The sequence below is a fragment of the Bacillus sp. FJAT-47783 genome (assembly GCF_022808615.1).
In the GTDB taxonomy this organism is placed as follows: Bacteria; Bacillota; Bacilli; order Bacillales; family Aeribacillaceae; genus Bacillus_BZ.
Genome location: NZ_JAKZKS010000007.1, coordinates 1 through 57671, shown reverse-complemented (window position 1 = coordinate 57671; position 57671 = coordinate 1). Strand labels below are relative to the sequence as shown.

Genomic DNA, 57671 nt, shown 5'->3' with positions numbered 1-57671 from the left:
TTATAATATTGGAAGCTCTTTACCAATCCCATTAACAGACGTCGTCGCTCTCATGAAACAACATTTTCCAGATATCAGGATGATAGAATCTACACCAAAGCTAGGGGATGTGACATGGACTTGGGCTGATATTTCAAAAGTGAATACAACAGTCGGGTATAAACCGAAAGTGACTTTTGAAGAAGGGTTCTTAAGGACGGTTGAGTGGGCGAAAAAGTATGTTCAGTACAAATAATTTAAAGCGCATTATTGGATTCACACTTTTTTTTCTTTGTATTTGGCTTATCGTGAACTATTTTGACCTTCAATCATTCATAAATCTTAGTAGATTTATTGTTGATCATCCGACTTTATTAACAGGAATGTTTTTTCTTTACCTCACGGCCTTTTTATTACGTGCCTATGCATGGTTTTTATATATTGGAAAAAGAGTGTCATACAAAGTATGTGTGAGCGGTGTATTTTATAGTATGTTCGTCAATCACCTCCTTCCTTTTAAAGGGGGAGATCTCGTTCGAATTGGAATCGGGACATTACATTCGCCTCAGAATATGAAAGCAGATGAAATCATTCATTCTGTTGTTATGATGAGAATAGTAGACGTGTGTATACTCGCGATTTTTTCTGCTTTTGGATTATATGTATGGATACATGAGGTCATCATTTCGATTCGATGGTTGTATGTTTTGGGTATTTGTGGACTACTAACATTTTTCCTGTTTTTTACTTTTAAAACCAAATTGAAAGGCTTTGTCATGCGCCATTTAACGATCATGAAAAATGGCCTAAGAGGAATGAAAGGGGTTGTAATCCTCTTTTCTATTATATTTAGCTGGATTTTAGAGGGATTTGTTCTATATTTTATTCTTTTAGGTGAGCCAACCTCTATTACCATAACGGAAGCGGTTTGGGTAAATAGTTTGACTGTTGGTGGGCAATTTTTTCAAGTGACACCTGGCGGAATTGCGACGTATGAAGCGATGATGACGTTTAGTTTAAATATCGTTCATGTTCCATACACAACGGCTTTTTCAGCGGCTATTCTTACCCATTTATTCAAATTTATTTTTTCATTTTTCGTTGGATTTATCGCTTACTTATTGGTCCCGATAAAAAGAGAAAAGATAACTGAGTTTCTTCGCAGTAAAAAACATGGATATAACCTTAAATAAACAAAAGGAGGGGATCATTTTGAAGCAGGCATCATCATTTGAAAAAGTCGCCGCGCGATGTTGGAATTTATTGAATGAAGGAAAGCCCTTTACTCCGATCTTCACAGTCGGGACGATGCTTCTATTTCATTTGCAGCATGTAACAGATTGGAAATTATTTCTTTCATTCCTACTCACAATGCCTATTTTCGTTCTTTATTATATTTTCGACTTTCCACTATTTTTGCGAAATTATTTGTGGATTCCGTTTGTTGCCTATCTCGTCATTTTTAATGTCGTTTCACTTCCCCTATTATGTTTAGCAGTGGGGCTTTACTTCTTTTTCACAGTCTTTTTTTGGGGAACACTTTATTATCATTTGCGAATTGGAACATCTTGGTTAAATTTTACCCGCTTTTGGAAATTAGTTTTAAAAAATAGTGATTCGACGAGTGGGAATGCGCAAGAACAATTGCCGAAATTTTTACTACTTCTTTCTTTATGGCACTATTTTTACGTTACAGACTTACGTGTACTAATAGGTGAACAGTGGTCTGTCATAGTAGTTTTTTACGTAAGTATCGCCTTATTTTCTTTTATTTTACATCGGTATTTATTTGATTGGAAACCTTCTGTCATTCCATCCTATACAGAAAATACACCTTCACCCACAGTGCCGAAAACGAATAAAGTCGTCGTCATTGTTATCGATGGAATGAGAAAGGAACGTTTTGAAGAGGCGAATACACCATTTTTAGACAAGCTTCGAAAAAACGGAACAGAGTACGCACAGATGGAAACCGTTTATCCTGCACGTACCGTCGTTTGCTTTACATCGATGTTTACGGGTACTTATCCGTTTGAACATGGGATTAAGTCTAACATGGTATGGAAGTTAGGAATTCGAGTCGAAAGTATTTTTGACTCGCTACGGAAGGTTGGGAAAAAAGGACGACTGCTTGGCATTGCACATTTAGTCGATTCAATGGGTGATGATGTGGAAACGGTGACAGCGGTTATGCATAAGGACCAAGCGGATCGAAACATTATGAATCGAGCTAAGCAAATTATGGAGGAACAAGATCCAGATTTATTTGTCGTTCAATTAATTGGAACGGATCAAATTGGACATAGCCGTGGCGTTTTGTATGATGAGTATATTGAAAAGATAGAGGAAGCGGATAAGCTTATCGAAGAGTATGTTGAATGGCTGAATTCAAAAGGAAAAATGGATGACACGACAATTGTTATTTGCGCTGACCATGGACAGGCAGATGGAATTGGAGGGCATGGACATCTTGATGAAGGAGAGCGATTCGTTCCATTTTTTATGGTCGGACCTTCTGTTGAAAGAGGAAAGGTCGTTCGTGAAAAGCATTCACTCGTATCTTTAGCACCTACGATCAGTTATTTGTTAGGTGCACCATTTCCAAGCCATAGTCGAGGTCCAGTGCTGCTAGAAGCAATCAAACAGTATGAAGGTGAAATGTATGACGAAACAACAAAAAGTAATTGTGTTTCTTCCAGCTTATAATGAGGAACAATCGATTGCGGAAGTCATAAAAAAAATACCGCGTTCGTTCCACCCAAATGTGATAGTGAAAGTATTAGTGGTTGATGATGGTTCACATGACCGTACTGTTGAAGTGGCGACAAAGGCCGGGGCAGATTTTGTTGTTAAGCACGATGAAAATAAAGGTCTCGGTGCAGCCGTCCGAACAGCTCTTGAGCACTGTGTTCAGCTTGGAGCAGATATTGGTGTTATGATCGATGCGGATAATGAATACCCTGCAGAACAAATTCCCAATATACTCACACCGATATTCAACGGTGAAGCTGATTATACGATGGGCTCTCGGTTTTTAGGAACAATAAATGGGATGAAGCTCCATCGTCGTCTCGGAAATTATTGCTTTACATGTTTACAAAGTTTATTATTGCGCAAGTGGATTTTTGATGGGCAGTCCGGTATGCGTGCATTTTCGAAACAAGCAATGATTCATGCTGAAATTATTCATGATTATAATTATGCACAAGTCATAACATTAAACCTTGTAAGGAAAGGGTTTCGTGTGAAAGAAGTTCCGATTACATACAAGGTGAGAACAAAAGGTGAATCCTTCATAAAATTTAAAGCGTATATGAGTTCTGTTTTACCTGCTATTTTAAACGAAATGAAGCGACCGGTTCAGAAAGTAGATATTAAGAAAGATGCTCACGTATTATCCCCATCAATAAAAAATGAAAAGATTTCATAACTTCATTCAGTGGGGGATATACATCCTGATAAGAGAAAGATAAAGAAAGTTGATCGTGTCAACTTTCTTTTTTAATAAAGATAAGACGTATAAACTTTGCACATAGTCGTGTCTAGCTCCAGGCGCCACCGGCTCGAGAGGTCGCAAGAGGATCTTCCAGAAGGGGAAAAGCAACCTTCTAGCCAACTTGACTTGTGCTTAGGGCGCCTTTCGTTTTTGTTCTTCATGTTTGAAAATTTAGTGTACGTTCTTTGAAGTTATTGACACATATGATGATAATTATTATCATTATCATGTAGGAGGATGTCGATATGCACAAATTGAAAAAAACATTATTCTTTTTTATCGTCATGATGATCATGTTTAGTTACATAAAAATTCCATCAGCAAATGCGTATTCGTATGGAGATCCTGGAAAAGAAGATCTTGCGGAAGCTTATAAGGAAATCGATGTGTACACAAAGGATAATGAATGGGATTTAGCAAAAGCCGTATATGAGACGTATGAAAAGGAGTTTGAATTATATTTTAAAAAGCCGAAGGAATTAATTGACGAAGCGTTTCAAACGGAAAACCGTGAATTATTACTTGAAAGCTATCAAGCTGCTCTTACTTTAAACATTGAACGGCGATTACATTTTGCTGAAGACAGTTTCGAAGAGTACGGTCAAGCGAAGCTTTTATTAGCAAAAGCACGTGGTACGTATGATGTGCTATACCCAATAGCATTAGAGGAATTAGGGCAAGAACGTGCAGACAAAATTTACGAAGCGTTTGATAAAGCATTAATTGCATTAGGAAATCCCGGCTTATTCGGAATTGGGAATAAAGAACAAGATGTAGAAGGGTTTCATAAGGAAATCGAGTTTATCATTGCGGAGACAGCTGAAACGTTTCCGCTGCCTCAAAATCAAGAAAGTGATGAATCACATTTAACGGAAGAAAATTTAGGAATTGATACTTCCTTAAATGATGAAAGGAATCCGTTTTGGTTATGGTTTACGGTTGCTCTAGTCATCATTTTCATTCTAATTTTATTTGTTCAAAAAAGAAAGAAAAAAACATCGTGAGACGTTTAAATGAAGGGAGGCTATCTCCATGGATTTTCAAGCTTTTTTAATTACACTTCGTGAAGCGCTAGAGGCGATATTAATCGTCGGACTTATTCTATCCTATTTAACAAGGTTAAATGCCCGAAAATACAATAAATGGGTATTTACAGGGGTGTTTTTAGCCCTTGTTACAAGCTTTGTTGTCGCACTAATTTTCCAAGTTATTTTAACGAGTTTCTCAGCTCTTGGTTCTGAAGTCTATTTAAAAGTTGGGATCATGTTTGCTTCTGTTTTATTATTAACCCATATGGTTCACTGGATGAAAAAGCAATCAAAGGATATAAATAGTGATTTACAAAAAAAGATTCAAGCTGTTGTAACAGCTGGTAGTGCTTCCGCTATGATTATCCATTCCTATCTTGTTGTTGTCCGCGAGGGTGTAGAAACAGTCTTTTACTTTGCAGCCATTTCCGGTGGTGATGTGACGAAAGTGTTTACGAGCTACGGGGCATTAAGCGGCTTATTAATGGCCTTATTAATTGGTTATTTGTTCTTTACCGGAACGATGAAAGTTTCGTTAAAAGCCTTCTTTAATATTACAGGTATTTTAATTATGTTTATTGCTGCTGGCTTACTCGTTCAAGGGATTGGCATTTTGCAAGACTTAGGAAAAATGGGGTCCGTTGTAACGACTGCTGAAGGAAAACCAGCACCACTATATAATATTATTGAAATTATGCCTGAGCATTATGTTGATGAAGTTCATTATGAACGGGATACGGGCAATGAGGTTATGATTAGTGGTCAAATTGGTCTATTTATGGCTGCAATGTTCGGATATAGCCACAATCCATCTTTTGAACAAGTGGCCGCTTATTGGTTGTACTTTATTGGTGTCTTTTTATGGATTAAATTCATCAATAGGGGAAAGAAAAAGCTTCAAACCGATAAGCCAGTCGAAGCGAAATCGGTAAATGCATAACAATAGAATGACTGAATGTAAGAATGGCTCGCCTCTGTGCGAGCCTTTTGATTGCTCGGAGGTGATGAGTTTTTGGCGAATATTATTGAAAGAATGATGAAAACAATCCATTTTCTCTTCATTGTCATGAGTATCGGTATACTCATTTCTTTTCCACTCTCTAGGGTTAGTAGCTGGGATGAAGTGGATTTTAGCTTAGCCGTACATCATTTTGATCTTCTCAATATGCAGCCTCATTTCCCGGGGTACCCTTACTTTGTTTTAGGAGGGATGTTTTTTTCATCGTTTATCAATCATCCAACGTTATCTCTTGTATATTTTAATATTTTCTTATTTGTCTCTTCCTTTTTTCCGATTTATCAGTTAGCAAAACGTGCTGTCCAATCGTACGCGATATATGTGACATCGATGACGATGACGATTTCATATGTAGCGGTTGTAACCGTACAGCCAATGTCAGAAGGGGCTGCACTTTCTGTTTTATGGTGGTACATTTGGTCGCTCATTGTTGCAGAAGAAAGTGAGACGAAATGGGTGAAATGGATTCCTGCATTTCTATTTAGTATATTACTTGGCATCCGGTTATCGTACATTTTATTCGGAATTGGTCTCTTATGGTATTGGGTAGAGGAATGGAAGAAAGGTAAGAAGTGGTCTGTGCTATGGAAACATCTTGTCGTTGCCCTTATTTTTCAATGTATTTGGATTGGAGGTCTTGTTGTTTCAGAAGGTAGCGTAAGCCGTTTCATCTCGTTAGCTTTCGGATTCACGGGTGGACATTTTTCCGATTGGGGAGGAGCCGTAACGACTGAAGAACACTTTTCTTTTTTTGAAAGGATTTTAACGCTACTAGGTCATAACCTCCTATGGACAGGTGTTGCAAGTCAAACGATTGTACTTCTCCTTTTATATAGCTCAATCTTTATTGTCGCCCTTTTCAGGCGCAAAAAACAGTCTATACAAAAGCTCGATATTCTCATTCTTTATAGTTTTATCGCTTATTTTATTTGGGCTCTTCTCGCTCAAAATATTGAAAAACCAAGACATATATTACCACTAGTAACATTGCTTATATTTTGGATTTCATGGAAAGCGTTTTTGTATAGAAAAAAAAGCATAATTGTCTTTCTTTTTACAGCGACCGTATTCGTACAAATGGTTACGTCTTTTTCGTTATTAAAAGAGCAATATGATGATAAACCTGCCATCCATCAGCTTATCGATTATTTAGAAAAGAAAGATGAGCCATTTATCATCTATACGTGGGAAGAAACTCGTGTGATGGAATATTATAACGTACCATATCAACATAAAAGAATTTTAACCTATGCTTTGTTTTTACAAGATACCTCATATTATGAAAATCGAACAATCTATGTGACAAATCATGTTCTTGAAGGGTTTCGAAAGCAAGGTGTCGACGTTTCTGATCGTGTGAAGAAAGTGAAGGATTTTACTTCAAACGAGATTTTTGATCCAGTTTATAGTAAAATTACACTTTATAAATGGGAATAATGGAGTGGTCACTTTGTTTGAGCATTTAAAAGAAAAGTTAGCTGTTCTACCTGACCAGCCGGGATGTTATTTAATGAAAGATAAACATGGAACCGTAATATATGTCGGCAAAGCAAAAGTGTTAAAAAATAGAGTTCGTTCATATTTTACCGGAACACATGACAGAAAAACACTTCGATTATTAAATGAAATTACAGACTTTGAATATATTGTCACCTCTTCTAACATTGAAGCGCTCTTGTTAGAAATGAATTTAATTAAAAAATATGATCCGAAATATAACGTCATGTTAAAGGATGACAAAAGCTATCCATTTATTAAAATTACAGCTGAACGTCATCCACGCTTAATTGTGACGAGAAAGGTAAAAAAGGATAAAGGAAAATATTTTGGACCGTATCCAAATGTTCAAGCAGCTCGAGAAACGAAAAAGCTATTGGATCGAATGTATCCGCTTCGGAAGTGTCAAACATTACCTGACCGAGTTTGCTTATATTATCACATGGGACAGTGTTTAGCTCCGTGTGTTGAAGAGGTTTCAGAAGAAACGAATAAAAGTATGGTTGATGGAATAACGAAATTTTTAAAAGGTGGATACCAAGAAGTTAAAAAAGAATTAACTGAAAAAATGTATCAAGCAGCTGAAGCGTTACAGTTTGAGCGGGCAAAGGAATATCGTGATCAAATTTCATATATGGAAACATTAATGCAAAAACAAAAAATCATTTTTAGTGATTTTGTTGATCGGGATGTGTTTGGTTATTACTATGATAAAGGGTGGATGTGTGTCCAAGTGTTTTTCATTCGACAAGGGAATGTCATCGAGCGTGATGTGTCAATGTTTCCAATCTATCGTGAGCCAGAGGAGGAATTTTTAACGTTCTTAGGCCAGTTTTATTTGAGGGATAACCACTTTCTTCCAAGAGAATTGTTGCTACCTGATGATATAGATGCTGACCTTGCCCACCAACTTTTAGGTGTTTCTATTGTTCAGCCGAAAAAGGGTAAGAAAAAAGATCTCGTTCTTCTTGCTTATAAAAATGCAAAAATTTCTTTAAAAGAGAAATTCTCTTTAATTGAACGAGATGAAGAGCGTACCATTCGAGCGATTGAAAACTTAGGAAAAGTGTTGAAAATTCCAACTCCGATTCGAATAGAGGCTTTTGATAACTCCAATATTCAAGGAATAGATGCCGTTTCGGCTATGGTTGTTTTTATCGATGGGAAGCCAAGCAAAAAGGATTATCGCAAATACAAAATCAAAACGGTAACAGGCCCAGATGACTATGAGTCGATGAGAGAGGTTATTCGAAGAAGGTATACACGGGTGTTAAAAGAAGGTTTGCCAATTCCCGATCTTATTATTGTTGATGGTGGAAAAGGTCAAATGTCAGCAGCAAGCGAAGTGTTAGAAGATGAACTAGGACTAGATGTGCCGGTTGCTGGCTTAGTAAAGGACGATAAGCACCGGACGGCAAATTTGCTGATTGGAGAAGAGCCTACTCTCGTTAAATTAGAACGGAATAGTCAAGAATTTTATTTACTCCAACGAATCCAAGATGAAGTTCATCGATTTGCCATTACCTTTCATCGACAAGTTCGGGGGAAGAATGCTTTTCATTCCGTATTAGATGACATTCCGGGAGTTGGAGAAAAGCGAAAAAAACAATTGTTAAAAGTTTTTGGTTCAGTCGACAAAATTAAACAAGCTTCTGTTGAACAGTTACATGAAGCAGGCATACCTATTCGTGTTGCTGAACAAATTTTAGACAAGTTAAAAAACTGATGTTGCTTTTTAAAAAGTCGTTTGTTAAGATGTATTTAAATTTAATATCGTGATCGTTACGTTCGTTTATGTTATGAAGATAGAGGTGCGAGCTTCAATAGTAAAGTGCAGGAGGAGAATGGACTCTGCTGAATGCACTTGAAAGGGGAGATCGCCGAAGTGAGGAAAGGTCCATTTCTTTACTCGCTGGTTCTGTATTGAATAAATGCAGGATTGTCAAGAAGGAATCTTCTTGGAGAGCTATCTCATTGAAGCAATGCGATAAAGTGAGTTTATTTTCGTTAACAGCTAGCAATGAGATACCTTTTCTCATTGCTTTTTTTATTGCATTCATAAGCTTGAGATTCGTTTTCTCTAAACAGGGCAAATTAAACAATATACCTTCCTTCTTTATTTAACATTTTGAACATCGATCACATTAATTGAAAAAGGATAGAAATAGAGGGAGACATGGATATGGGTATAATAGTTCAAAAGTTTGGCGGAACATCTGTTGGTAGTGTTGAACGAATTCAACATGTAGCCAAAAGGGTCATCTTGGAAAAAGATGCTGGGAACGATGTTGTAGTCGTTGTATCGGCAATGGGGAAAACGACAGATCAATTAGTGTCACTTGCTGAGCAAATGACATCCAAACCTAGTAAGCGGGAGATGGATATGCTGCTGACAACGGGTGAGCAAGTGACGGTTTCCTTGCTTGCAATGGCGCTTAACGAACAAGGATATGAGGCGATATCATATACCGGCTGGCAGGCTGGAATGATGACTGAATCGGTTCATGGAAATGCACGTATTACACATATTCGTACAGAGAAAATGGAGGAACAACTTCAGTTAGGAAAAATTGTCATTGTCGCAGGCTTTCAAGGGATAACAGAAGATGATGAAATTACGACGCTTGGTAGAGGTGGTTCCGATACAACTGCAGTTGCTTTAGCTGCTGCATTAAAAGCAGAAAAATGTGATATTTATACGGATGTTACAGGTGTGTTTACGACAGACCCTAGATATATTGCAGAAGCAAGAAAGCTAGAGGCGATCTCCTATGATGAAATGCTGGAGCTGGCGAATTTAGGTGCTGGCGTGTTGCATCCGAGAGCGGTCGAATTTGCTAAAAATTATCAAGTACCGCTTGAAGTTAGATCGAGTTTGGAATTAGAGAGAGGAACGATTGTAGGGGAGGAAATAAGTATGGAACAAAATCTAGTTGTACGAGGAATTGCATTTGAAGACCAAGTGACAAGGGTATCGGTTTTAGGGTTACCGAATGAAATAAATACACTTTCTACCATTTTTTCGACATTAGCTAATTATGGAATTAACGTAGATATTATTATTCAAAGTTCAACAAATGAAAAGAAAACATCCATTTCCTTTTCTGTTAAAACAGCTGATTTAGGGGATGTGTTAAAAGTCCTTGAAGATTATAAAGAGATTTTAACGTATGACAAAATTGAATCGGAATCAAAATTATCAAAAGTATCTATTGTAGGTTCAGGAATGATCTCCAACCCAGGAGTAGCCGCTCAAATGTTTAAGGAGCTATCCGACCACGGTATTTTAATTAAGATGGTGAGTACATCCGAAATTAAAGTATCAGCTGTTGTAGATGAAGAAAACATGGTGAAAGCAGTAGAAGTGTTACATGAAGCTTTCGAACTTTCAAAACAGAAAGCAACAGTTCAATCATCATGATCTCGTGAGAGTAAGTCTCTAACAGCATGAAAGACAGGGAGCACAATTGCTCCCTACTTCTTATGGTCTTTTGCATCCCACTTAACTGTAAATACGACTTTTTTGGCTCGGTGTTTAATTTCTTCATATGTTTCGGTTACATAGTTATTCATTTGTTCGATTTGTTCTGCAATAAATCCAGCCTCAAGCTGGAAGGATACGTCTTTATTAAGGTCTAAACGCTTGCTTATGAGGTCACTTTGCAATTCAAAAATGAGTTCATTTTTCTTTTCTTGTACTTTTGTTAGCATTCCCCAGTTCGCTGTTTGGAAAAATGAAGCAAGTTCATCAAGTGAAGAAAGTGGATAGTTTCGCGCAAGTCGTTTTCCTGCCCAATATAAAATGGCTGAATGTTCTTTGCCAAGTAAATTCGGAAGTAATACTTCGCGTAAAAGTTCATAACCAAATGCATGGATTTGGAGATTTTCCAGTTTTTCTACATGTTCAGTAAATGTTAATGGTTTCACATATTTCCCCTCTTTCTAAAAGCCAATTTCTATTATATCAAGTTTTGGGGAGTATGAAAGTTTTTCATGATTAGACATTTAAAGAAAAAAGCTGATGTATTTTGACAATGAACCGTTAACAAGTAGATATATATTGATAAAGTAAAATTAGTTAAATTGAATTTTTAAAACGTGAATTTTTCAAAAAATTTTCATACTTGCACGCGTTTTCTTGACGCTATATACAGATGGGAGTAAAATGAATTTGTCATATTTTTTTACCAGAATTTTCGTCATACCTTTGTCGAAAAGATGAACCGCCAATATTTTGACAAAAGTGTGCGCTAAAGCTGGGGAGCAGGAGAGATCCAAAAATTTTAAGTAAACGAGATTAGGGGGTAAAGTTCATGGCTGGTAACAACGAATTTGCCAATCGGAAATTACATTCACTTTTAGGTGTAGTACCTATCGGCATCTTTCTCATTCAACACCTTATTGTTAACCATTTTGCAACAAAAAGTCCTGAGGCGTTTAACAATGCAGCACATTTTATGGAAAATTTACCTTTTAGGTACGTTCTGGAAGCATTTATCATCTTTCTTCCTCTTTTATATCATGCCATTTATGGTATTTATATTGCCTTTACGGCCAAAAACAATGTGAAGAGATATGGATACTTCCGAAACTGGATGTTCCTTCTTCAACGTGTAACGGGCGTCATTACGCTTATATTTATTGCTTGGCATGTGTGGGAAACACGGATTGCCGCTGCGTTTGGTGCAGAAGTGAACTTTGATATGATGGCTGATATTTTAAGCAGTCCTGTCATGCTTGTATTTTATATCGTTGGCGTTCTTTCAGCAATTTTCCATTTCGCAAACGGCCTATGGTCATTTGCTGTAAGTTGGGGAATTACAGTTTCTCCACGTTCTCAGCTAATTTCTTCGTATGTAACGTTCGGAATTTTTGTGGCGCTTTCTATCGTAGGATTACGTGCCATTTTTGCTTTCGTATAATGAAACAATATAGCTAACAAAGGGAGTGGGCCTTATGAGTAGTGGTAAAGTAATCGTTGTTGGCGGCGGATTAGCCGGATTGATGGCAACAATTAAAGCGGCAGAAGCCGGAGTTTCAGTAGATTTGTTTTCGTTAGTTCCTGTTAAACGATCACATTCTGTATGTGCTCAAGGAGGAATAAACGGAGCGGTCAATACAAAAGGAGAAGGAGACTCTCCTTGGGAGCACTTCGATGATACGGTATATGGCGGAGACTTTTTAGCAAACCAACCGCCGGTTAAGGCAATGTGCGATGCTGCACCTGGGATTATCCATCTTTTAGATCGTATGGGCGTTATGTTTAACCGGACCCCTGAAGGATTACTTGACTTCCGTCGTTTTGGTGGTACACAGCATCACCGTACAGCTTTTGCTGGTGCAACAACTGGACAGCAGCTCTTATATGCTTTAGATGAACAAGTTCGTCGCCATGAAGTAGCAGGACTTGTCACAAAATATGAAGGTTGGGAATTTTTAGGTATCATTCAAGATGATGAAGGGGTTTGTCGTGGAATTGTAGGACAAAACTTAAAAACGATGGAAATCCAATCATTCCGTGCAGATGCCGTAATTATGGCAACAGGTGGACCTGGTATTATCTTTGGTAAATCGACAAACTCTGTTATTAATACTGGATCAGCTGCATCGATCGTTTATCAACAAGGTGCCTATTATGCAAATGGGGAGTTTATTCAAATCCATCCGACGGCAATCCCTGGTGATGATAAATTACGTCTAATGAGTGAATCAGCTCGTGGTGAAGGTGGACGAGTATGGACATATAAAGATGGGAAACCGTGGTATTTCTTGGAAGAAAAATATCCTGCATACGGAAACCTTGTTCCACGTGATATTGCAACACGTGAAATCTTCCACGTTTGTGTAGACTTAAAGCTCGGTATTAATGGGGAAAACATGGTTTATTTAGACTTATCTCATAAAGACCCGAAAGAATTAGACATTAAACTCGGTGGTATTATCGAAATTTATGAGAAATTTATGGGAGACGATCCACGTAAAGTACCAATGAAAATTTTCCCTGCTGTTCACTATTCAATGGGTGGATTATGGGTTGACTATGACCAAATGACAAATATTCCAGGATTGTTTGCCGCAGGAGAGTGTGATTATTCACAGCATGGGGCAAACCGTTTAGGTGCAAACTCATTATTATCTGCGATTTTCGGTGGAATGGTAGCAGGTCCTAAAGCTGTTGAATATATGAAAGGTTTAAATAAATCAGCAGAAGACTTATCTTCTAGCCTGTTCGACGGTCGTGTGAAAGAAGAGCAAGAAAAATGGGATAGCATCATGAAGCTTGATGGAAATGAAAATGCATATGTTCTTCATAAAGAGTTAGGAGAATGGATGACAGATAATGTAACAGTTGTTCGTTACAATGACAAACTGTTAAAAACAGACGAAAAAATTCAAGAGCTTATGGAACGTTTCGATCGAATTAATATTAACGATACAGCGAAATGGAGTAACCAAGGGGCAACATTTACTCGTCAGTTAAAGAACATGCTTGAATTAGCACGTGTTGTTACGCTAGGTGCTTACAATCGTAATGAAAGCCGCGGTGCTCATTATAAGCCTGATTTCCCTGACAGAAATGACGAAGAGTGGCTCAAAACAACGATGGCAAAATTTGTTGGAGATAAAGAAGCGCCAAAATTCCATTATGAAGAGGTCGATACTTCATTAATTAAGCCTCGTAAGCGTGACTATACAAAGAAAAAGGGGGAAAAGTAAAATGAGCGAAAGCAAAGTGGTTCGATTTATTATTACGAGACAGGATCAACCAGATTCTGCCCCTTATAAAGAGGAGTTTGAAGTTCCTTATCGTCCGAATATGAATGTGATCTCTGCTTTAATGGAGATCCGTCGTAACCCTGTAAATGCTAAAGGGGAAGAAACAAGTCCGATTACTTGGGATATGAACTGTTTAGAGGAAGTGTGTGGCGCATGTTCAATGGTCATTAACGGGAAGCCACGTCAATCGTGTACGGCACTCATTGATCAGTTAGAACAGCCAATTCATCTAGAGCCGATGAAAACATTCCCTGTTGTTCGTGATTTGCAAGTAGACCGTAGTAGAATGTTTGATTCATTGAAAAAAGTAAAAGCATGGATTCCAATTGATGGTACGTACGATTTAGGTGCGGGTCCTCGTATGCCTGAGAGAAAACGTCAATGGGCATATGAATTGTCAAAATGTATGACATGTGGAGTTTGCTTAGAAGCTTGCCCAAATGTTAATAGTAAATCTAACTTTATCGGCCCTGCTCCACTTTCGCAAGTTCGTTTATTTAATGCCCATCCAACGGGTGCGATGAATAAATCAGAACGTTTAGAAGCGATTATGGATGATGGTGGCCTGGCAAACTGTGGTAACTCTCAAAACTGTGTCCAGTCTTGCCCGAAAGGTATTCCACTTACAACTTCAATCGCAGCCTTAAACCGTGATACAACGATTCATTCCTTCCGTAGATTTTTCGGAAGTGATTATCAAGAAGGGTAATAAGAAAAGCACCTCTTTATTTAGAGGTGTTTTTTCGTAATACGAGAAGAGGAAGCCCTCACCTAAAGGTTTTGTAAAAAAGAAAGAAGATTGGTGGGGGATAACTGAAATCATGAAACAAGTGCAAAGCAAAGACGATAAAGGGGATAGGAATGATGAAACAAGTCGCGTATATTGAACCGAATTTTAACGAATGGGTGAACTCTTTTTCTTTTAAATGTGAAATCAAAGTGAGGTTTTCAGAAACGGATATGTTTGGACATATGAACAATACCGTTCCTTTTACATACTTTGAAGAAGCGAGGATTGAATTTTTTAAATCCATTGGACTTATGCAGGAATGGATGTCCAGCAATAATCAAGGTATTCCTGTTGTAGCTGACTTGCAATGTGACTTTCTTCGCCAAGTATTTTTTGGTGAAACGCTCCACATCCATGTCAAAATCCATCATTTAGGTCGTTCCTCTATCGACCTTCATTACTATGCGAGTAATGAAAAAAATGAGCCTTGTTTTGTCGGACGAGGCACGATGGTTCAAGTGAGCAAAGTTACAGGGAAAAGCGTACCTTGGACAAAAGAGATTTCGGAAATTTTGGAAAAAAATAAAATTTCCTAGTGGTAAAAATTATATCATTCATGTCACAGTATCCTGTCTTTTCACATACTATATGTTGACGAAATATATACCCCATCCTCGAAAGATCAGCTCTCACCTAGCAAGGAGGGTTACAATACTTGAAGGAGAAAGAGTTTCAATCCAAGCCACTATTAACAAAAAGAGAGAGAGAAGTGTTTGAATTACTTGTACAAGACAAAACAACAAAAGAGATTGCTAGTGAACTTTTTATTAGCGAAAAAACGGTCCGGAATCATATATCGAACGCGATGCAGAAACTGGGTGTAAAGGGGCGTTCACAAGCAGTTGTAGAACTTCTCCGAATGGGAGAACTTGAGCTCTAATCAAAATAAAAATGAGGTTTGGCTCATAAATGTCTGATCCTAAGTGTCATTCAATATATAGGTTCATTTACTAATTGTTATGTCTTATATGTTGTTTGGTGAGGTTCTGACGTGAATCTATTTGAGTCGGCCTCATTTAAACGATTGATTAACCAATTTCTCTTTAATGCTATGACATTTTAACTCTTCTATTACCCTCTCTGTAGACAAATGGATCATGTGTAACCGGTAACTATTGCCGGTTATTTTTATCCCTTCGAAATCATTTGATTCTGTTTTACTGGACAACCAATCACAGGTTAGAACGAACATGTTCTGTTTCTTAAGAACCGTGATGAAGAATACTTGAAATTTATGATAAAAACGTGGAAAATATGTATCGTAACGTGTTTAATAAAACAGAAATAATATCAATTGGACGTTTTTATCCCATTCTTGACGGCAGTAAGACCCCTCAAGATTTTGTGAAAAAAGCAAAGAAGATTGTTGGGGAGATGGAAAGAAAAAACCAAAACTGAATGAAGTTTCACTTTATTTGCATGAAATCTTAACCGAGTTTACAAATAGTGAAATGAACCAATCACAAAATTTGTTAATAAAATTACAGCAAGAAATGATGAATAAATGAGGCGATATTTTTGAATAGACCGATTGGAGTAATTGATTCTGGTGTTGGTGGATTAACTGTTGCGAGAGAAATTATGCGACAGTTGCCAAAAGAAGAAATCATTTATTTAGGAGATACAGCTAGATGTCCATATGGACCAAGACCGAAAGAAGAGGTTCGGCAATTCACGTGGGAAATGGCCAGTTATTTATTATCACATTATCAAATCAAAATGTTAGTGATTGCCTGTAACACAGCAACGGCCATTGTGTTAAAAGAAATACAGAACGAATTGAATATTCCTGTTATCGGTGTTATACAACCAGGTGCGAGAGCGGCATTAAATGTGACAAGGAATGGACATATTGGTGTTATAGGTACACAAGGAACCATCTCTAGCGGTGCATATGTTCATGCATTGAAGAAGATTAATAGTAAGACAATTGTTGAAAGTTTAGCATGTCCCCGTTTTGTTCCTTTAGTGGAAAGTGGGAACTATGGAGGGAAACAAGCTCATTATATTGTAAAAGAATCCTTATTGCCTTTTAAAGGAAAACGAATGGATACGCTCATTCTTGGTTGTACGCATTACCCGCTGTTAAAATCGATTATACAAAAGTATGTAGGAAAAGATGTGACGATTATTTCTTCCGGTGATGAAACAGCAAGGGAAGTTAGTACAATCTTATCTTTCAACCATATGTTAAATAGTGAAGAAATAAATGAAAGTCATCGATTTTTAACGACAGGTTCAATAGAGATTTTTCAAAAGATCGCATCCAATTGGTTCGGTTATAATGTGAGAGATGTTGAAAGCATCACATTACAAAAAGCAGCTTGTTCGAAATGAATAAGCTGCTTTCTTTTTGGAAGAAAGGGTTCCTTCGTCGAGTCTGAAAATAAAGAAAAACGGTCTAATTTTTATGCAGGCTCGTATACATAGTAGTACAAACTGCCTTAGGAGGGATTCGAATGCCTAAAAATAGAATAAGGCTAGTGGGTGTAGCCTTATTATCAACTGCTGTGATTATATCTGGGTGCGGATTGTTTGGAGGAAAAACAAACGATGAAATTGACCCGCCTCAGGAAATTTCGTATATGGAAAATAATGAGGATGTCAATCAAAATGCAGAGTCTGCCGAAGGAGAAGAGGGAAAACATAACGAAAAGGATCAAAAGGAACAGGCAACCGAAACGGTACAACGTACTCTATTTTTAATTGACAAAAATGGTATGGTTGTTCCGCAAACACTTGATTTACCAACAACAAAAAGTGTAGCCAAGCAAGTTGTTGAATATTTAGTGGAGGATGGTCCAGTAGCCAATATTTTGCCAAACGGATTTAGAGCCGTGATACCTCGAGGTACAACGGTTCAAAGTGTAAACATTAAAGAAGATGGTACTGCTGTTGTGGACTTTTCAAAAGAATTTACTGAATATCAGCCGAAAGATGAACAAAAAATATTACAAGCCGTCACATATACATTAACGCAATTTGATAATGTCAATAAAGTAAAACTATGGATTAATGGTCATGAACTAAAGGAAATGCCGGTAAATGGAACACCGATTGACGATGGGGTTAGCCGTGAAGATGGGATTAACATAATGACAACTTCTGTTGTTGATATAACCAATTCACACCCGTTAACCGTTTATTATTTAACGGAACGTGAAGGGCAAGTGTATTATGTTCCTGTAACGAAACGTGTTCCTAACACAAATAAAGATTCTGTTGAAGCTGCTGTTGCAGCCTTAATTGATGGTCCGGAATTATCAAGCGGCTTATTAAATGAGTTTCAGCCAGGGGTTAAATTGCTAGAAAGCCCAATGTATGAAGATGGTCAAGTGACATTAAATTTTAATGAGGCTATTTACAGTAGTTTTGACGAGAAGAAAAAGATGATCTCCAAAAACATTTTAGATGCATTAGTGTTAACAGTTACGGAACAACCAGGTGTTGATAGCGTTGTGATCCAAGTAAATGGGAAACAGGATTTAGTGGATGAAGAAGGAAATCAACTAACAAAACCCGTAACGAGACCAGAGAAAGTAAACACTGGTAGTTTTTAATGGTGAAATTTTTGATATACTAATTAAAGTGAGCAAAAGGAGGATAGCTTCTACAGCTTCCTCTTATTTCTTGTTTAGCTCCCATATTCGGCTTACCGGTAATGACTGCCTTAATTCTTATACATAGTGAAGTTAGTTTGGAGGGTATTTTATGCGACATGATGGAAGAAATCGAGATGAGCTAAGACGTGTTGAAATCGTCACAGATTTTATAAAACATCCAGAGGGCTCTGTTTTAATTTCAGTAGGAGATACAAAAGTGATTTGTAATGCAAGTGTTGAGGATCGTGTCCCTCCTTTTATGCGTGGAGAAGGAAAAGGATGGATTACAGCTGAATATTCCATGTTACCTCGTGCCACCGAACAAAGGACGATTCGTGAATCGTCAAAAGGAAAAATTTCCGGTCGTACGATGGAAATACAACGGCTCATTGGTCGTGCATTAAGAGCGGTTGTTGATTTAGAAAAGCTTGGAGAAAAAACAATTTGGATTGATTGCGATGTTATTCAAGCGGATGGAGGAACGCGGACAGCTGCTATCACCGGCTCATTCATTGCAATGACGTTAGCAATCGGTCGTTTAGTTGAAAAGGGTAGTTTAAAGAAAATGCCAATTTCAAACTTCCTTGCAGCAACGTCCGTTGGGATTGACCCAGAGCTAGGAGAAATTTTGGATTTAGATTATGTAGAAGACTCAAAAGCCGCAGTAGATATGAATGTTGTCATGACAGCTAGCGGTGAGTTTGTAGAATTGCAAGGAACTGGTGAAGAATCCACTTTTTCGAAAAATCAATTGTTTCAGTTGCTGGAACTAGCAGAATACGGGATTTTAGAACTTATCGAGAAGCAAAAAGAAGTGTTAGGACCACTAGCAGCAAAGATCGGAGAGAATAAGGAGTAAATGATGAAACAAATTGTGATTGCAACAAAAAATGCGGGGAAAGTTCGAGAATTTAAAGAGATGCTAGAGCCAAAAGGTTTTCAAGTTCTTTCACTTCTCGATTTCGATCAGAATATAGATGTGGAGGAAACAGGAACGACATTTGTCGAAAATGCCGTGCTCAAGGCAGAGACAATTTCCAAAATGATAGGAAAACCAGTTATTGCAGATGATTCCGGATTAGCGATCGATGCATTAAATGGGGAGCCAGGTGTCTACTCAGCACGTTATGCCGGTGCTGAAAAAAATGATCAACAAAACATTGAAAAGGTTCTTCAAAAATTAAAAGGTGTTCCAAATGATGAACGTACAGCTCGGTTCCATTGTGTTTTAGCTGTAGCACATCCGGAAAAAGAAACGATTACGGTAGAAGGTACATGTGAAGGATTCATTACGGAAGAGCCGATTGGAGAAAATGGATTTGGATATGATCCGATTTTTTATGTGCCTTCAAAAAGTAAATCAATGGCACAATTACATAAGACTGAAAAAAACACGATTAGCCATCGTGCAAATGCATTAAAGAAATTAGAAAACATAATCAATCAGTGGGGAGAATAAACGATGAAAGTGCTTATCATTAGTGATAGTCACGGTCAAACAGATGTGTTACATCGTGTAAAAGAACGCCATTTAACGGAAGTTGATGCGATCATTCATTGTGGAGATTCTGAACTAATGAAGGATGACTTAGCGTTAGATCGCATGATTGTCGTAAGAGGGAATTGTGATTTTGAAACATCTTTTATGAACGATCATATTGAACAGATGAATGATATCAAGTTTTTCGTTACACATGGTCATTTATATTCTGTCAAATCGACGTTAATGAAACTAAAATATAAAGCGGAAGAAGTAAATGCAAATGTTGTCTGTTTTGGCCATTCTCATATCGCTGGGGCTGAAATGATTGACGGTATACTATTTATCAATCCAGGCAGTATTTCATTACCGAGGATGCGAAAAGAAAAAACATATGTTATACTAAATATAGCCAAAGGCCAAGCAAACGTCGATTTTTATGACGAAAATGGAGATTTGTTAACAAATATGTCCACGGCTTTTCAATATGCTTAAACCATCTATGAGGGAGAATTGATTTTCTCCCTCAAAAAAACAAAAAAGTTGTTGACATATCTTTATGATACTAATATAATAATAATTGTCGTTAAGATGTTACAGCAAATTTGCACAAAAAATATGTCCCAGTAGCTCAGCTGGATAGAGCAACGGCCTTCTAAGCCGTCGGTCGGGAGTTCGAATCTCTCCTGGGACGCCATTCTATTTACATACAATTACCCTTATCTTAATGGATAAGGGTTTTTTTATGTTTAAATACTTTTTTTGAAGAAAATATCTTTGATATTATTTGTGCATTTGCTGTGTTCATTATGATCACTTCTTATGAATATTTCGCTTTCAAAGAATTATGATTTCGTTTTAAAGACCATTTCCTGATTCTGCAATAGAAAAATTTTTGGAAATTTTTTTTGATTATAAAAAGTTGATTGTAATAAGGATGTAAGCGGTAACAAGTTTATTTATTAATCTAAATTATCAAATAATTTAATAAAATGGTGTTGACTGTTTTTAAAAATGGGCGTAATATAAGCTCAAACAATCTTACATCAACACATAGAATATTTATCCAACTTTTCAAAAAATCAATGATTGTATATGAATGGAGTGGAATATTTTCGATCGGATGTAGCATACAATTCGATTATATGAAAAAGAGTAAAATCATTATACTGAATATTAGGAATTTTAAAAAATAATGTATAAAACGTTGAAGAGGATAAGTAGTCATTGGACTTAGGTATCTACAGAGAGCCGGAGGAGCTGGAAACCGGTGTTACCACCCAATGATGAACTCACCTCAGAGTGTCAATTTGAAAGAATAATCAAGTAGAATTGACCGGGTGTACTGGTAATGCACTCGTTATTAAAACGAATGGAGATTGATCTGTTCATGAGGTGGTCATAGACCATGAATAAGGGTGGTACCGCGGAGAGAAGTCCTTTTCGCCCCTTGCGCTTACAGAAAGTAGGTTGCATTAGGGGTGGGAAGGTTTTTTATTTTACTTTCATTAAAAATGGTATTAATTAGCATTTGTATAAAGGAGGCAAAAAAATGAACGCCAAAGTGCCAGTGAATAAATCGGCAACCGCACGCACAAAAATGTCGGGAGCAGAGATGTTAATTGAGGCATTAAAACGTGAAAAGGTAGAAGTGATTTTTGGATATCCAGGTGGAGCAGTATTACCAATTTACGACAAACTGTATAATTCAGGAGTGTTTCATGTTTTAACGAGGCATGAACAAGGTGGGATTCATGCAGCAGAAGGATATGCGAGAATATCTGGAAAGCCTGGGGTGGTCATTGCCACTTCAGGACCTGGTGCAACTAATCTTATCACAGGCCTTACGGATGCCATGATTGATTCACTACCACTTGTTGTTATTACCGGCCAAGTTGCTTCAACAGTGATTGGCTCAGACGCTTTCCAAGAAGCGGATGTGATCGGCATTACAATGCCAGTAACAAAACACAATTACCAAGTTCGCGATGTGAATGACTTACCTCGAATTATGAAAGAGGCTTTTCACATAGCATCAACAGGAAGACCTGGACCTGTACTAATTGACATTCCTAAAGATGTTTCCGTTACGGAAGGGATGTTTGAATATGACCAGTCCATTTCGCTTCCGGGGTATCAGCCAACGACAGAACCAAATTATTTACAAATACGTCGATTAGTAGAAGCGGTAAGCAGAGCTAAAAAACCGGTCATTTTAGCAGGTGCTGGAGTATTACATGCAAAAGCGTCTTCAGAACTAAAATCCTATATCGATCAACAACAAATACCAGTTGCCAATACATTACTTGGTTTAGGCAGTGTTCCAGCAGATCATCCTCTATTTCTCGGAATGGCCGGAATGCACGGAACATATACAGCAAACATGGCTTTATACGAATGTGATTTATTAATTAGTATCGGTGCACGGTTTGATGATCGTGTTACTGGAAATTTAGCTCATTTTGCCCCGAAGGCAACGGTTGCCCATGTTGATATTGATCCTGCAGAAATCGGAAAAAATGTTGAAACACAAATACCTGTAGTTGGGGATGCAAAATTGGTGTTAAAGCTTCTTATCGAGCAAGATGGGAAGAGAAGTGATAATAGCGAATGGCTCAAGCATTTAAACCGCTATCAATCAGAATTTCCGCTTTGGTATGAACAATGTGAAGGAGTTATTAAACCTCAAGCAGTAATAGAAAAAATTTACGAATATACAAATGGAACAGCGGTTGTTACGACAGATGTTGGCCAGCATCAAATGTGGGCAGCACAATATTATAAATTCCATTCGCCAAATCGATGGGTGACATCTGGTGGATTAGGAACGATGGGCTTTGGGTTACCATCTGCTATTGGCGCTCAATTAGCCGACCAGAAAGCAACGGTTGTCGCTTTATTAGGGGATGGAGGCTTCCAAATGACCTTCCAAGAGCTAGCTGTCATTAAAGAATTAAATTTACCGATTAAAGTAATTGTTTTAAATAATCGTTCACTTGGAATGGTTCGTCAATGGCAGGAGATTTTCTACGATAAACGTTACTCTCACTCTGTTTTTGACACACAGCCAGATTTTATTAAATTGGCAGAAGCTTTTGGCATTAAAGGCGTTCAAATTAATCATTCGGATGATTGGGAGAACGTGTTAAAGCAGTCGTTTGAGTCGAGAGAACCTGAGCTTATTGAAGTGATCGTAGCTTCAGAGGAAAACGTCTATCCAATGGTAGCACCTGGTAAAGGAATTCATGAAATGGTGGGGGTAAAAAAATGAGGCGGATTATTACGATAACTGTGATGAACCGTTCAGGTGTTTTAAACCGAATCACCGGTTTATTTACAAAAAGAAATTACAACATCGAAAGCATTTCTGTCGGTTATTCAGAAGTTGAAAATGTGTCAAGGATGACTTTTGTTGTCAATGTAAAAGAGGAAAAGGAAGTTGAACAAATTACGAAACAGCTTAACAAGCAAATTGAAGTGTTGAAGGTAATGGATATTACCAATCAATCCATTGTGGCAAGAGAGTTAGCTTTAATTAAAGTCGGAGCGAATCCATCAACAAGAATGGAGATGTCCGGCCTCATTGAGCCATTTAGAGCATCGATCATTGATGTTAGTCGCGAAAGTCTAGTTGTTCAAGTAACTGGTGAGTCGAATAAAATTGATGCTTTAATTGATTTATTAAAGCCATATGGCATAAAGGAAATCGCCAGAACAGGTGTAACAGCATTCCCAAGAGGGACGCAAAAACAGCAAACTGCGGAGAAAAATTTCTCCATAGTATAAATCACACAATAAAAATGGAAAAAGAAAGGGAGAGGAAAAATGACAAAAGTTTACTATAACGGAGATGTAAATGATCAAGTATTAAATGGGAAAAAGGTAGCAGTTTTAGGATATGGTTCTCAAGGTCATGCCCATGCCCTGAACTTAAAAGAAAGTGGTGTAGATGTCGTTGTTGGTGTTCGACCTGGAAAATCGTTTGATAAAGCAAAAAAGGATGGTCTACAAGTAACAACTGTAAAAGAGGCTGTTGAACTTGCCGATGTTGTCATGGTATTACTGCCAGATGAAAGACAAAAAGAAACGTATGAAAATGAAATTAAACAAGGTTTAAAACCTGGTAACGCTCTAGTGTTTGCACATGGATTTAATGTTCATTTTAATCAAATTGTACCACCAGCTGATGTAGATGTGTTTTTAGTAGCACCGAAAGGACCGGGGCATCTCGTGCGCAGAACGTACACTGAAGGTGCTGGAGTTCCAGCGTTAATCGCGGTTGAACAAAACGTAACAGGAGAAGCGAAAGAGTTAGCATTGGCGTACGCGAAAGCGATTGGAGCTGCACGTGCCGGAGTATTAGAAACAACGTTCAAAGAAGAAACAGAGACAGACTTATTCGGAGAGCAAGCGGTGTTATGCGGTGGTTTAACATCCCTTGTAAAAGCTGGATTTGAAACATTAGTGGAAGCTGGCTATCAACCGGAAGTTGCCTATTTTGAATGTTTACATGAATTAAAGCTTATTGTCGATCTCATGTATGAGGGTGGATTATCAAATATGCGTTACTCCATCTCTGACACCGCACAATGGGGAGATTTCGTATCAGGTCCAAGAGTCGTCGATGCACGTGTGAAAGAAAATATGAAAGCAGTTCTAGAAGACATTCAAACTGGTAAATTTGCAAAAGAGTGGATTGTAGAAAATAAAGTGAATCGCCCACAATTTACGAGCATCAATAAAAGAGAACAAGAGCATCAAATTGAGAAAGTAGGAGAAGTGCTGCGTGAAATGATGCCGTTTGTTAAACAGAATAAAAAGGAAGCGGTGGTAGCAGGTGAAAAAGGTTAATTTCTTTGACACTACTTTACGAGATGGAGAACAATCAGCGGGAGTCAATCTAAACCGTAAAGAAAAGCTTGAAATTGCTAGACAACTAGAACGACTTGGGATGGATATTGTTGAGGCAGGATTCCCTGCCTCCTCCCAAGGTGATTTCAAATCCGTTCAGGAAATTGCCAAAACTATTCGCGATTGTTCCGTCACAGGGTTAGCAAGATCTGTTCAATCTGATATTGATGCAGCATGGGAAGCATTAAAAGATGGAAGTGAGCCGCGTTTACACGTCTTTATCGCAACTTCACCGATTCACCGAAAATATAAATTGAAGATGACAGAAGATGAAGTGATTGACAATGCTGTTCGAGCGGTTAAATATGCAGCAAAGTTCTTCCCTGTTATCCAATGGTCTGCTGAAGACGCTTGCCGGACAGAATTGCCGTATTTAGCGAGAATTGTTGAACAAGTGATTGACGCTGGCGCAAATGTTATTAACATACCGGATACAGTCGGGTATATTAACCCACTCGAATACGGAAAAATATTTGAATATTTAAAAAACAATGTCAAGAACATAGATCATGTCATCCTATCCGCCCATTGTCACGATGACTTAGGAATGGCTGTAGCCAACTCATTAAGTGCCATCGAACATGGAGCAGGACAAATTGAAGGGACAATTAATGGAATTGGAGAGCGAGCTGGAAATGCAGCGTTAGAAGAAGTAGCAGTTGCCCTCCATATCCGTAAAGACCATTATGGTGTTGAAACAAACATGCGTTTAGAAGAAATTAAACGAACAAGTGATTTAGTTAGTAAATTAACCGGTATGGTCGTACCTCCAAATAAAGCGATTGTTGGGAATAATGCATTTGCGCATGAATCAGGGATTCACCAAGATGGTGTATTGAAAGAGAAAACAACGTATGAAATTATTTCACCTGAATTAGTTGGTGTAAGTACAAATAATTTAGTACTTGGTAAGCATTCAGGGCGCCATGCATTCCGTGTAAAATTAGTAGAATTAGGCTTTTTACTTGAAGATGAAGCCGTAAACAAATTGTTCCATACATTTAAACAACTTTCTGAAAAGAAAAAGGAATTGACGGAAGATGATTTAGTTGCCCTCGTTTTAGAAGAGCAGCTAAAAGGAGAAGAAGGAACATATGAATTAGTTTCTTTACAAGTAAACTATGGAACAGAAGGGGTACCGACTGCAGGTGTTACATTAAAAGATCAGAATCAAACGGTTATCCAAGAAGCTGCGACTGGAAATGGTAGTGTAGAAGCCATTTATAATACATTAGAACGATGCATGAAGCAGTCGATTACACTATTAGACTATCGAATTCAATCAAATTCAGGTGGTCGTGATGCACTAGCTCAAGTGTACGTCAAAGTAAAAGTGGATAACGTGGAAATGGGTGGGCGAGGAATTGCTCAAGATGTGTTAGAAGCATCCGCAAAAGCTTATATTAATGCTGTGAATCGTGCTGTATTAATGAAATATACGACAAACATGAATATTCAACCAACAGTATAAGACAATCTGGGGGGATGGAAAAATGACGAAAAAAATTGCTGTATTACCTGGTGATGGAATTGGTCCGGAAGTAGTTCAAGGTGCGATTGAAGTGTTACAAGCCATTGGGAAATATTATCATCATGATTTTGAATTCCACTATGGAAAAATCGGAGGTGTGGCGATTGACCAATTCGGCACGCCATTACCAGATGAAACAATTGAGCTTTGTCAAAAGTCCGACGCGGTTTTACTTGGTGCCGTAGGGGGGCCAAAATGGGATCAAAATCCAACTCACTTACGTCCAGAGAAAGGATTGCTAAAAATTCGTAAGGAGCTCGATTTATACGCAAACCTTCGTCCGATTCAGGCTCACTCATCCCTTCAAGCGAAGTCTCCATTTAAAGGAGAGCATTTAGCGGGAGTCGATTTTGTCATCGTTCGAGAGCTTACCGGCGGTTTATATTTTGGTAAGCCAAGTGAGCGTACACAACGAAATGGGGAAGAAACGGTTGTTGATACATTATTTTATAAACGAAAAGAAATGGAACGTATTATCGAATCTGCTTTTCAATTAGCTCAAAAACGAAGAAAGAAAGTAACTTCTGTCGATAAAGCAAACGTGTTAGAGTCGAGCAAGCTTTGGAGAGAAGTGGCAAATGATGTTGCCCGTAAATTCCCAGATGTTGAACTTGAACATATGCTTGTGGATAATGCTGCGATGCAAATTATTCACCGTCCACAACAATTTGACGTACTCGTTACGGAAAATATGTTTGGAGACATTTTAAGTGATGAAGCATCGATGTTAAGTGGGTCACTAGGAATGTTACCTTCTGCTAGCTTATCGACAAGTGGGTTGCATCTGTATGAACCGGCACACGGATCTGCTCCAGATATTGCAGGAAAACAAGTAGCTAATCCAATTGCCATGATCTTATCTGCTGCTATGATGCTAAGACATTCTTTCGGACTTGAAGAAGAAGCTGGTGCAATTGAAAAAGCTGTGAAGCATGTGCTCGAATCAGGGAAGCGAACAATGGATTTAACAACGCTAGGAGGAGCATTTGTTCATACAACTGAAATGGTAGAAGAAATTAAAGAAGCATTAGCAGATGACTTTGCGATTCTAAATATTATGGAAGCATACGCATAAAATGCGAATTGAGCTTTTCTTTCAAAAGAAGGAAAAGCTCAATTTCATCTAGTATGATTACCGGTTGAATCATTTCAAATAATCGCCGTAATGGTAGGGGGAGCTAAAATGAAACCACGTAATATTATTGAGAAAATTTGGGATGACCATGTTGTTGTTAGTGAAAAAGGAAAACCAGATTTAATCTATATAGATTTGCACTTAATTCACGAAGTAACTTCACCTCAAGCTTTTGAAGGCTTAAGGGTAAAGGGAAGAAAAGTTCGTAAGCCAGAACAAACATTTGCTACGATGGATCATAACATTCCGACAAAAAATCGCTACATCATAGAAGATGAGGTTGCGAAAAATCAAATTTCAGCACTTGAACGAAATTGTCATGAATTTGGAATTGAACTAGCTGGTTTAGATAGTGAGGATCAAGGGATTGTCCACGTTATCGGTCCTGAGTTAGGCTTAACATTGCCGGGAAAAACGATTGTTTGTGGTGATAGTCATACATCGACTCATGGAGCATTTGGGGCTTTAGCATTTGGAATTGGAACGAGTGAAGTAGAACATGTTCTTGCGACACAAACGCTTTGGCAACATCGCCCGAAAACATTAAAAATTGACGTAACAGGATCTTTACAAGAGGGAGTTACGGCTAAAGATGTCATCCTTTATATTATTGGACAATACGGGGTAGATTTTGGGACGGGTTATGTCATTGAATATACAGGCGATTGTATAAAAAAGATGACGATGGATGAACGAATGACCATTTGTAATATGTCAATTGAATTTGGTGCTCGAGCAGGCCTCATTGCTCCGGATGAAACAACATTTGCTTATATAAAGGATAGAAAATATGCACCAAAAGGGGAAGCTTTTCATGAAGCGGTTCAGTATTGGAAGTCGTTAACGACAGATGAAGGTGCTTCGTTTGATCAAACAATTGTCATTGAAGGGGAAAAAATTGCTCCGATGGTCACATGGGGAACGAACCCAGGTATGGTCGTTCCAGTCAATAAGTCTATTCCGTCATTAGCCGATGCGAAAAATGAAAAAGAATTGCAATCTTTTAAACGGGCCTATGAATATATGGGCGTTTGCGAGAATGAAAAAATTGAACAGATTTCGGTTGACTACGTGTTTATCGGTTCTTGTACAAATTCAAGATTATCTGATTTACGTCAAGCAGCTCAAATTGTGAAAGATAAAAAAGTACATCCTGATGTAACGGCTATTGTTGTGCCAGGGTCACAAAGTGTAAAAAAACGAGCAGAAGAGGAAGGGATTCATCAAATCTTTTTAGAAGCAGGCTTTGAGTGGAGAGAATCAGGTTGTAGTATGTGTTTAAGTATGAATAATGATGTTGTACCAGCGGGAAAACGATGCGCATCAACTTCAAATCGTAATTTTGAAGGCCGTCAAGGAAAAGGGGCGAGAACGCATTTAGTGAGTCCTGTGATGGCCGCAGCTGCAGCCGTTTATGGTCGTTTTGTCGACATTCGAAAAATTCAAGTTGAAACAGTCTTATAAGGGGAGGGGAAAGGATATGCAACCATTTAAAACGTTAACGAGCAAAGTCGCCGTATTAAATCGCACAAATGTTGATACCGATCAAATTATCCCGAAACAGTTTTTAAAAAGGATTGAACGGACAGGTTATGGAAAATATGCCTTTTTTGACTGGCGTTATTTAGAAAATGGCGAAGAAAATAAAGAATTCGAATTGAATAACCCTCGCTATAAGGGGGCAAACATTTTACTCGCTGGAGCGAATTTTGGTTGCGGTTCTTCACGTGAACATGCACCGTGGGCTCTAGCTGATTACGGATTCAAAGTCATTATGGCACCATCATTTGCCGACATTTTTTATCAAAACTGTTTAAAAAACGGTCTTTTACCGATTCGTGTTGATGAAGAAACGATGGCGATATTATTGAAAAAAGCATCTCAATCTCCTTATCAATGTACGGTAAATCTTGAAAAACAGCAAGTAAGCGATGAAGATGGATTGCGGTTTTCTTTTAATATTGACCAACATTGGAAAGACATGCTCTTAAATGGAAGAGATGAAATTTCTTTTACCTTATTATATGAAGAAAAAATTTCAAACTATGAAAAGATGAGAAAAGCGCAGCGTTCATAACCTGCGCTTTTTAATAGTAATATATATCATTTCTCGTGAAACTAGATCTTCTTGTTTTATTCGAAACAGACTGGTAAACTTGTAGGAAACATACGATAAAGAGGGTATTCCACCATGAAAAAAGATGAAAGGAAAGTTGTACCCTTTCCGGGTGTTAAGAAGCGGCTAATTGATAAAGGAATGGAAGCCATTAAAGAAAAGAACTTTAGCCAAGCGCTAGCACATTTCCAAGAAGCGGAGAAGTGGGATGCAGAAAATAGCGAAGTACAACTTGGGAAGGCGATCAGTTTATTAGAACTGGGCGAGCTTAAAGAGGCAAAAGACATTTGTAAGCAAATGCTGCATGAAGATCGTGGCAACTATTTTACTGTTTTACAAATTTATTTAACGATATTGATTCAAATGGGAAAGTATGATGAGGTTCAAGCGACAATAGAAGTCGTATTAGAGGAAAATAAAGTTCCGGCTAATTATGCGGAGCAATTTTACAAGTTATTAGATTTCGCTCGAAAAATGAATCAAAATGAGGGTGAGAAAATCTCAGAAGATGAGTTGAACCTTCATGATCTTCTTACAACCGTAGAAGAACAAGTAAAGTATGTTCATACTTTACAACAAACAAACTGCATGAATCATATGCATTCGATACATATTTTATTGGAACATCCGAATGTTCATCCGGTTGTAAAAACAATGATCCTGCAAGTATTGAAAGATCAGGAAGTATTTCGTAAAATCGATATACATAAGTTTGGAAAGAATATGACGATTATACCAATTGAGCTAAAGGATATTTCTGAAGAAGATTTTGTCCAACGAGTGTTAAATAAGCTAGAGGACTATTTGTCAAATGAAAATCCAACATTGTATGAAGCATTAAAGGAGCTATGGATTCGCCATCTATATGTTATATATCCGTTTCATCCTATTCCCGAGCGTGAAAACGTATGGGCTGCTGCCTTACATCAAATTGGATATGAAATGTATGGAATTGAAATAGATCGAAAAGAAATAGTTGAAACATATCGAGTAACAGAACACGAATTAAGTGATGTTTGCCAACAAATTAAGTACATAGAAGAAATTTCAAACTTGCAAATATAGTGTATCTATTGAAAGCAAGAGATTGTATGTTATAATAAAATGGTTGCAAAAGAATGTTTTTTGAATGAGCATTTTGCATCTAAAGCTTGTTACATACGGGTATATATTGGGATGACTTGTTAAAACTGAACAAGCATAATTTCTTAACGGTATATGAAACAATATTTATAGATTGTTGGAGGGAAACACATGGCAGTTAAATGGGAAAAGTTAGAAAACAATGAAGGTGTGTTAACAGTAGAAGTTGATGCACAACAATTTGACAACGCATTAGATCAGGCGTTCAAAAAAGTAGTTAAGCAAGTATCAATTCCTGGATTCCGTAAAGGAAAGGTACCTCGTAGCCTATTTGAAAAGCGTTTCGGCGTTGAAGCATTATATCAAGATGCTTTAGATATTATTTTACCAGTTGCTTATCCAAATGCTGTTGAAGAAGCGGGCATTGAGCCAGTCGATCGTCCGGAAATTGACGTTGAGCAAATTGAAAAAGGTCAAACATTAGTGTTTACTGCAAAGGTAACAGTTAAACCTGAAGTGAAATTAGGTGAGTACAAAGGTTTAGGTGTTGAGAAAGAAGATGCAACCGTTACAGACGAGGATGTTGAAAATGAATTAAAGCAATTACAAGAACGTCATGCTGAGCTTGTTGTAAAAGAAGATGGAAAAGTTGAAGAAGGCAATACCGTTGTCATCGACTTTGAAGGTTTCGTTGACGGTGAAGCGTTCGAAGGCGGAAAAGCAGAGAACTATTCTTTAGAAATTGGTTCAGGAACATTTATTCCTGGATTTGAAGAGCAATTAATGGGTCTTGAAGCAGGTGCTGAAAAAGATATCGAAGTTACTTTCCCAGAAGAGTATCATGCAGAAAACTTAGCTGGTAAACCGGCTACGTTCAAAGTGAAGCTTCATGAAATCAAAGCGAAAGAACTTCCAGCATTAGACGATGAATTCGCAAAAGATGTAAATGAAGAGGTAGAAACTCTTGATGAGCTTAAAGCGAAAACAAGAGAACGATTAGAAGAGCAAAAGAGCCAGCATGCAGAAAACAAGCTTCGCGATGATTTAGTAGAAAAAGCTGCTGAGAACGCTGAAGTAGAAATTCCAGAAGTGATGGTTGACCAAGAAGTTGACCGCATGATGAAAGAGTTCGAACAACGCCTTCAAATGCAAGGTATGAACTTAGAGTTATACTTCCAATTCTCTGGTCAGGATGAAGATGCTTTACGTGAACAAATGAAAGAAGATGCGAAGAAGCGTGTGAAATTCAATTTAACATTAGAAGCGATTGCAAAAGCGGAAGAAATTACTGTTTCTGATGAAGAAGCTGATGCAGAAATTGCGAAAATGGCTGAAATGTACAACATGTCAGCTGAAAATGTAAAAGCAGCTCTTGGTTCAACTGAAGGAATTAAAGAAGATTTAAAAGTTAGAAAAGCAATTGATTTTCTTGTAGAAAATAACTAATTTGCTGCATATATATTAGTAACAATGTAAATAACTAAAACCTTATAAAACAAGGCGCGACTCGATCGTGCCTTGTTTTGTAACAATCTTTACATATTGGTGCTTTCTATACATAATCGATACAACATTTATCATAGACTTAAACAATACATGAAACGATTGAAAGAACTTGTCAGTAACTTACCTAAAAAATACGTTAGAGGATTGAAGGAATATACACAGTTTATAACGAATTACATAACAAATAAGTAGTATTGTTTTTGGCTGAACGTAATGATGATTACGGGAGGAAGTTTTGGTTGACTTCAACTTTTTAAAGGTTGGATTATTTTGCGCTAGTCTAGTTGAATAAGAATGGATATTGTTTTTAAATGACATGAAATGGGTATTCTAAACAATAATAGTACATACTTAATCGTAAACGTGAAACATATCTTTTTATTATCGCTTTTCTTTCGTGTATAATAAATGCAATACATACTTGAGCTTTCGTTTTTTAATGTATTTGTACCCAATTTCCCTATTTTGTAATAATTAGGTCAATGATGTCAATTGCATATTAGGGTTTTTTGGAGATAGAGATAAAGAACCAAGGGGTGATAAACATGATTAAATTTAATGATGATAAAGGTCAGCTTAAATGTTCATTTTGTGGAAAAACACAAGATCAAGTTCGTAAGTTAGTAGCTGGTCCGGGTGTATATATATGTGATGAATGTATTGAACTTTGTACTGAAATAGTTGAAGAGGAGCTTGGTACGGAGGAAGAAGTTGAATTTAAAGATGTACCGAAGCCAAAAGAAATTCTAGAAATTTTAGATGAATATGTTATTGGGCAAGAGCAAGCGAAAAAATCGTTATCAGTAGCGGTATATAATCATTATAAACGGATTAATTCAAATAGTAAGATTGATGACGTGGAACTATCGAAAAGTAATATTGTATTAATCGGACCAACAGGTAGTGGTAAAACACTTCTAGCTCAAACGCTCGCGAGAATCTTGAATGTGCCGTTTGCCATCGCAGATGCAACTTCTTTAACAGAAGCTGGATATGTGGGGGAAGATGTTGAAAATATCTTACTTAAGCTGATTCAAGCTGCGGACTATGATGTTGAGAAAGCCGAAAAAGGGATTATTTACATCGACGAAATTGATAAAGTAGCACGTAAATCTGAAAACCCATCTATTACGCGTGATGTTTCCGGAGAAGGTGTACAACAAGCATTGCTGAAAATTTTAGAAGGTACTGTTGCAAGTGTACCGCCACAAGGTGGACGTAAGCATCCACATCAAGAGTTTATTCAAATCGATACGACAAATATTTTATTTGTGTGTGGTGGGGCGTTTGATGGTATTGAACAAATTATTAAACGTCGCTTAGGGCAAAAAGTAATCGGCTTTGGTGCAGATAATAAACAAAAAGAATTAGATCAAAAAGAGCTACTGTCTAAAGTTCTTCCGGAAGATTTGCTGAAATTTGGATTAATTCCAGAGTTTATTGGTCGTCTTCCCGTTACAGCAAGCTTATTACCGCTTGATGAAGATGCGCTCATTCAAATTTTAACAGAACCGAAAAATGCCCTCGTTAAGCAATATCAAAAGATGCTTGATTTAGATGGAGTAGAACTTGAATTTGAAGAAGAGGCGTTACGTGAAATTGCCAAAAAAGCAATTGAACGAAAAACTGGAGCGCGTGGTCTTCGCTCGATCATAGAAGGAATTATGTTAGATGTGATGTTTGACTTACCTTCTCGTGACGATGTTTCAAAATGTATCATTACGGCTGAAACTGTAACAGCTAAAACATCACCTAAATTAGTGATGAATGACGGTACCGTTTTAGTTAATAATAAAGACACTAAAACGTCTGCTTAAAGAACAAATCGCGAATTGTTCAGAGAAGTTAGATGTTAGAGGTCAGAATAGTCGAAATCGGTGAAATGGCCGATTTCAATGGATAAATTCGGTTTCCGATAACCGATAAACGAAAATATAATTATTATTTGAAAAACATCTCCAACCATTGGAGATGTTTTTTGCTGTTAAGGAAATTATACATTTCCAATATGTAGACTCTGTTCATAGTTGCTTGCGGCAAGCAAACTTCCCATTTCATCCATACGATCAGTTAATGTTGACTGAAACGTCGCTCGAGTTTTCTTTATCTCCTACTGAAATGGTACAGTTTGCACGCCGCTTTTAGCGAAGCTATCGCATTTTTTGTTCCTATTAAAAAGAAAGGTCTGTTTTACATGTTGGGCATGTAATCATTTTTAATTCATACGTTTCACAATCAAAGTAGTATGATTCTTCGCCACCACAATCACATGTGATTTGTACTACGATATCGCCTTTTGAAGCATCCATATTCATAAATATCCCCCTCATTTTTTAAAAGGTGAGTATGATACGCTAAAATAGCCAGTTTGTACGCGGTTCGGTGAACGTTCTACACTTTTGTTTACTAGCGTATGCGTATTTAATCTTATATATGCTAATACGTTTAATGTGCTTAAGTTGAGGAGATAATAGAAAAAACATATTTCGGTGTGGGAGGGATTACGTATGAATTGGACAAGTGTGGCGCTTTTTATACAACTATTTTTCGGTGTGATTATCGGACTTTATTTTTGGAATTTATTAAAAAATCAACGTACACAAAAGGTGTCCATTGACCGAGAATCAAGAAAAGAAATGGAACAATTAAGAAAAATGCGCTCTATTCAATTGTCTGTTCCGCTTGCGGAAAGAGTGCGCCCAAAAAGTTTTCAAGATATAGTCGGACAAGAAGATGGTATAAAATCGTTAAAAGCTGCGCTTTGTGGACCTAATCCACAACATGTTATCATTTACGGTCCGCCAGGGGTCGGGAAAACGGCTGCTGCCAGACTTGTTTTGGAAGAGGCAAAAAAAAATGAGCATTCTCCGTTTAAAGAAAATGCTGAATTTGTGGAGTTAGATGCAACAACAGCTCGATTCGATGAACGAGGGATTGCAGATCCGCTCATTGGCTCCGTTCACGACCCGATATACCAAGGTGCAGGAGCTATGGGGCAAGCTGGAATTCCACAACCGAAGCAAGGAGCTGTGACACACGCTCATGGTGGAGTGCTGTTTATTGATGAAATTGGAGAGTTACACCCAATACAAATGAATAAATTGCTAAAGGTTTTAGAAGATCGAAAAGTATTTTTAGAAAGTGCTTATTATAGTGAGGAAAATACTCAAATCCCTAAGCATATTCACGATATTTTTCAAAATGGTCTGCCTGCTGACTTTCGTTTAATTGGGGCAACGACAAGAACACCTAATGAAATACCACCTGCTATTCGCTCGCGATGTTTAGAAGTGTTCTTTCGCGAGTTAGATCGAGAAGAGCTTGCAACAGTCGCGCGTAATGCAGCTGAAAAGGTAAATATGAAGGTTAGCGAAAAAGGAATTTCGGTATTAACCTCATATACACGTAACGGTCGTGAATGTGTGAATATGGTTCAAATTGCCGCAGGTATTGCTTTAACAGAAAAACGAAATGAAATAACAGTAGCGGATATCGAATGGGTCGTCCAATCAAGTCAACTTTCTCCAAGAATGGAGAGAAATGTGAATGAACAACCTCAAGTTGGTTTAGTAAACGGTTTAGCTGTATATGGACCAAATACAGGAGCTCTTCTTGAAATCGAAGTGACAGTTATTCCAGCGAAAGAAAAAGGAACCATGAACATCACTGGAATAGTGGAAGAAGAAAGTATCGGTGACCGGGGGAAGTCGATTCGACGTAAAAGCATGGCGAAAGGTTCGATCGAAAATGTGATTACTGTATTACGTTCAATGGGCGTGAATGCAGAGGATTATGATATACACGTAAATTTCCCAGGAGGAATACCAATTGATGGACCAAGTGCAGGAATCGCCATGGCAACAGGCATTTTTTCTGCTATACATAAGATCCCGATCGATAACACCGTTACCATGACAGGAGAAATAAGTATTCACGGTCAAGTAAAACCGATTGGCGGAATCATTCCGAAAATAAAAGCTGCTAAAAATGCTGGAGCGAAAACGGTCATCATTCCACAAGAAAATGTACAAGCCATTATGAAAGATATTGAGGGGATTCAAATTATTCCTGTTACACACTTTCAGGAAGTGCTCGATATTGCATTAGTAAATCCCCCAACTGAAAGTAGTCGTTCCTTCCCGAAAAAAGAGTCAGTATAAACGATTTCAATTTGTAGCAAGACAGCAGCTCTTGCTACTTTTTATTTTATCCCACTATTAATGAGTAGTAAGGCCCCACCTCAAGATTCAGTAGTAAAGCAAAGAAGATAATCGGGGGAAAACTTTAGGTTATCCCATAGAGACTAATATTCACTGGAGGATAAAAAAACCCACTGAATGAAGTTTCACTGATATCTACTATTTCTAGCTTGAAAGGGTATACTACATAACACATTTCCCTTAAATACTTAAAAATAGACACTTGTGTTAGAATAGGATAGAATTGAACAAGAACAATTTTCTAGTACTATTTGACTTACATCTATGGAGGTGTTACATAATGGCGAAAACGGAAACAAAAATCGTCCCCCTCCTACCGCTTCGAGGATTACTTGTTTACCCTACGATGGTATTACATTTAGATGTTGGAAGGGAAAAATCGGTCCAAGCATTAGAAAAAGCAATGATGGACGATCATACCATTTTTTTAACAACACAAAAAGAAATTTCGATTGATGATCCGACAGAAGATGATATATACGCAATCGGTACATTAACGAAAATTAAACAGATGCTAAAGCTTCCAAATGGAACGATTCGCGTGTTAGTGGAAGGATTGAAGCGCGGTTCCATTGAAAAGTTTATTGATGAAGAATCATACATGTCTGTAGAAGTTACGACCTTTGAAGAGCGGCAGGAAAAGGATGTTGAAGAAGAAGCGCTAATGCGTACAGCGCTTGACTATTTTGAGCAATACATAAAAATGTCGAAGAAATTGACAAGTGAAACATTCGCTACCGTAGCCGACATTGATGAACCAGGAAGATTAGCCGATTTAATTGCCTCTCATTTGCCGATTAAATTGAAGGATAAACAACATATTTTAGAAACGTTTCATATTAAAGACCGTTTAAATACGATTATCGAAATCATTCATAATGAAAAAGAAGTCCTTCAATTAGAAAAGAAAATTGGCCAACGTGTTAAACGTTCGATGGAACGGACACAAAAGGAATACTACTTACGCGAACAAATGAAAGCCATTCAAAAAGAACTTGGAGAAAAAGAAGGAAAAGTTGGGGAGATTGAAGGGCTGAAAGAAAAAATTAGTCAATCAGGTATGCCCGAGCACGTTCAGAAAACGGCTCTAAAAGAGCTTGATAGATATGAAAAAGTGCCTTCTTCATCAGCTGAAAGTGCGGTGATTCGAAACTATATTGATTGGCTCCTTTCCTTACCATGGTCTGAGGCGACAGAAGATCGTATAGACGTACGCGTTGCTGAAGAAGTCTTACACGAAGAACATTATGGTTTAGATAAAGTAAAAGAACGCGTTCTTGAATATTTAGCTGTTCAACAATTAACGAATTCCTTAAAAGGACCGATACTTTGTTTAGCAGGACCTCCAGGTGTCGGAAAAACATCATTAGCTCGTTCTATTGCAAAATCGTTAAATCGAAATTTCGTCCGCGTTTCACTTGGCGGCGTAAGGGATGAATCGGAAATCAGAGGTCACAGAAGAACTTACGTAGGAGCAATGCCAGGAAGAATTATTCAAGGAATGAAAAAGGCTGGCACGATAAATCCGGTTTTCTTATTAGATGAAATTGATAAAATGTCTGCTGACTTTCGTGGTGATCCATCGGCAGCCTTACTTGAAGTACTAGACCCTGAGCAAAACTATAATTTTAGTGACCATTATATTGAAGAACCGTACGATTTATCGAAAGTAATGTTTATCGCAACCGCGAATAATTTAGCAACGATTCCAGGACCATTACGTGATCGTATGGAAATCATTACAATTGCCGGTTATACGGAAGTTGAAAAAATTAACATCGGGAAAGATCATTTATTACCGAAACAAATGAAAGAGCACGGATTAAAAAAATCCCATCTTCAATTAAGGGACGATGCGTTTCAAAGTATTATTCGTTATTACACAAGAGAGGCTGGAGTGCGTGGGTTTGAGAGAAAGCTTGCAGCTATCTGTCGAAAAGCAGCTAAATTGGTTGTAACAGGTGAAAGAAAGCGAATTATAATTACGGAAAAAAATATCGAGGATTATTTAGGGAAACGACTGTTCCGTTATGGACAAGCTGAGCATAAAGATCAAGTTGGCGTGGCAACAGGCCTTGCTTATACAACTGTTGGCGGTGACACACTTTCAATTGAAGTATCGCTCTCACCGGGAAAAGGAAAACTTATTTTAACCGGGAAGCTCGGTGATGTGATGAAGGAATCTGCTCAGGCCGCATTTAGTTATATACGTACACGTGCAGAGGACTTGAAAATTGATCCTGACTTTCATGAAAAGAATGATATTCACATTCACGTCCCAGAAGGTGCAGTACCGAAAGATGGTCCGTCAGCAGGAATTACAATGGCAACTGCTCTCATTTCTGCTTTAACGGGAATTCCAGTAAGCCGACATGTTGGCATGACAGGGGAAATTACGTTACGGGGTCGTGTATTACCAATCGGCGGCTTAAAAGAAAAAGCATTAAGTGCCCATAGAGCTGGATTGAAAAAAGTGATTTTACCAAAAGATAATGAAAAGGATCTAGAGGAAATTCCAGAAAGCGTACGCAACGAATTAACTTTTGTCCTCGTGTCACACCTCGATGAAGTGTTACAACATGCATTAGTGGGAGAGGTAGTATGAAAATAAAAAGTGCAGAGATTGTCATTAGTGCTGTAAAAAAAGAACAATATCCGAACGAAGGAATTCCCGAAATCGCTTTAGCCGGACGCTCCAACGTTGGAAAGTCTTCATTTATCAATAAGCTACTCAATCGCAAAAATTTAGCTCGCACATCTTCAAAACCAGGAAAGACACAAACATTAAACTTTTACATGATCAATGAACAATTTCATTTTGTCGATGTACCTGGTTATGGCTTTGCGAAAGTATCGAAAAAAGAACGAGAAGCATGGGGGAAAATGATTGAAACGTATTTAACAACGCGTGATGTGTTAAAAGCAGTCGTTTTAATCGTCGATGTCCGTCATGCACCAACAAATGACGATGTGATGATGTATGATTTCTTAAAATATTATGAAATCCCTGTTATCGTTGTAGCGACAAAGGCTGATAAAATCCCGAAAGGAAAATGGGAAAAGCATTTAAAAGTCGTAAGAGAAACGTTAGAAATGGAAGCAGGAGACGAATTAATCTTGTTTTCGAGTGAAACAGGAAAAGGAAAAAATGAAGCGTGGGCTGTCTTATTAAAAGCGATGGGAATAAAAGCAACGGATTAAAACCCGTTGCTTTTTTATATTTCCAGAATCTAAATTGTTTTCAAGGGTTCATGAAGTCTTCGTTGTTCATTATAGCGAATTATGACGAATATATAGGTCTTTTTCAGGAAATTAGAGGAAAAGACAGGATATGACAGCATGTTTGCGAATTGTTTAGTTATACAGGAGAGATTTAGTCTATCGTTTGATAAGGGAAAGTTACTTGAGTTTTTAGACTTTGAAAGAAAAACTTATCAAACAGTATAATGAAAAAAGACGAAAAATTTAGAAAAAAGAGGGGTGCAATGATGAAAAAAAGGTTTATGTTTGTTGTGTTATTGTTGATGTTCTTTACACTGTTAGTCGGGTGTGGGACGGAAAGTAGCTCAAGCTCGTCTAGTGATAAAGGAATGAAGCTTGTAGAAGAAGGTAAGTTTACGTTTGCTGCATCAGGGGAATATGCACCATTTAGTGTAACAGATGGTAATGGGAAAATGACAGGGTTTGATATTGATGTAGCGAATGCTGTAGCCGAACATTTAGGTCTTGAACCTTCACAAAAGAAATTTAAGTTTGCAGGAATTGTAGAAGGGGTTAAAACAGGGAGATTTGATGCAGCGGTAGCTAGTCATACTGTTACAGATGAGAGAAAAGAACAGGTCGCTTTTTCAACACCTTATTATTATTCTGGTCCGCATATTTTCGTAAGACCTGATAGTGATATTCAGTCGATGGATGATTTATCTGGAAAAGAAGTTGCTGTATCGAAAGGCTCTACATATGCAAAGATTTCAAGTGAAGCAACAGATAATGTTATTCAATATGATAGCGATGTAACGGCATTAGAAGCGTTAAGCAACGGAAAGCATGATGCGGTCATTACAGACTTTGTTACAGGACAAGAAGCAATTGGTAATGGGCTTAAAGTGGAAGGGCGTAAGGCGATCGGTACGAGTGAACAAGCGATTGCTGTTGCGAAAGATAATACAGAATTATTAGAAAAAATAAATGAAGCGCTAGAGAAAATGAGAGAAGATGGCACATTAAAGGAAATAAGTGAAAAGTATATCGGTAAAGATATTACAACAAAACCAGAGTAATGAGGTTCACAGGAATGTGTTCAATCGGCACATTCCTTCTTTTATCCAAACTTCATGCATATAGAACAGGGGATGAGTGAGATGCCAACTTTATCACATGTGTTTGAAAAGTTTATTGAATCATTTGATATGTTTTTACACGGAATGCTTGTTACGTTACAAGTTACACTAGTATCTGTTTTCATTGCCATTTTTATCGGTCTCTTTTTTGCCTTTTTAAAAATATCCAATCGAAAAGTGTTGGAATGGATGGCTGATTTATACATTTATATCGTTCGGGGTACACCGTTAATTGTCCAAATTTTCATTTTCTACTTTGGTTTAACCTCTCTTCATATCTCCCAATTTTGGTCCGTCGCTTTAGGACTTGCTTTCCATAACGGAGCGTATATTGCTGAAATTTTCCGTGGAACGATTCAGTCCATCGATCGCGGCCAGATGGAAGCAGGACGATCCCTTGGCATGAGCCAATCATTAACGATGCGACGCATAATATTACCACAAGCGTTTCGACGTGCGATGCCACCTTTAGGGAATCAATTTATTATTGCACTAAAAGATTCTTCTCTTGCTGCATTTATTGGTCTTTATGAATTATTTAATGTTGCAACGACAGAAGGAGCCAATTCTTTTGATAATATGACGTACTTACTTATTGTTGCTATTTATTACTTATTTTTAGTCTTAATTTTAACATTACTAGTTAATTTGGTAGAGAAAAAGCTAGCAGTTAGTGAACGATAGGAGGAATGAAAGTTGGCTAAACGCGTGATGATAGAAGTTCAACAATTAAATAAGTCATTCGGCGAATTACACGTTTTGAAAAATATTGATTTAACCGTTTATGAAAGTGACGTTGTCTGTTTAATAGGCGCCAGCGGTTCTGGAAAAAGTACGTTATTACGTTGTTTAAATTTTTTAGAGATAAAAGATAATGGGAAAGTGATCATTGACGAAGAAGAGATCGATGTTCAAACACATGACTTAAACAAAGTGAGACAAAAAGTTGGAATGGTCTTTCAACACTTTCATTTATTTCCCCATAAGACGGTATTAGAAAACATAATAGAAGCTCCTTTACATGTGAAGCGTCTTCCGAAAGAGAGTGTGTTACAAGAAGCTAGGCGACTTTTAGAAAAAGTCGGATTATTAGATAAAGAAAATGTTTACCCAGCCAAACTGTCAGGTGGACAAAAGCAACGTGTTGCGATTGCTCGAGCATTAGCGATGAAACCAGAAGTCATGCTATTTGACGAACCTACTTCTGCTTTAGATCCTGAGCTTGTCGGAGAAGTGTTGGCAACGATGAAGGAGTTGGCAAAAGAAGGGATGACAATGGTCGTTGTCACCCATGAAATGGGCTTTGCCCGCGAAGTAGCAGATCAAATTGTCTATATGCATGATGGAAAAATAGTAGAAGTCGGTACACCGGAACAAATTTTCGAACAGCCAAAAGAACAGCGTACACGAGATTTCCTCCATTCGGTTTTATAGTATTAGTTAGTTGTAAAAAAATAGGAGTGTAAACTAAAAAACGGGCAATATGTCCGTTTTTTATCGTATAACTATTTTTTTCTAACAAATAATAAGTTTTGGTAAACGAGAATCCTTGCTCCAGAAAAATATTTTTGTTAAGGTACAATAGAAGAAATATTTTAGTATGGACGATTCATTATACACTTTCAAATACTGTTCACATTTTTTTTAAGCTCTTGTTTTTTGTCATGTTATAATAATGAAAGAACACATCGAAGGGATAGGGGGGTTATTATGCATATTTTAGCGATTGGGCTAAACTATAAAACAGCCCCTGTTGAGATTCGCGAAAAGCTAAGCTTTCAGGAAAATGATTTAGCAGATGCGATGAAACAGCTAAAAAAGCAAAAAAGTGTTTTGGAAAACGTAATCGTTTCCACGTGCAATCGAACAGAAATATATGCTGTCGTTGACCAACTCCATACTGGCCGCTATTATTTAAAAGCATTTCTAGCGGAGTGGTTTCATATAGAGATTGACGACTTTGCTTCTTATATAAAATACTACGAGAGTGAACATGCTGTTGAACATTTATATAAAGTGGCTTGTGGGCTTGATTCAATGGTATTAGGTGAAACACAAATTTTAGGACAAGTACGATCAAGCTTTTTACTTGCACAAGAAAACGGAACAATCGGCACGGTCTTTCATCATCTTTTTAAAGAAGCGATTACCATCGCCAAGCGTGCACATGCTGAGACGGAAATTGGTTCAAATGCTGTTTCAGTCTCATATGCTGCTGTGGAATTAGGAAAGAAAATTTTTGGTGATTTAAGCAATAAAAACGTTCTTATTTTAGGCGCCGGAAAAATGGGAGAGTTAGCTGTACAAAATTTAAACGGTAGTGGTGTAAAGAACATTACGGTCATTAACCGAACATTTGAAAAAGCAGAGCAGCTGGCTGAGCGGTTCCAAGGAAAAGCGAAGCGTCTTGCTGAGCTTCAGTGCGCGTTACTTGAAGCAGATATTTTGATTAGTTCGACGGGTGCTAATCATTATGTCATTACGAAAGAAATGATGGAACATGTTGATAAAATGAGAAAAGGTCGTCCACTTTTCATGGTTGATATTGCAGTGCCTCGAGATTTAGACCCAGCCCTTGGCGATTTCGAAAGCGTCTTTTTATATGATATTGACGATTTAGAGGGGATTGTAGAAGCTAACTTAGCAGAACGTAAAAAGAGCGCTGCGGTAATTGAATTATTAATCGAAGAAGGTATCGTTGAATTTACAAATTGGCTAAATACGCTTGGCGTTGTCCCTGTCATTTCGGCATTAAGACAAAAAGCATTAGCCATTCAAGCTGAAACGATGAAAAGTATTGAGCGGAAAATACCTAATTTAACGGAACGTGAAAAGAAAGTATTAAACAAGCATACGAAAAGCATTATCAACCAGCTTTTACGCGACCCTATTTTAAAAGTTAAGGAGCTCGCTGCTGATCAAGACCGCAATCAAAATTTACAATTGTTCCAAGAAATTTTTAATATTGAAGAAGAAACGAAAAAAGAACGGCAAAAAACAGATATATCGTTTCAAGCAAATGTGAAGGAGAACGAAAATGTTTCACTTCAAATGTAAGTGAAAGGAAATGGATTTATGGTAGACTCAAGCTATTTGCGTATAAATGAATTCATGGTTATTTTGTACGCTTTAAGTGTACTGCTTTATTTTATAGATTTCTTGCACAGTAACCGGAAGGCAAACAGCGCAGCCTTCTGGTTACTTTCTATTGTTTGGCTTCTACAAACGCTTTTTTTATTTAATCAAATGATTGTTCATGATCGCTTTCCTGTTTTAAATGTATTTGAAGGGCTTTATTTTTATTCGTGGGTATTGATTACCTTATCTCTCGTTTTACACCGATTTCTTCGCGTGGAATTTATTTTGTTCTTTACAAATATTATCGGGTTTATCATGGTTTCTTTACATACATTTGCCCCATCTAATGCAATCTCAGCAGAAGTTTCAAGTCAACTAATATCGGAGCTTTTGCTCATTCATATTACAATGGCTATATTGAGCTATGGAGCTTTTTCTCTTTCATTCGTTTTTTCGATTTTATATATGATTCAATACAACTTATTGAAGAAGAAAAAATGGGGGGAAAGGCTCATTCGAATACAAGACTTATCGAAGCTTGACCATATGTCTTACGTATTAAATGTCATTGGCGTACCAATGCTGTTATTAGGATTAATACTTGGTGTCATTTGGGCCTCTGTCAAATTGCAAGATTTTAGGTGGTATGATGCGAAAGTGCTCGGCTCATTTATGGTCATTTCGATTTATAGCTACTATATATATAGCCGTATTGTAAAAGAGTGGCAAGGAAAAAACGTTGCCTTGTTAAACATTGCCTCATTTTTAATTTTATTGATTAATTTATTTCTATTTGGGAGCTTATCACGCTTCCATTTCTGGTATTCGTAATGAACGGATCTTGTAGGAGGGTGAACATGAGAAAAATTGTTGTCGGATCAAGAAGAAGTAAGTTGGCGATGACCCAAACGAAATGGGTTATTAATCAATTAAAATCTCTAGGTGTACGTAATGAATTTGAAATTAAAGAAATCGTGACAAAGGGAGATAAAATATTAGATGTGACGCTTTCAAAAGTTGGTGGGAAAGGGCTGTTCGTAAAAGAAATTGAGCAAGCGATGATAGACGGTGAAATTGATATGGCTGTGCATAGTATGAAAGATATGCCAGCAATTTTACCGGATGGTTTAACCATTGGCTGTATTCCAGAGCGAGAAGACCACCGAGATGCCCTTATTGCAAAAGATTTTCAAACATTCCGTGATTTAAAGAGCGGTGCAATTGTTGGAACGAGCAGCTTACGAAGAGGTGCGCAGATTTTAGCTACTCGTCCTGATTTACAGATTAAATGGATCCGCGGCAATATTGACACACGTCTTGAGAAGTTAAAAAACGAAGATTATGATGCCATCATTTTAGCTGCTGCTGGGTTAAAACGTATGGGTTGGAGTGATGATGTCGTTACAGAATTTCTAGATCCGTCCATTTGTCTCCCGGCGGTTGGACAAGGTGCATTAGCCATTGAATGTCGCAAAAACGATGAAGAGATGTTAAATTTGTTAAGTACGTTAAATCATATGGAAACGGAGCTTGCAGTAAAAGCAGAGCGTGCCTTTTTACATAAGATGGAGGGCGGGTGCCAAGTTCCTATAGCAGGTTTTGCCTCTGTTAGTCAAGAGAATCACATTACATTCACGGGTCTCGTTACCTCTCCGGATGGAAGAATCGTCTATAAAGAAACGAAATCGGGTACAAACCCAATTGAAATTGGTGAAACTGTAGCTAATCTATTAGCAGAAAAAGGAGCAAAAGATTTAATTGATCGAGTGAAAAAGGAGCTTGACCATGAATGAACAGTGGACAGCCTTTAAAAGGAGTACGAATATTAAATTCAAGAGCTGTTCATCAAGCGAGTGAATTTTCTAAATATATTCATAAACATGGTGGTATTTCAATTGAGATACCACTAATTGATATAAAAAGAAGCCAGTTATTACTAAATGTTAAAGAACTGTTTCAACAACTTTCTAATGAAGATTGGCTTGTTTTTACGAGTAAAAATGGTGTTGAATTCTTTCGGGAGCATATGAAGACTGTCGGGTTAGATATCACGGCTCTTTCTGCTTACCGTATTGCTGTAGTAGGAGAAAAAACGAAACAATTGTTATCAGAGTACCATATAGGTATAGATATAATGCCAACAAGTTTTACAGCTGAAGCTCTCGTAAAGGAAATGCTTCAATCCGTTCCTGCATCAAGTAAAATTGTTGTTGTTAGAGGGAATTTAGCACGCCCGTTACTTCGGAACACGTTAGTAGAGCATCATTATCAAGTGATTGATTTTGTCGCATACGAAACGACACATATCGTTTCAAATGAGGAGAAGCTTGTTCAATCTTTGAAACAACATAGCTTGGATTATTTAACGTTTACAAGTCCTTCTACTGTACATAGTTTTATGAATGTTATGAATAAGCATCATCTAAAAGAAGAGTGGAATCAATTGCCTTGTGTCTGTATCGGATCGGTGACAAAAAAGGCCATTCTTTCACATGGTGCCAAACGAGTATTAGTGCCGAGCAAGTTCACGATTGAAAATATGATTCAAACGATTATAGAAGATGTGAAACATCAAAAGGAGGAAATGAGATGAGTTTACCATTTTCAAGGCATCGTCGCCTAAGAAGCAGTGAAAATATAAGAGCCATTGTTCGCGAAACATATTTGCGAACAGAAGATTTTATGTATCCGATTTTTGTTGTTGAAGGTGAAAATAAGCGTAATCCTGTTGAATCAATGCCAGGTGTGTATCAACTTTCTCTCGATTTGTTACGAAAAGAGATTGAGGAAGTCGTATCTCTTGGTATTAAATCCGTCATCATTTTCGGTGTTCCAGCTCAGAAAGATGAGGTTGGTTCTGAAGCTTATCATGAATGTGGGATTGTACAGCGTGCCATTAAACAAATAAAAGAGCAGTATCCAGAACTAGTTGTTGCAGCTGACACGTGTCTTTGCCAATATACCGATCATGGACATTGTGGCGTTATCGAAGAGGGTATTGTATTAAATGATCCGACCCTTGAATTATTGGCGAAAACAGCTGTTAGTCAAGCAAAAGCAGGTGCTGATATTATTGCTCCTTCCAATATGATGGATGGATTTGTCGCCCGTATACGTCAAGCTCTTGACGAGACAGGATATGAACATATTCCGATTATGTCCTATGCGGTTAAGTATTCTAGTGCTTTTTACGGTCCATTTCGTGATGCTGCACATAGCTCACCAAAATTCGGTGACCGAAAGACGTATCAAATGGATCCTGCAAACCGATTAGAAGCATTAAGAGAAGCAGAATCAGACGTAGCAGAAGGATCCGATTTTTTAATTGTTAAACCAGCATTAGCCTATTTAGATATTATTCGAGATGTGAAAAATCATTATAATGTTCCGCTCGTTGCTTATAATGTTAGTGGTGAGTATTCGATGATTAAAGCCGCTAGTCAAAATGGCTGGATAAATGAGAAAGAAACGGTACTAGAAATGTTAACAGGCATGAAGCGAGCAGGAGTTGATTTAATTATTACATACTTTGCGAAAGATGCTGCTCGTTGGTTAAAGGAACAATAATTTTTAAAGGGGGTTTGTAACGGTGAATCGATATGAACAATCAAAACAAGCATTTGAAAAAGCGAAACAATTAATGCCAGGTGGAGTAAACAGTCCAGTACGCGCGTTTAAGTCAGTAAATTTAGATCCGATCTTTATAGAACGTGGGAAAGGGTCAAAAATTTACGATATTGACGGTAATGAATATATCGATTACGTCCTTTCGTGGGGACCGCTCATTTTAGGTCATGCGAATGAACAAGTCGTTGAAGCGTTAAAAAAAGTGACAGAAGATGGTACGAGCTTTGGTACACCTACATTGATTGAAAACAAATTAGCCGAGCTTGTGATTGAACGTGTTCCATCCATTGAAGTCGTTCGTATGGTCAACTCTGGAACAGAAGCGACGATGAGTGCATTAAGATTGGCTCGCGGCTATACAGGACGAAATAAAATTTTAAAATTTGAAGGGTGTTACCACGGTCACGGTGATTCTCTATTAATTAAAGCAGGATCTGGTGTAGCAACACTTGGTCTTCCTGATAGTCCTGGTGTTCCAGAAGGAGTTGCTATTAATACGATTACTGTACCGTATAATGATTTAGAAAGTGTTCGTTATGCGTTCGAACAATTTGGCAACGATATTGCGGGAGTCATAGTGGAACCAGTAGCTGGTAATATGGGAGTTGTTCCGCCAAAACAAGACTTTTTACAACAATTACGTAATCTTACAACGGAGTATGGTTCTCTTCTTATTTTTGATGAAGTAATGACAGGATTCCGTGTGGATTATCATTGTGCTCAAGGTTATTATGGGGTTACGCCGGATTTAACATGTCTTGGTAAAGTGATTGGAGGAGGCCTCCCGGTAGGAGCATACGGTGGTAAAGCGGACATTATGGAACAAATTGCACCAAGTGGACCTATTTATCAAGCTGGAACATTATCTGGGAATCCGCTTGCTATGACGGCTGGATATGAAACACTTCGCCAATTAACACCAGAAGTGTATGTGGAGTTTAGAAAGAAAGCGGACCGCCTAGAAGAAGGGTTTAAGAGCCTGTCAGAAACATATGGCGTTCCCGTTGCGGTTAACAGAGCAGGATCTATGATTGGGATCTTTTTTAACAGTCAAACGGTGGAAAATTATGAAACAGCTAAACAATCTGATTTACAGTTCTTTGCTAACTTCTACCGTGAAATGGCAAATGAAGGGGTTTACCTACCACCTTCTCAGTTTGAAGGATTGTTTTTATCTACTGCTCATACGAACGAAGATATTGAAAAAACAATTGCTGCAGCTGAAAAATCATTTTCAAAATTAGTAAAGTAATATAAATGAGATATTGTTAACGTGAAGCTTGTAGAGAAAAAGAGATTTCTCTACAAGCTTTTTTTCATTTGACATATTTTTTCTCTTCTTATCATAAACCTTTACTGTCATCGTCATTTTATATGGAAATTGAGAGGAGGAGAAAGTGTGCCACAAGATCACGCATCATCGTTACGTTTTTCAGTTGAAGAATCGGTTTGGTTTCAAAAAGGACAGGAAGTTCATGAGTTATTATCGATATCTCTTGAGCCTGATATTTCTATACGTGAGCATGATCAATACGTTTCGATAAAAGGGGCTTTACAGCTTGAAGGTGAATATAAGATGGATGATGAAGAAAAAGAGGAAATAGATCGTGACCCATACCAATTTTCAGGCGCAAGATTTTTGCAACACGTTGAGACAAGAGAAGATGGTGTATCAGAACTTGTTCACCATTTTCCCGTTGATATAACGATTCCACGTAATCGTGTGACGAATTTAGAGGATGTATACGTGACAGTCGAATCATTTGACTATGACTTTCTCGAAGAGCGTTGTTTAAAGTTAATGGCAGATATTACGATTCTAGGTATACGTGAAGAGGAAGAAGTATATAGCGAGGAGGTGGACGAGACTGAAGATGAAAGAGAACTTGAAACAGAAGAGGAAAGTGGAATTGACATTGAAGAGGAGGGAGAAAACGAGACTGGAACGGAACAAGAGGAACAGTTAGAGCCATTGTACCGTTCTGAACAAACAGAAGATATAGATAGTGAAATAGAACCTACCCATGTATTATCAAATATGCTTTTACAAAAAGAAGAGGAAGATGAGGACTATTCATCGTATATTATCGAAGCAAAACAGAAACAAGAAGATGACACTATTTCCGCTAATTATGAGAAGGAGGCGCGTTACGAAGAGCACCAAGAAGTGAAATTGGCTGCACATGAAAAGCCGTCAGAAGAGGCTTCTGTAGAACAAAAACATGAGCGAAAAAATGACAATTCCCTTTATTTAACCAAACTGTTCACACGAGAAGATGAAGAGGAATTTTCGAAATTAAAAATGTGCATTGTACAACGAGGGGATACGGTGGAAGAAATTTGTCATCGTTATGACATTACGGTGCAGCAGTTAATTCGTATAAATAATTTAGAAGCCGATCCAACTGTATATGATGGTCAAATTTTATATATTCCTGTTTATGTAAACCATTAATCATCCCATTGCTTGTAGAAAGGGTGGATAGAAAATGGTATTCACCTATATCGATCGTGTAGACGTAAGGAAACAGCTCGAATATATGGGCTGTTTTTCTTCCGTTCATAAGGGGGATTTAGCATTGATATTTACCTCATAAGAGAGCGAGTGGTCTCACGAATGAGTTATGAAGAATTAAGCGAAGTGTGTAAGGAGTATAATCTTCGTACGAATTATATAGAGCGTGTAACAGATAAAGTGTTAAAAATTCATACAGATAAAGGAACATATGCAATAAAAAAAATCCCGGCTGAAAAAGGAAAGACATTCATTCAAAATTACACGATTTTAATGCAGTCAAGCTACCAATCGTATATTCCCATCTATCCGACAAGACAGAACGAGTGGTTTGTGAATAAAGGCGAATCCATTTATTATGTCATGCCTTGGGTTCCACAAAACATGAGAGATGACCAAAAGCATACAGAGCTTGAACTTTATGAAGCGTTGGCACATTTACATCTTCGAACGAAAAAAGAGTGGAAGTTTGAAGAAAAAGATTATGAGCACCACTATGCGATGGTTTTATCAAAATGGGAGCAAGAGGAGAATTTGTTTGAGCAATTTGTGGAACGATGTGAAAAAAGGTGGTATATGTCCCCTTTTGAACTACAAGCGGTTTTATTTTTCACGGAAACAATGCAAGCTTCTCAAATGGCAAAACAAAAGTTAAATGAATGGTATGAGTCGCTGAAGAAAAAGCCAGTGGCAAGAATTGTTTTAAACCATGGGCATATTTCTTCTTCACATTTGTTGAAAGATGAACGGGATAACTGCTATTTAACAAACTTTGAACGAGCTTATTATGGTGCGCCAATACACGATTTAATTTTCTCTTTTCAAAGAAAATTAACTAGTTTTCCGATACAATGTGATGAATGTATTGGGTGGTTAGAAAAATATGAACAAACTTTTGCCCTAACAGATGGAGAGAAGAAATTATTTCTAAGTTATTTAGCATATCCATCCCCAATTTTTCGCATTGTAGAGCAATATAATCGAAAAGATGGAAAAAGAGTAGAAAGTAGCTTTTGCAGGAAAATGATGAAACGTTACTGGTTAATGAAAAATTGCGAGTATGTAGTTATGAAATGGCTTGAGCTTGAAAATCAAAAGGAACAAAGTGAAACCCCTTCATCTTAATCAGTAGGATGAGGGGGTTTTTAAAACCATTCAAAATGAAAGGCCAATGTTAACAAAACGAGAAGGGCTAATAGAAATACATCAAACGTTGTAGGGAAAAACAATGTACGAATTCCTTGGAAAATCGTCAGGGGTAAAACAAATTGTTCTAAAATAGCACGAAAATTTCGAAGCCATGGGGGGAGTGAATAAGGGTTAAATCTCTTTTTCATGTTTACCTCCCGTGTGCGGATTTACGTATTTGCTTTATTGTATGTTACTTTTTATGGAAAGTGTCTATAAAATGTATAAAAGAAAAGAAAAAAGGGAAAGATGATTGACGAAAAAAAACTTTTTTTAGTAGTATATATCATAGATATCTATACAACTTATAACATGCGTGGAAAGGGAAGAGTACAACGAAGAACACCTTTCAGAGAGGGAAATCAAGTGCTGGGAGATTTCCTAGGTCGTATCGTTGGAATGTCGCCCTGGAGCAGCCTTCTTGAATTTTGCTTGCCATTTAGTAAAGAAGGCCGGTCATTGCCGTTATCTAAATGAAGTGCATAGAGAGTATCTCTATGAAAAAAGGTGGTACCGCGAAACTCACTCCTTTCGTCCTTTTTTTGGATGAAGGGAGTTTTTTTATTTTCTTAGAAAAAAAGGGAGGCTTTCTTGATGAGTGAGAAATCAATGTCAACAAAGTACGATCCAACCTCTGTTGAACAGGATCGTTATCAATTTTGGTTAGACGGGAAATTTTTTGAAGCAAAAGATGATGAAGGAAAAGAACCATATACAATTGTTATTCCACCACCAAACGTAACAGGTAAATTACACCTTGGTCATGCGTGGGATACAACACTTCAAGATATTTTGACCCGTATGAAGCGCATGCAAGGTTTTGATGTTTTGTGGCTTCCGGGAATGGACCATGCCGGGATTGCCACACAAGCGAAAGTGGAGGCAAAGCTACGTGAAGAAGGGAAATCTCGCTACGATTTAGGTCGGGAAAAATTTGTTGAAGAAACATGGAAGTGGAAAGAGGAATATGCAGGGCATATTCGCCAGCAATGGGCGAAGCTAGGGCTAGGCCTAGACTATTCACGTGAGCGCTTCACAATGGACGAAGGACTATCAAAAGCTGTTCGTCAAGTATTTGTATCATTATATGAAAAAGGACTTATTTACCGCGGTGAATATATTATTAACTGGGACCCTGAAACGAAAACAGCTTTATCTGATATTGAAGTCATCTATAAAGATGTTCAAGGCGCTCTTTACCATATGCGTTATCCTTTAGCGGATGGAGACGGGCATATAGAAATTGCAACGACACGTCCGGAAACAATGCTTGGAGATACAGCTGTTGCCGTTCATCCAGAGGATGACCGCTATAAGAATTTAATTGGAAAATATGTAAAGCTCCCAATTACTGGCCGCGAAATCCCAATCGTTGCCGATGATTATGTCGATATGGAATTCGGTTCAGGTGCTGTAAAAATTACACCAGCTCACGACCCGAACGACTTCGAAATTGGAAATCGTCATGATTTAGAACGAATATTAGTCATGAATGAAGACGGTACAATGAATGACAAAGCAGGAAAATATAAAGGAATGGACCGCTTTGAATGTCGAAAACAAATTGTGAAAGATTTACAAGAAGAAGGCGTTTTATTTAAAATTGAAGAACATATGCACGCTGTTGGCCATAGTGAACGAAGTGGAGCGGTTGTGGAACCGTATTTATCAACACAATGGTTTGTGAAAATGCAACCATTAGCAGAAGCGGCTGTGAACTTGCAAAAATCAGAAGAAAAGGTACAATTCGTTCCTGATCGCTTTGAAAAAACGTATTTACACTGGATGGAAAATATTCGTGACTGGTGTATTTCTCGTCAGCTTTGGTGGGGGCATCGTATCCCAGCTTGGTATCATAAAGAAACAGGAGAGGTATATGTGGGTTGCGAACCACCTCAAGATATTGAAAACTGGGAGCAGGATTCCGATGTTTTAGATACGTGGTTTAGTTCTGCTTTATGGCCGTTTTCAACGATGGGATGGCCAGATGAAAATGCGAGTGATTATAATCGTTATTACCCAACAAATGTACTTGTGACAGGTTATGACATTATTTTCTTCTGGGTATCACGCATGATTTTCCAAGCGCTTGAATTTACTGATAAACGCCCGTTTAAAGATGTCTTAATTCACGGTCTTGTCCGTGATGCTGAAGGACGTAAAATGAGTAAATCATTAGGCAATGGTGTCGATCCAATGGATGTTATTGAAAAGTACGGTGCTGACTCGCTCCGCTATTTCTTAGCAACAGGCAGTTCGCCAGGTCAAGACTTGCGCTTCAGTTTTGAAAAAGTGGAATCCGTTTGGAACTTTGCAAACAAAATTTGGAATGCATCACGTTTTGCGCTCATGAACATGGATGGGTTAACGTATGAAGAAATTGACTTAACAGGTGAAAAGTCTGTTGCGGACAAGTGGATTTTAACACGACTAAATGAAACGATTGAAAGTGTGACGAAACTTGCGGAAAAATATGAATTTGGTGAAGTAGGACGTGTGCTGTACAACTTCATTTGGGATGACTTCTGTGATTGGTATATTGAAATGGCGAAGCTTCCGTTATACGGTGAAGATGAAGCCCAAAAACACACAACTCGTTCCATTCTCGCTTACGTTTTAGATCAAACAATGCGTCTCTTACATCCATTTATGCCATTTATTACAGAAGAAATTTGGCAAAACCTCCCGCATCAAGGTGAGTCTATTACCGTTTCCGAGTGGCCAAAAGTTCGTTCTGACTTCATGTTTAAAGATGCATCCAATGAAATGAAATTGCTCGTTGAAGTTATTCGTTCCGTTCGAAACATCCGTGCCGAAGTTAATACGCCGATGAGCAAAAAAATCCAACTTCAAATTAAAGCAAGCAATGAAGAGATTAAACAGCAATTGGTGCGCAATAAAGAATATTTAGTTCGTTTCTGTAATCCTAGTGATCTTGTCATTGATACTGACTTGAAAGCACCTGAGAAAGCGATGACGGCGATTGTTAGCGGTGCGGAACTATTCCTTCCGCTAGAGGGGTTAATTAATATAGACGAAGAAGTTAAACGTCTTGAAAAAGAACTAGATAAATGGAATAAAGAAGTGGAACGTGTTCAAAAGAAATTATCCAATGAAGGATTCTTAAAGAAAGCTCCACAAAATGTTGTAGAAGAAGAACGTGCAAAAGAAAAAGACTATGTTGAAAAGCGTGAAGCGGTATTAAAACGGATTGCTGAATTAAAGGGATAAGAAAGAGAGGGAACCCGGGAGCTTCCGGGTTCTTTTTCCATAGATAATTCATGAAAAAGGGAGGAAAATGGTTGTTTACTTCGTATGAGGAAGCAAGAGATTGGTTACATTCACGGTTAACATTCGGTGTTAAACCAGGTTTAGATCGAATGCGGCTCATGATGGAAAAATTAGGACATCCAGAGCGGAATGTTCGATATGTTCATGTAGCTGGAACAAATGGGAAGGGGTCAACCATTGCTTTCTTAAAGGAAATACTTAATGAAGCAGGGTATGAAATTGGTACGTTTACTTCGCCTTATATTGAAACATTTAATGAACGGATCAGCATGAATGGAAAACCGATAACCGATGAGGAATTTTTGAAACTTGCGAATAAAATAAAACCGGTTGTCGAGGAAGTAGAAGAAACGAATTTAGGGGCTCCGACAGAATTCGAAGTGATTACAGCGATGGCCTTTTTTTATTTTGGAAGAATGAATATGCCGGATCTTGTTTTACTTGAAACAGGCTTAGGAGGAACGTATGATTCAACGAATATTATTTCTCCGCTCGTTTCAATTATTACGAGCATCGGTCACGACCATATGGGAATTTTAGGAGCGAGTTTGCGGGAAATTGCTAAACAAAAAGCGGGGATTATCAAGAACGGTGTTCCCGTTATAACGGCGGTAAAGCAGCCTGAAGCATTACAAGTTATTGAATGTGTTGCGAATCAAAAGAAAGCGAAGCACTATTTAATTGGACGAGAATTTCAAATTCAAATCGAGCCAAACTTTTCTATAAAAACACCGTTTAACGATTATGAGAACGTAACCGTATCAATGAAAGGAAGTCATCAAAGAAGTAATGCTAGCTTAGCGGTCATGGCTGCGAATTTTTTGCAAGTATATTATTCATTTATCATTAGCGATGAACATATCCAAAATGGATTAGAAAAAACGTTTTGGAAAGGGAGATTTGAGGAAGTTTGTCATACACCTCGTATCATTATTGATGGAGCTCATAATGTGGAAGGTGTTAAGGCGTTAAAGGAAACGGTGTTATCTCATTTTGAAAATAAAAAAATAACGGTATTATTTTCTGCATTAAAAGACAAAGAGGTTTCAGATATGATGGTGATTTTGAGTTCATTTGCGAATGAAATCGTTTTAACCTCATTTTCTTTTCCTCGAGCCAAGCGTGCAAAAGAACTATACGATGAACTAGATGTGAAACAGAAACGCTTTGTTGAAAACTGGCGAGAAGCGCTAGAAGATATTACTGATGCAATGACCGATGAAGATGTGCTGATCATAACGGGGTCTCTCTATTTTATCTCAGATGTACGAAAATATTTTATACCGTAATTCAGTGAAAAGACACAACTTGCTTAATGCTTGATGTGTCTTTTCTTATGTCTTAAATTGTAGAAAATAACCTTCGTAAAAGTGACAAATTTTTTAGTTATCTTATGTTAGCATATGGATAATCGTGAGTGTGCCATAAAAGGTGGTGATAAATTGGACGAGCAAACTTCTCGAAAGATCGTGATTAAATTTAATGGTGCTAATCAAGATTATGAAGAAAACCTTCAACAAAAGAAGGAAACAGAAGAGCGGGAACCGAAATTGAACGTGTCAAGCTGGGATGAAAAGCGTAAAGTCGAAAAAGAAATGGCCGCTGCTAAAGAAGAAAAAGAGAAGGACGAAGATGACTTTCCTTGGGTGCTACCAGAGGATCCTAAGGTAGTAGTCAATGACGCTAAGAAGTCTAAACAAAAAAAACGTAATCATCCGTATGTAGCCAGTTCCTCACCGTTAACAAGCATTTCACCAAAGAAATATATTGTGCCCATTCTTTTAGCTATTATCGTCGGAATCGGATTCGGAACGTTTGCAAATCAACTTTTATCAAAAGAACAGGCGACACCCGCAAGTAGTGTTGTAGAGGAGTCACAACCTGCATCAGAAAATAAACAAAACCCACCTGTTAGTGGAGAAAAGGGCACTTTATCACTCCCATTGTTTGTCATCCAAGAAGGTTTATATTCGAAAGAAAGTGGAGCAGATACGGTAGTATCAAATCTGAGTGAAAGAGGATTGGCTGCTTCAAAATTTAAAGCGGATGAGGGGTTTTACGTTTTTATCGGAATCGCGATGACAGCGGAAGAAGGAAAAAAGCTGAAACAATTGATGAGTGATAAAGGAATCGAGCCAATTGATAAACAAATTTCAGTTGAAATGACAGCAAGTGATCCTGAAGAAACGAAACAAGTGATGGAAACAATGATACAAATGTCCTCAAAGCTATTAATATCTCCTAGTGAAGCCAATGAAGAACAAATTCAAACATTAAAAGAACAAATCGCCAAATTAGATTCTCCACCTTCTTCACTTCAAACAGCTTCAGACCTTTTATCGAAAAAATCTCCTACAGAAGAACAACTTTGGAACGTTCAAAATCAATTATTACAATACATTAGTAAAAATGGAGAAGTAAAGTAAATGCTCAGGATTATCTGAGTATTTTTTTGTCTATTAATCCCAATAGAATTGAAGGAAAAATCAAATTTCCAAATATTGAGAAATAATAGCCTATTTGGTAATATACAAGGTGTGTCTTCCTATTCTGATTGAAATTGAAAGGAGAAAGACAATGCAAAAACTACTGTTAGCATCAAAAGGGTACAATTCAATGGGCCAACGTGATTTGTACATTTCTGAGATTTCTTCGGCACTCAAATCAAAATGATTTGTGATTAAATGGAGTTCATTACCTTTTGTATCCATGTCCTTTATTAGGAGAAAATAATTTTCAGCACGGTTTTGTGTCGTACCAATCAAAAACCATTTGATCCGACATAACAGAAGAGTTTTCAGGTAGTTTAAAGTTGTAAACTTCCCGTATAACAGCGTTTTTTCGTAGCCTCGAAAGAAAAAAGTAGCCATCATCTGTACTGCGATCAAAACTTTCGTAATCTAGGTAACCACGGTCATGTTCTTTTGCCACTGTTATAACGGCTTTTTCTGGGTAGGAAGTGCCTTTTTCCATAAATACAAGACGGAGATGCAGTTTCACTCCTGCCTTTGTTTTGCGGAATTTTGCCCACCTATGATTCGTCAAATTCAGTGGCAAAGTACTTGAATCGATGATTTTTAATGGCATCACAAGTTTCGTATCATGCGTTTTGGCATGAATTTGTGATACTAAATCGAGAAAAAGGCTTTGGAGTAGATCTGGTTTCAACCCATTTAAACGGCGTGACAGTTGAGAAATACTAATAGAATCAAGATCGACAGCCTTCTGAAGATGGTCATCAAAAAGACAATCACTAAGTGCATGAAGACTTTCAACTTCCTGCAATTGCGCAAAAAGCAGTAGTTTTAGGAACGACTCCGTTGTTAATTTTTTCGTATTGTAATTAACTCAAACTTCGCACTTTAAAAAGTTAGTGCACCCATAGTGGTTCTAAGGTTCATTGGTGTAAAAAATGTTTATTGACAAATGATTCTAAAAATGCAAAAAACACCTCATTCTTTGG

At 37.6% G+C, this 57671-nt stretch carries 49 protein-coding genes, 1 tRNA gene, 1 pseudogene, 1 riboswitch and 2 other annotated features (1 of these 54 running past the window's edge); of the genes and pseudogenes, 47 read left to right on the top strand and 4 right to left on the bottom strand.

The features are described 5' to 3' along the window. From MLD65_RS07245 to MLD65_RS07205, 9 genes are all read left to right on the top strand, one after another. Window positions 1–235, top strand: the 3' end of a protein-coding gene (locus MLD65_RS07245) for an NAD-dependent epimerase/dehydratase family protein (RefSeq protein WP_243291200.1). Its footprint begins 716 nt before the window's first position; the window shows 235 of its 951 coding nt (coding positions 717–951); the start codon falls outside the window, past its left edge; it ends in the stop codon at window positions 233–235. Next, complete coding sequence (locus tag MLD65_RS07240; protein ID WP_243291199.1) at window positions 219–1172, top strand: lysylphosphatidylglycerol synthase transmembrane domain-containing protein; 954 nt, start codon at window positions 219–221, stop codon at window positions 1170–1172. Before MLD65_RS07245 ends, MLD65_RS07240 begins: the two co-directional genes overlap by 17 nt. Before the next feature lie 19 nt (window positions 1173–1191). Beyond that, window positions 1192–2685, top strand: a complete 1494-nt coding sequence (locus tag MLD65_RS07235) for an alkaline phosphatase family protein (protein ID WP_243291198.1) — start codon at window positions 1192–1194, stop codon at window positions 2683–2685. Continuing rightward, window positions 2642–3409 carry a glycosyltransferase family 2 protein gene (locus MLD65_RS07230; protein ID WP_243291197.1) on the top strand — a complete coding sequence of 256 codons (768 nt, stop codon included), beginning with the start codon at window positions 2642–2644 and terminating at the stop codon, window positions 3407–3409. The genes MLD65_RS07235 and MLD65_RS07230 overlap by 44 nt, the downstream gene beginning before the upstream one ends. 311 nt (window positions 3410–3720) lie before the next feature. Next, window positions 3721–4479, top strand: coding sequence for a hypothetical protein (locus tag MLD65_RS07225; protein WP_243291196.1), 759 nt, complete (start codon window positions 3721–3723; stop codon window positions 4477–4479). Between the two features lie 28 nt (window positions 4480–4507). Then, window positions 4508–5443 carry an FTR1 family iron permease gene (locus MLD65_RS07220; RefSeq protein WP_243291195.1) on the top strand — a complete coding sequence of 312 codons (936 nt, stop codon included), beginning with the start codon at window positions 4508–4510 and terminating at the stop codon, window positions 5441–5443. 72 nt (window positions 5444–5515) lie between these two features. Further along, a complete protein-coding gene (locus MLD65_RS07215; RefSeq protein WP_243291194.1) occupies window positions 5516–6958 on the top strand; it encodes a hypothetical protein in 1443 nt (480 codons plus the stop codon). A 13-nt stretch (window positions 6959–6971) separates the two neighbouring features. Next, window positions 6972–8744, top strand: a complete 1773-nt coding sequence (gene uvrC, locus MLD65_RS07210; protein WP_243291193.1) for an excinuclease ABC subunit UvrC — start codon at window positions 6972–6974, stop codon at window positions 8742–8744. Between the two features lie 72 nt (window positions 8745–8816). Then, window positions 8817–8995, top strand: a riboswitch (Lysine riboswitch). Between the two features lie 205 nt (window positions 8996–9200). Further along, entirely contained in the window at window positions 9201–10439 is a 1239-nt protein-coding gene (locus MLD65_RS07205) for an aspartate kinase (protein ID WP_243291192.1), read from the top strand. Between the two features lie 53 nt (window positions 10440–10492). Here the strand turns inward: MLD65_RS07205 and MLD65_RS07200 are convergent, their stop codons facing one another. Next, the gene (locus tag MLD65_RS07200) at window positions 10493–10945 is read right to left on the bottom strand and encodes a YslB family protein (protein WP_243291191.1); all 453 of its coding nucleotides are present in this window, start codon (window positions 10943–10945) and stop codon (window positions 10493–10495) included. A 386-nt stretch (window positions 10946–11331) separates the two neighbouring features. On the opposite strand from MLD65_RS07200, the gene MLD65_RS07195 reads away from it, so the two are divergent. The 21 genes from MLD65_RS07195 (at window position 11332) to clpX (ending at window position 33766) form a co-directional block, all read left to right on the top strand. After that, on the top strand, window positions 11332–11940 hold the full coding sequence (locus MLD65_RS07195; protein ID WP_243291190.1) for a succinate dehydrogenase cytochrome b558 subunit: 609 nt from the start codon (window positions 11332–11334) through the stop codon (window positions 11938–11940). A gap of 34 nt (window positions 11941–11974) precedes the next feature. Beyond that, window positions 11975–13735, top strand: coding sequence for a succinate dehydrogenase flavoprotein subunit (sdhA, locus tag MLD65_RS07190; RefSeq protein WP_243291189.1), 1761 nt, complete (start codon window positions 11975–11977; stop codon window positions 13733–13735). 1 nt (window position 13736) lies between these two features. Further along, window positions 13737–14504, top strand: a complete 768-nt coding sequence (gene sdhB, locus MLD65_RS07185; RefSeq protein ID WP_243291188.1) for a succinate dehydrogenase iron-sulfur subunit — start codon at window positions 13737–13739, stop codon at window positions 14502–14504. 155 nt (window positions 14505–14659) lie between these two features. Then, a complete protein-coding gene (locus MLD65_RS07180; RefSeq protein ID WP_243291273.1) occupies window positions 14660–15121 on the top strand; it encodes an acyl-CoA thioesterase in 462 nt (153 codons plus the stop codon). 119 nt (window positions 15122–15240) lie between these two features. Continuing rightward, a complete protein-coding gene (gene gerE, locus MLD65_RS07175; protein ID WP_003184172.1) occupies window positions 15241–15465 on the top strand; it encodes a spore germination transcription factor GerE in 225 nt (74 codons plus the stop codon). 638 nt (window positions 15466–16103) lie between these two features. Continuing rightward, a complete protein-coding gene (gene racE / locus MLD65_RS07170) occupies window positions 16104–16922 on the top strand; it encodes a glutamate racemase (RefSeq protein ID WP_279325994.1) in 819 nt (272 codons plus the stop codon). A gap of 122 nt (window positions 16923–17044) precedes the next feature. Beyond that, the gene (locus tag MLD65_RS07165) at window positions 17045–18145 is read left to right on the top strand and encodes a GerMN domain-containing protein (RefSeq protein WP_243291187.1); all 1101 of its coding nucleotides are present in this window, start codon (window positions 17045–17047) and stop codon (window positions 18143–18145) included. A gap of 151 nt (window positions 18146–18296) precedes the next feature. Further along, the gene (gene rph, locus MLD65_RS07160; RefSeq protein WP_243291186.1) at window positions 18297–19046 is read left to right on the top strand and encodes a ribonuclease PH; all 750 of its coding nucleotides are present in this window, start codon (window positions 18297–18299) and stop codon (window positions 19044–19046) included. Window positions 19047–19049: 3 nt separating this feature from the next. Beyond that, entirely contained in the window at window positions 19050–19646 is a 597-nt protein-coding gene (locus MLD65_RS07155) for an XTP/dITP diphosphatase (protein ID WP_243291271.1), read from the top strand. Between the two features lie 3 nt (window positions 19647–19649). Beyond that, window positions 19650–20162 carry a metallophosphoesterase gene (locus tag MLD65_RS07150; protein ID WP_243291185.1) on the top strand — a complete coding sequence of 171 codons (513 nt, stop codon included), beginning with the start codon at window positions 19650–19652 and terminating at the stop codon, window positions 20160–20162. A gap of 125 nt (window positions 20163–20287) precedes the next feature. Beyond that, a tRNA-Arg gene (locus tag MLD65_RS07145) sits at window positions 20288–20364 on the top strand. A 501-nt stretch (window positions 20365–20865) separates the two neighbouring features. Beyond that, window positions 20866–21121, top strand: a binding site (T-box leader). Between the two features lie 98 nt (window positions 21122–21219). Then, window positions 21220–22938 (top strand): acetolactate synthase large subunit, encoded by a 1719-nt coding sequence (ilvB, locus tag MLD65_RS07140; RefSeq protein ID WP_243291184.1) that lies wholly within the window; start codon window positions 21220–21222, stop codon window positions 22936–22938. Further along, a complete protein-coding gene (ilvN, locus tag MLD65_RS07135; protein ID WP_243291183.1) occupies window positions 22935–23453 on the top strand; it encodes an acetolactate synthase small subunit in 519 nt (172 codons plus the stop codon). The genes ilvB and ilvN overlap by 4 nt, the downstream gene beginning before the upstream one ends. A gap of 39 nt (window positions 23454–23492) precedes the next feature. Then, entirely contained in the window at window positions 23493–24518 is a 1026-nt protein-coding gene (gene ilvC / locus MLD65_RS07130) for a ketol-acid reductoisomerase (RefSeq protein ID WP_243291182.1), read from the top strand. Continuing rightward, on the top strand, window positions 24505–26049 hold the full coding sequence (locus MLD65_RS07125) for a 2-isopropylmalate synthase (protein ID WP_243291181.1): 1545 nt from the start codon (window positions 24505–24507) through the stop codon (window positions 26047–26049). Before ilvC ends, MLD65_RS07125 begins: the two co-directional genes overlap by 14 nt. Before the next feature lie 22 nt (window positions 26050–26071). After that, on the top strand, window positions 26072–27184 hold the full coding sequence (gene leuB / locus MLD65_RS07120; RefSeq protein WP_243291180.1) for a 3-isopropylmalate dehydrogenase: 1113 nt from the start codon (window positions 26072–26074) through the stop codon (window positions 27182–27184). Window positions 27185–27292: 108 nt separating this feature from the next. After that, window positions 27293–28708 (top strand): 3-isopropylmalate dehydratase large subunit, encoded by a 1416-nt coding sequence (gene leuC / locus MLD65_RS07115; RefSeq protein ID WP_243291179.1) that lies wholly within the window; start codon window positions 27293–27295, stop codon window positions 28706–28708. 16 nt (window positions 28709–28724) lie between these two features. Further along, a complete protein-coding gene (leuD, locus tag MLD65_RS07110) occupies window positions 28725–29321 on the top strand; it encodes a 3-isopropylmalate dehydratase small subunit (protein ID WP_243291178.1) in 597 nt (198 codons plus the stop codon). A 114-nt stretch (window positions 29322–29435) separates the two neighbouring features. Further along, window positions 29436–30425, top strand: coding sequence for a tetratricopeptide repeat protein (locus MLD65_RS07105; RefSeq protein WP_243291177.1), 990 nt, complete (start codon window positions 29436–29438; stop codon window positions 30423–30425). Between the two features lie 189 nt (window positions 30426–30614). Beyond that, the gene (gene tig / locus MLD65_RS07100; protein ID WP_243291176.1) at window positions 30615–31889 is read left to right on the top strand and encodes a trigger factor; all 1275 of its coding nucleotides are present in this window, start codon (window positions 30615–30617) and stop codon (window positions 31887–31889) included. A gap of 605 nt (window positions 31890–32494) precedes the next feature. Next, window positions 32495–33766: an ATP-dependent protease ATP-binding subunit ClpX gene (gene clpX / locus MLD65_RS07095; protein WP_243291175.1), complete on the top strand. Its 1272-nt coding sequence runs from the start codon at window positions 32495–32497 to the stop codon at window positions 33764–33766. A 354-nt stretch (window positions 33767–34120) separates the two neighbouring features. Here the strand turns inward: clpX and MLD65_RS07090 are convergent, their stop codons facing one another. After that, window positions 34121–34264: a hypothetical protein gene (locus MLD65_RS07090; RefSeq protein WP_243291174.1), complete on the bottom strand. Its 144-nt coding sequence runs from the start codon at window positions 34262–34264 to the stop codon at window positions 34121–34123. A 192-nt stretch (window positions 34265–34456) separates the two neighbouring features. On the opposite strand from MLD65_RS07090, the gene lonB reads away from it, so the two are divergent. The 14 genes from lonB (at window position 34457) to ysxE (ending at window position 50854) form a co-directional block, all read left to right on the top strand. Beyond that, the gene (gene lonB / locus MLD65_RS07085) at window positions 34457–36109 is read left to right on the top strand and encodes an ATP-dependent protease LonB (protein WP_243291173.1); all 1653 of its coding nucleotides are present in this window, start codon (window positions 34457–34459) and stop codon (window positions 36107–36109) included. Window positions 36110–36449: 340 nt separating this feature from the next. Next, complete coding sequence (gene lon, locus MLD65_RS07080) at window positions 36450–38774, top strand: endopeptidase La (protein WP_243291172.1); 2325 nt, start codon at window positions 36450–36452, stop codon at window positions 38772–38774. Continuing rightward, window positions 38771–39370 carry a ribosome biogenesis GTP-binding protein YihA/YsxC gene (gene yihA, locus MLD65_RS07075; protein ID WP_243291171.1) on the top strand — a complete coding sequence of 200 codons (600 nt, stop codon included), beginning with the start codon at window positions 38771–38773 and terminating at the stop codon, window positions 39368–39370. The genes lon and yihA overlap by 4 nt, the downstream gene beginning before the upstream one ends. Window positions 39371–39657: 287 nt before the next feature. After that, the gene (locus tag MLD65_RS07070) at window positions 39658–40449 is read left to right on the top strand and encodes a transporter substrate-binding domain-containing protein (protein ID WP_243291270.1); all 792 of its coding nucleotides are present in this window, start codon (window positions 39658–39660) and stop codon (window positions 40447–40449) included. Between the two features lie 81 nt (window positions 40450–40530). After that, complete coding sequence (locus MLD65_RS07065; protein WP_243291170.1) at window positions 40531–41193, top strand: amino acid ABC transporter permease; 663 nt, start codon at window positions 40531–40533, stop codon at window positions 41191–41193. A 27-nt stretch (window positions 41194–41220) separates the two neighbouring features. After that, window positions 41221–41943: an amino acid ABC transporter ATP-binding protein gene (locus MLD65_RS07060; RefSeq protein ID WP_243291269.1), complete on the top strand. Its 723-nt coding sequence runs from the start codon at window positions 41221–41223 to the stop codon at window positions 41941–41943. Window positions 41944–42219: 276 nt separating this feature from the next. Beyond that, on the top strand, window positions 42220–43566 hold the full coding sequence (gene hemA / locus MLD65_RS07055) for a glutamyl-tRNA reductase (protein ID WP_243291169.1): 1347 nt from the start codon (window positions 42220–42222) through the stop codon (window positions 43564–43566). Window positions 43567–43584: 18 nt separating this feature from the next. Continuing rightward, window positions 43585–44418 (top strand): cytochrome c biogenesis protein CcsA, encoded by an 834-nt coding sequence (gene ccsA, locus MLD65_RS07050; RefSeq protein WP_243291168.1) that lies wholly within the window; start codon window positions 43585–43587, stop codon window positions 44416–44418. Window positions 44419–44444: 26 nt separating this feature from the next. After that, window positions 44445–45380 (top strand): hydroxymethylbilane synthase, encoded by a 936-nt coding sequence (gene hemC, locus MLD65_RS07045; RefSeq protein WP_243291167.1) that lies wholly within the window; start codon window positions 44445–44447, stop codon window positions 45378–45380. After that, entirely contained in the window at window positions 45377–46180 is an 804-nt protein-coding gene (locus tag MLD65_RS07040; RefSeq protein ID WP_243291166.1) for a uroporphyrinogen-III synthase, read from the top strand. Before hemC ends, MLD65_RS07040 begins: the two co-directional genes overlap by 4 nt. Next, window positions 46177–47154 carry a porphobilinogen synthase gene (gene hemB, locus MLD65_RS07035; RefSeq protein ID WP_243291165.1) on the top strand — a complete coding sequence of 326 codons (978 nt, stop codon included), beginning with the start codon at window positions 46177–46179 and terminating at the stop codon, window positions 47152–47154. The genes MLD65_RS07040 and hemB overlap by 4 nt, the downstream gene beginning before the upstream one ends. Window positions 47155–47176: 22 nt before the next feature. Further along, the gene (gene hemL / locus MLD65_RS07030) at window positions 47177–48466 is read left to right on the top strand and encodes a glutamate-1-semialdehyde 2,1-aminomutase (protein ID WP_243291164.1); all 1290 of its coding nucleotides are present in this window, start codon (window positions 47177–47179) and stop codon (window positions 48464–48466) included. Between the two features lie 147 nt (window positions 48467–48613). Beyond that, window positions 48614–49669 carry a stage VI sporulation protein D gene (gene spoVID / locus MLD65_RS07025; protein ID WP_243291163.1) on the top strand — a complete coding sequence of 352 codons (1056 nt, stop codon included), beginning with the start codon at window positions 48614–48616 and terminating at the stop codon, window positions 49667–49669. 162 nt (window positions 49670–49831) lie between these two features. Next, on the top strand, window positions 49832–50854 hold the full coding sequence (gene ysxE / locus MLD65_RS07020) for a spore coat protein YsxE (RefSeq protein WP_243291162.1): 1023 nt from the start codon (window positions 49832–49834) through the stop codon (window positions 50852–50854). A 20-nt stretch (window positions 50855–50874) separates the two neighbouring features. On the opposite strand, the gene MLD65_RS07015 is transcribed toward ysxE, so the two are convergent. After that, window positions 50875–51066, bottom strand: a complete 192-nt coding sequence (locus MLD65_RS07015; RefSeq protein WP_243291161.1) for a hypothetical protein — start codon at window positions 51064–51066, stop codon at window positions 50875–50877. 159 nt (window positions 51067–51225) lie between these two features. Next, window positions 51226–51459, top strand: a binding site (T-box leader). A gap of 52 nt (window positions 51460–51511) precedes the next feature. Between MLD65_RS07015 and MLD65_RS07010 the strand changes: the two genes are divergently transcribed. The 3 genes from MLD65_RS07010 to MLD65_RS07000 all read left to right on the top strand — a co-directional run bounded on the left by MLD65_RS07010 (window position 51512) and on the right by MLD65_RS07000 (window position 56634). After that, window positions 51512–54148, top strand: coding sequence for a valine--tRNA ligase (locus tag MLD65_RS07010; protein ID WP_243291160.1), 2637 nt, complete (start codon window positions 51512–51514; stop codon window positions 54146–54148). Window positions 54149–54219: 71 nt separating this feature from the next. Further along, entirely contained in the window at window positions 54220–55497 is a 1278-nt protein-coding gene (locus MLD65_RS07005) for a bifunctional folylpolyglutamate synthase/dihydrofolate synthase (protein WP_243291159.1), read from the top strand. 153 nt (window positions 55498–55650) lie between these two features. Further along, entirely contained in the window at window positions 55651–56634 is a 984-nt protein-coding gene (locus MLD65_RS07000; protein WP_243291158.1) for a hypothetical protein, read from the top strand. Window positions 56635–56814: 180 nt separating this feature from the next. Here MLD65_RS07000 and MLD65_RS06995 read toward each other — a convergent pair. Next, a pseudogene (locus MLD65_RS06995) lies at window positions 56815–57544 on the bottom strand (transposase); the annotation flags it as partial. Window positions 57545–57671 lie beyond the last annotated feature (127 nt).

Bases quoted from the DNA above. Each gene is read 5' to 3' on its own strand.
- MLD65_RS07240 (WP_243291199.1), top strand. From the start codon at position 219: ATGTTCAGTACAAATAATTTAAAGCGCATTATTGGATTCACACTTTTT.
- MLD65_RS07230 (WP_243291197.1), top strand. From the start codon at position 2,642: ATGACGAAACAACAAAAAGTAATTGTGTTTCTTCCAGCTTATAATGAG.
- MLD65_RS07225 (WP_243291196.1), top strand. From the start codon at position 3,721: ATGCACAAATTGAAAAAAACATTATTCTTTTTTATCGTCATGATGATC.
- MLD65_RS07220 (WP_243291195.1), top strand. From the start codon at position 4,508: ATGGATTTTCAAGCTTTTTTAATTACACTTCGTGAAGCGCTAGAGGCG.
- MLD65_RS07205 (WP_243291192.1), top strand. From the start codon at position 9,201: ATGGGTATAATAGTTCAAAAGTTTGGCGGAACATCTGTTGGTAGTGTT.
- MLD65_RS07195 (WP_243291190.1), top strand. From the start codon at position 11,332: ATGGCTGGTAACAACGAATTTGCCAATCGGAAATTACATTCACTTTTA.
- sdhA (WP_243291189.1), top strand. From the start codon at position 11,975: ATGAGTAGTGGTAAAGTAATCGTTGTTGGCGGCGGATTAGCCGGATTG.
- sdhB (WP_243291188.1), top strand. From the start codon at position 13,737: ATGAGCGAAAGCAAAGTGGTTCGATTTATTATTACGAGACAGGATCAA.
- MLD65_RS07180 (WP_243291273.1), top strand. From the start codon at position 14,660: ATGAAACAAGTCGCGTATATTGAACCGAATTTTAACGAATGGGTGAAC.
- MLD65_RS07165 (WP_243291187.1), top strand. From the start codon at position 17,045: ATGCCTAAAAATAGAATAAGGCTAGTGGGTGTAGCCTTATTATCAACT.
- rph (WP_243291186.1), top strand. From the start codon at position 18,297: ATGCGACATGATGGAAGAAATCGAGATGAGCTAAGACGTGTTGAAATC.
- MLD65_RS07155 (WP_243291271.1), top strand. From the start codon at position 19,050: ATGAAACAAATTGTGATTGCAACAAAAAATGCGGGGAAAGTTCGAGAA.
- MLD65_RS07150 (WP_243291185.1), top strand. From the start codon at position 19,650: ATGAAAGTGCTTATCATTAGTGATAGTCACGGTCAAACAGATGTGTTA.
- ilvB (WP_243291184.1), top strand. From the start codon at position 21,220: ATGAACGCCAAAGTGCCAGTGAATAAATCGGCAACCGCACGCACAAAA.
- ilvN (WP_243291183.1), top strand. From the start codon at position 22,935: ATGAGGCGGATTATTACGATAACTGTGATGAACCGTTCAGGTGTTTTA.
- ilvC (WP_243291182.1), top strand. From the start codon at position 23,493: ATGACAAAAGTTTACTATAACGGAGATGTAAATGATCAAGTATTAAAT.
- leuB (WP_243291180.1), top strand. From the start codon at position 26,072: ATGACGAAAAAAATTGCTGTATTACCTGGTGATGGAATTGGTCCGGAA.
- leuC (WP_243291179.1), top strand. From the start codon at position 27,293: ATGAAACCACGTAATATTATTGAGAAAATTTGGGATGACCATGTTGTT.
- leuD (WP_243291178.1), top strand. From the start codon at position 28,725: ATGCAACCATTTAAAACGTTAACGAGCAAAGTCGCCGTATTAAATCGC.
- MLD65_RS07105 (WP_243291177.1), top strand. From the start codon at position 29,436: ATGAAAAAAGATGAAAGGAAAGTTGTACCCTTTCCGGGTGTTAAGAAG.
- tig (WP_243291176.1), top strand. From the start codon at position 30,615: ATGGCAGTTAAATGGGAAAAGTTAGAAAACAATGAAGGTGTGTTAACA.
- clpX (WP_243291175.1), top strand. From the start codon at position 32,495: ATGATTAAATTTAATGATGATAAAGGTCAGCTTAAATGTTCATTTTGT.
- MLD65_RS07090 (WP_243291174.1), bottom strand. From the start codon at position 34,264: ATGAATATGGATGCTTCAAAAGGCGATATCGTAGTACAAATCACATGT.
- lonB (WP_243291173.1), top strand. From the start codon at position 34,457: ATGAATTGGACAAGTGTGGCGCTTTTTATACAACTATTTTTCGGTGTG.
- lon (WP_243291172.1), top strand. From the start codon at position 36,450: ATGGCGAAAACGGAAACAAAAATCGTCCCCCTCCTACCGCTTCGAGGA.
- yihA (WP_243291171.1), top strand. From the start codon at position 38,771: ATGAAAATAAAAAGTGCAGAGATTGTCATTAGTGCTGTAAAAAAAGAA.
- MLD65_RS07070 (WP_243291270.1), top strand. From the start codon at position 39,658: ATGAAAAAAAGGTTTATGTTTGTTGTGTTATTGTTGATGTTCTTTACA.
- MLD65_RS07065 (WP_243291170.1), top strand. From the start codon at position 40,531: ATGCCAACTTTATCACATGTGTTTGAAAAGTTTATTGAATCATTTGAT.
- MLD65_RS07060 (WP_243291269.1), top strand. From the start codon at position 41,221: ATGATAGAAGTTCAACAATTAAATAAGTCATTCGGCGAATTACACGTT.
- hemA (WP_243291169.1), top strand. From the start codon at position 42,220: ATGCATATTTTAGCGATTGGGCTAAACTATAAAACAGCCCCTGTTGAG.
- ccsA (WP_243291168.1), top strand. From the start codon at position 43,585: ATGGTAGACTCAAGCTATTTGCGTATAAATGAATTCATGGTTATTTTG.
- hemC (WP_243291167.1), top strand. From the start codon at position 44,445: ATGAGAAAAATTGTTGTCGGATCAAGAAGAAGTAAGTTGGCGATGACC.
- MLD65_RS07040 (WP_243291166.1), top strand. From the start codon at position 45,377: ATGAACAGTGGACAGCCTTTAAAAGGAGTACGAATATTAAATTCAAGA.
- hemB (WP_243291165.1), top strand. From the start codon at position 46,177: ATGAGTTTACCATTTTCAAGGCATCGTCGCCTAAGAAGCAGTGAAAAT.
- ysxE (WP_243291162.1), top strand. From the start codon at position 49,832: ATGAGTTATGAAGAATTAAGCGAAGTGTGTAAGGAGTATAATCTTCGT.
- MLD65_RS07015 (WP_243291161.1), bottom strand. From the start codon at position 51,066: ATGAAAAAGAGATTTAACCCTTATTCACTCCCCCCATGGCTTCGAAAT.
- MLD65_RS07010 (WP_243291160.1), top strand. From the start codon at position 51,512: ATGAGTGAGAAATCAATGTCAACAAAGTACGATCCAACCTCTGTTGAA.